Origin of the sequence: Proteiniphilum sp. X52 (assembly GCF_003712195.1) — a bacterium.
In the GTDB taxonomy this organism is placed as follows: Bacteria; Bacteroidota; Bacteroidia; order Bacteroidales; family Dysgonomonadaceae; genus Proteiniphilum.
Map to the genome: position 1 here is coordinate 115,343 of NZ_RDSD01000006.1, position 57,671 is coordinate 173,013.

The window sequence follows — 57,671 nt, forward strand, 5'->3', positions numbered from 1 at the left end:
AATGTTTCCGGATAACCCGATCCTAAGGCGGAGAGGGAGAAGAGTAGCGATGCAAATAATAATGTCCTCTTACGTCCAAGGCGATTCGAAAAGAATCCCGACAAAACTCCCCCGATGATGCAACCGATCAATGCACTCGACACTGTGGCTCCATGTATCAGGGAATTCAGGCCCAGCGGTCTGATAAGAAAGGTTTCGATAGATTTCTCCGCTCCCGAAATAACCGCCGTGTCATACCCGAAAAGCAATCCCCCCAAGGTGGCCACCATTGTGATACCAAACAAATAAGGTTTATTATACTGTTTTATCATGTTTCAGAAAATAAAACAATGAAAGCGGGTGCCCGACAAAGTCTTCATGGGTTCAGCCTCCTGACGGATGGGGAGGAAGACCAGGACACACTACTCTTTCATTGTAGGTTTTGTTTTAGATATACATATTCACAATTGCCTCATACAACTCCTGCTTGCCGCTGATCTGTTCCGGTTCACGTCCTGATGCCAACGCATATGCACGCATCTCTTCCAGTGAGAGCTTCCCTTCCTCGAACTCTTTGCCTTTGCCGCTGTCGAAAGAGGCGTATCTCTCTTTCCGCATCCGGGTGTAGGGCGACTCCTCAAGGATGGCCGCGGCCGCCTCCAAAGCACGCGCAAAGGCATCCATACCGGCAATATGCGCGATGAAAATATCTTCCAGATCAGTAGAATCACGACGGGTCTTGGCATCGAAATTTGTCCCGCCTCCCTGCAATCCTCCGTTTTGCAGGATGACAAGCATGGCTTGTGTCAGCTCGTACACATCCACAGGAAATTGATCGGTATCCCATCCATTCTGATAATCACCTCTGTTGGCATCAATAGATCCAAGCATACCGGCATCCGCGGCGCATTGCAGATCATGTTCAAACGTATGGCCGGCAAGGGTGGCATGGTTCACTTCAATATTCAGTTTGAAATCCTTATCGAGGTTATGGGCGCGAAGAAATCCTATCACGGTTTCCGCATCATAGTCATATTGGTGTTTAGTGGGTTCCATCGGCTTGGGTTCGATAAAGAAAGTTCCTTTAAAACCCTTTGCTCTGGCGTAATCGCGTGCTTTGGCAAGCATCATGGCCAGATGCTCTTTTTCACGTTTCATATCGGTATTCAGCAGACTCATATAACCTTCGCGTCCTCCCCAGAATACGTAATTCTCACCTCCCAGCTCGATGGTGGCGTCCAGGGCATTCTTGATCTGGGTGGCGGCATAAGCCACACTGTGGAAGTTAGGGTTGGTAGCCGCACCGTTCATATAGCGCTTGTGACCGAAGACATTGGCCGTGCCCCAAAGCAGCCTGATACCGGTCTCGCTCATTTTCCGCTTGATATAAGCCACAATGGTCTTGAGATTGGCTTCATACTCCTCCAGAGTATCGGCTTCATCTACCAGATCCACATCATGGAAACAGAAATATTCGATACCTACTTTCCGCATGAACTCGAAACCGGCATCAACTTTCTTTTTAGCTCTTTCCATCGCATCACGACCGTTGTTCCATTCAAAATCTTTGGTCTCCACTCCAAACGGATCTCTCGCTTCGGCGCAAAGCGTATGCCAATAAGCCATTGAAAATTTGAACCAATCCTTCATCTTGCGTCCGTAAACCACTTTTTCGGCATCGTAATAGCGGAACGCCAACGGATTTTTGCTCTCCTTACCTTCAAATTCTATCTTTCCAATTCCGGGAAAAAATTCCTCTATTTTCTTTTCTACGTCCATAATGTAAATTTATTAAAAGATTATTATACTGATTATTTTATGAAATCAGGGATTTCCAGCGTTGGTATGCATTCATATATTGACCTTTATTCTTATTATCGGGCTCCACGGTCATGATTTTCTTCAATGAGGAGAATGCTTCTGTAGGCGACGCATATATTCCCGCACCGATACCGGCAGCTTTTGCCGCACCTGCCGCTCCGTCGGTATCGAACAGTTCGATGACCGCGCCGCTTACTGAGGCAAGCGTTTCCCTGAAGAGCGGACTGAGGAACATATTGGCATTTCCCGCACGAATGACCCGGATATCCATCCCGATCTCCCGCATGATCTCCATTCCATACTGGAAGGCAAAAACGATTCCTTCCTGGGCCGCCCGCAACACATCGGAGCGGGAATGAATATTGAAATTAACACCATGGAATGAGCAGTCCACATTCCGGTTTTCCAGTACGCGCTCCGCACCGTTCCCGAAAGGGATTACCGAGAGGCCTCTTGCGCCGATGGGCGATCGCGCGGCAAGTGCATTCATCTCATTGTAATCTACCTGTCCCGGCATGATGTTTTTCTTTATCCATGAATTCAGAATACCCGTCCCGTTGATACAAAGCAAAACTCCTAATCTTGTCAAATCGGGTTTGTGATTGACATGCGCAAATATATTCACCCTCGAAAAGGGATCATATCTTACCTCATCCAGTACTCCGTAAACCACACCCGATGTACCGGCGGTAGAAGCGATCTCTCCGGGATCAAAGACATTCAGGGAAGCAGCATTATTGGGTTGGTCTCCTGCCCGGTAGCTGACCGGCGTTCCGGGCGATAGACCAAGCTCTCTTGCCGCGGAGTCAGACACACGGCCTTGTATGCCGAATACCGGCGTTATATCGGGGATCAGCTCTTTCTCGAATCCGAAATGATCCAGTATCTCCCGCGACAGACGATTCTCTTTGAAATCCCAGAATATTCCTTCGGACAATCCCTCCACAGTAACCGATATCTCATCTGTCAACCTCATGGCAATGTAATCGCCCGGCAACATGATCTTGTAAATACGCTCATATATCTCCGGTTCATTCTCCTTTACCCATGCCAGTTTTGAGGCCGTAAAGTTACCGGGAGAGTTCAATAGATGGGATAAAACCTTCTCTTGCCCGATTGAATGAAAAGCCTTCTCTCCAAAAGGTACTGCCCGGCTGTCACACCAGATAATAGATGGACGTAGCACCTCCCTGTTTTTGTCTACCATCACCAATCCGTGCATCTGCCATGAAATACCGATGGCCTTAATATCCTGAGGGTCTGCTTTCGATTGTTTGAGTAACGAAGCGGTAGACAACCTCAGGTTAGTCCACCACATCTCCGGATCTTGCTCGGCCCATCCGGGCTGTTCAGCATACATCGGCATCTCTGCCTTGGGATAAAAATCGGATGTCACGGTTTTTCCGGTTTCAATATCCACCAGCGCGGCTTTCACGGATGAGCTGCCTATATCATATCCTAATAGATACATCATTCATTGATTTACAAATTATTTATATTTCACATGCTCATTTCTTTGATCATTTCTCATCGCTCCAGGCGATCACGGAACAAAGCCCAGCAGATTCAGTGCAATTTCCACTTGTAGAGGAAGCAAAAATATCATCACATGACAAATCCGTTGAATCCTCCGTCTATGGTGATGGTTGCCTGTACCTCCTGTGATAACGACCACTCTTCCGTTTATGCTGAATAAATTTTCCATATTTTGTTTTTTTGATCTTCAAGTGTGATTTCGGCGCATCTATGTTTTGTCAGGTCTCAGTGATGATGTTTCAAATCCAGTTTTACCTTTTTCAGGTCATCCAATTCATGCACGGGTCGTTCGATATCATAAGGAATCGGCTTTCCGGAATAGGTCTGGAAATACAGAAGGCAAGCATCTTTCCACCAGACAGCATCACGCGACTGTATTTTCAACCGCGACTGCACATGACGGAAACGTTCTCCGTCGATGTACCTCTCCATCCTGTCCCATATTTTCTGGAATTCGCGCACCTGTCGCACACCGGTATCGTATCGATAACAAAGCTCGTCCCATAGAGTACGGCCGTTCTTCATCGGATGGTCCCAGGGCAGATGATGGAACCAAAGGAGAAGATCTTCGGGGCAGGTTGCGATATCGTTAAAATATTCCTTTAACGGAGCATGATACTGCGAAACGGCATCGCTGCCCCCGGTCGTGCGGTCGAATCCGATCCCCTTTTCACCGGCGTTATGGTAATACCGGGGCAACCAGTCCGGACGCGCGCCGGGAATATCGCACCACGGTTCGGGTCCATAGTGGTGATCCCATGCAAAGATATGGTGCAATCCCAACGGCATCATATAATTGACGGCGGCGTCCCATGAGTGGAGCATCATCTCTTTCACGGGAGTGACGAAGGCCTGGTCGCGGGTAAACGCCATGCGCAGCCACTCTTCGGCGATCTCGTCTGCCGTTAACTCGCAATTCCATGCCAGCCGGCCGAAGGCATACCAGTTTGCCTGCGCAAAATGGTGCCCACACCAGTTAATATCCTCTCCGATATTTGCCACGCCCGCAATGGCACTTACGGGATGGGGGAAAATAGTGCCGTCGGTTGTCTTGGCAACAGTCGCGCCTTTCCCATTGCAATAGGTATCACTTTCAAAGAACTCTTTCCACTGGGGCGCCAAAAATACCAGATGGTTGGAGAAGCCGAGATATTCCTGGGTAATCTGCAATTCAGGCATCAGGGCTGTATTCTTCATTCCGCCGAATAGCGGACTGAACGGTTCCCGCGGCTGAAAATCTATCGGCCCGTTCTTTACTTGCAGGATCACATTGTCTCGAAATTTCCCATCCAAGGGTATAAATTCCTGATACGCCTGTTTAGCGCGATCCTCGTCGCCAGGATGATAAACGAATGCGCGCCACATCACAATACCCCCATAGGGTTTCAGCGCATCCGCCAGCATATTGGCTCCATCGGCATGTGTACGGTCGTAATCCTGGGGACCGGGTTGCCCTTCGGAATTGGCTTTCACCAGAACCCCCCCGAAATCGGGGATCAAACGGTATATCTCCCCGATCTTATCTCGCCACCATCGTCGCACCCCGGTATCCAGCGGATCAGACCCGGAAAGCCCGCCCAATATCTGCGGAGATGAAAAGTTGACCGATAAATAGACCTTTATACCGTAAGGACGCAGAATATCCGCTATTACTTTCACTTTGCGCAGGTAATTTCCTGTCAATATACCGGGAGAGGCATTCACGTTGTTCAGCACCGTTCCGTTGATGCCGATCGAAGCGTTGGCCCGCGCATATTCCTTGTATCGCGGAGATATTTTTTCGGGTAGTTCATCCCATTTCCAGATGGAATATCCGGCATACCCGCGTTCTACCGTGCCGTCGAGGTTATCCCAGTGGTTCAGCAGGCGCAAATCATATGCGGGGGATTCTTCCACCTGCAGCGCGCCGTTGTCGTTTTGCGTATCCTGTAAACGCAACAAATGGTAGGCTCCGTAGAGTAATCCCAGGTCGGAGGCCGATTGAATATGGATTCCCGTTTGCTTCTCGCCGGAAATGACATAGCCCTCCTTTCCCAGGTTTCGCAACTTTTTATTTTGGTGTAAGGAAAGGTGTACCGCTCCACCTTTCCATCGCTTTTCCAGTTCCTCAACCGCAACGCTTATGGCCGGACTTTCCCTGTTGGCTTTCACCTGGGCCTGGGCGGTCATTTCGGCACGAAACCATAAACGGCTTCCATCCTCCGCTTTCAGGCATCCCGCGGAAACACACCACCAGAATACTATATATAATACGGTTCTATTCATTATTCCACCTCAATAAATTCCGGATTTCAAGATTTCAGATTCAAAATTCAAGATGCTGAACTTCCCCACCTTTCCACTTTTCCACTTTAAGAAGCAGTTCCCTGAATCGTCCTGATCGTTCCATCCGGGTTGTATTCCAGTTCCACCACTTTCAGGCTCCGCAACCATGTTTTGCCGCCCGAAGGGACACAATCGTGATGGAACAGATACCATTTCCCTTTGAATTCAATAATAGAGTGATGGGTAGTCCAGCCCGCGACAGGCGTAAGGATCACCCCCTGGTAGGTGAACGGGCCGTAAGGGTTGTCGCCAAGGGCATAACAAATCAGATGCGTGTCGCCGGTCGAATAGGAAAAATAATATTTCCCGTTGTATTGATGCATCCACGATGCTTCGAAAAAACGGCGTTGGGTATCGCCGGCCGTGAGCGGTTTCCCCTTTTCATCGAGAATGAGCAGGTCACGCGGCTCTCCGGCAAATTCAAGCATATCTTCCGTCAGCCTTACCACTTTGGGACAAAGTGCCGGCGCATCCCCTTCGGGCAAATCCGCGCATTCCAACGCTTTGTTGTTGCGGTATCGTTGCAGTTGTCCTCCCCAGAGCCCGCCGAAATACATATAATACTCCCCATCTTCGTCGTGCCAGAGGCAGGGATCAATGCTGTAACTCCCTTTGATGGGATTTTCCCGCGGAATGAACGGCCCTTCGGGTTTATCACTGACGGCCACGCCGATACGGAAGATATCATTTTTATCCTTCAGAGGGAAATACATATAATACTTTCCGTTCCGAAAAGCTACGTCACAATCCCATAACTGCCGGCCAGCCCAGGGAATGTCTTCGGTACTGAGCACGACACCGTGATCGGTGACTTCTCCTTTTTCCACATCATCCAGAGAAAATACGCGGTAATCCCTCATATTGAAATGATCCCCGTTGTCGTTCTCAGGAATACCGCTTTCCCAATCATGGGAGGGATAGATATAAATCCGGCCGTTAAAGAGGTGAACCGACGGATCGGCCATATAATCATCCGGCACCAAATACCTTGCTTGTTTCATACTTTTTAATTTAGAATCAGGATTCAAGAACCAGGACACAGGACTGTTTCCAATTGATTGATTTGGCAATTTGTAGATGAAATGATCATATTATTCACAAAAAAATCTCCAAATCCCTAAATCATCCAATGATCCAATCAAATGTCATGACTGTTTATCATCCATAGCGAAATCTCAGATTATCGCTGTTGGTTTTCATTTACACATGAATAAATCAACACATTGGCACATCAACTCAACTGTCTCGCTTCGATCTCCCTATTGATCTTATCGATCACCTCATCCTCCAACTCATATTTCGAAATGATAAACATGGCCAGGATAAGCAACAGTGCCGGAATAACGGCGACAAGCCACAAAATACCCTGTTCCACGAAAGGGGTTTGTGAAAGGGGATTTTTCTCATCGAACCTTACAAAGGCCAGGACAAAGCCGGGCACCACTCCACCCAATGCCATGCCGGCCTTGAAAAAAATACCGGTAAGCGCGTTCACGATACCCGATATCCTCCTTCCGGAGACATGCTCGCCATAGGATATTACTTCGGGAACCAATGCCCACATATATCCGGTGGCGACTATCACACCCGTGGATTTCACGAACTGGGCGGTGAGCACTAACCAAACCTGGTTTTTCAGGGCGGGCACGACCGAAATAATATACAATAGCGCCATTCCCATAATAGCCACTGAAAGAAACACATAAAACATCTGTTTTTTACCAATAGCCCGTTTGATGGCGGGAACCATAGGCAAGAAAATAAAAGCGGGAATAGATCCCAATGCCGCAAAATAGGGCAACATGTCCGGAGCATGCACGTTGTAAATCATATAATACGATCCGGCAGAATTACCGATAGCCATCATGGCAAAAGCGGTAATAAAGAAAAAAGCCAGTATCCGGAGGGGACGGTTACGCACAAATTCCCGCCAGAGGTCGGACACTTTCACCTGCGCCGTATCCTTCTGATCCATGACGACCCGCTCTTCGGTCTGGGTATAGCAAAAAATCAACAGCGCCAGTCCGACAAGGGCATAAATAGCCATGGTGATAAACCAGGCATTTCCCGACTCCGTTGAATTGATCTTTCCATCAGGCGAAAGAGTTTTCACAATCACGGGAATACCATAGGCCACGGCCAAACCTCCGAGATTTGCTAAAAACATACGTACTGAGGTCAGTTTGGTTATCTCATCGGTATCACGGGTAAGGGATGCATTCAACGCTCCATAGGGAACATTGACCAGGGTGTAGCACATCGACAAGCCTATGTAAGTAATATAAGCATATGGCAGCGAACCGGAAAAGCCGTTCCAGAAACAAAGAATGGCAAATCCGGTAAGAGGAATTCCTCCCAATATGAGATAAGAACGATATTTTCCCATTGTAGGGTTTCGTTTATCCACAAAAGCACCTACCATTGGATCCCAAACGACGTCAATCAGGCGTACGATGAGGAACATCACAGCAGCAGTGGCCGCCGGTAGTGCGAAGACGTTGGTATAAAAAATCAGGAGGTACATCGATACCGTCTGATAAATAAGATTCTGTGCCAGATCTCCTGATCCGAAGCCTACCCGTTGCACCCATGATAGTTTATAAAATCCTTTCAAGTCGCCCTGTTCAAGTATTCCTGGTTCCATGCTGGTATATTGTTTTTTTCAGTCTTCTTCGTCAGTGCTCCATTAGATTATCAAGCAAAATTCCGCAAACAGAATTTCAATACTGCAAAAATAGATTATTTTTGATAAAATAAAAAATGAAACACATATTATAATACATATATTATCAAATAAATAAATATTGTATTTTATACTATTATGCCGATATGAGTCACAACAGCATGCTTGGCTTACATTGACTGCCCTTATTCAACGGTTGTCACCTTCTCATCGCGCCGGGGGAGTATACCGTCATTGCACCTTCACTTCTATCTGTTTTTGATTGATTTCATCGGATGTGCCTCCATACAAAATAGTATAATGTCCTGGTTTTGTGATTAATCCATCCACATCGGCATCATAGAATGTAAAAGCTCCGGGAGTAATTTTTAATTCCACCATTCGGGTTTCACCCGCTTTGAGATGTATCCTCCGGAATGCCCTCAACGACTTGTTGGGAGCCTCGGGATCGTTATTCCGCCTGACATAGACCTGCACCACTTCGTCTCCGTCGCGGGCAGAGGTATTTGTTACGGGGATAGTTACAGTGATATCTTCGTTTTTCTTGATTTCTTTCGAGTTTATCGCGGCTTCTCCGTAAGTAAATGTGGAGTAACTCAGTCCGTGCCCAAACGCATATAACGGCGCCTCCTTCATATAGCGGTAGGTTCTTCCTTCCATGTCATAATTCTCAAAGCCCTGGCGTTGCGGATCATTATGCCTGGAGAGGGCATTGTCCAACTGTTCCAGGGTCTTGTAGAAGGTGACCGGCAGCCGTCCCGCGGGATTATAGTCGCCAAACAGCACATCGGCAACGGCAGTGCCGGCTGCCTGCCCGCCATACCAGGCGCAAAGCAAGGCGTCGTAATTATGCTCGTCCTGTTCCAGCGCGAGGGCGCTACCGGTGCACAGCACAAAGACGACAGGTTTACCCGTCTTCCTTAATTCAGCAAGAAACTCCCGTTGGATCCGGGGCAGGTCGATCGACACTTTGTCCCCGCCTTTAAAGCCTTCGGCATTGACCGGCATCTCTTCCCCTTCGAGACTCGGCGATAGTCCTCCGACGTAAATGATGGCATCCACATCATTTAATTTCCCCATCAGGTTGGAGAAATCCGCTTTTTCTTTTCGGAACAGATCAAAACCGATAGTTACATTCCCTCCCTCCTGGATATGACTGAGAGTAATCGGGTAGTCCTTATCCTTTTCAAAATATGCCACATACTCGGCCGGGACGGTTGCTTCCCGTCCCTGGCGCGACAGCACCTCTTTTCCGTCGACAAACAAGCTGTAACCATCCGAGGCATGGGCCGAAAATACCACCTCTCCGGTATAGGGTGCGGTAAACAGGCCGGAAATACAAGTCGACGTATTTTCCCTCCCCACCCCCGGCGCCAAAGCAATACCGCCGTGAGTGCTGTAATGGATGCCTGTGGCATTGATTAGGGTGGCCGCAGCTTCCCCACTGAAAGTGGGGTTGTTGTAAAAGCTGACTTTCAATCCTTTTTCCCCCTGAGGGGCGCTCTTTAAGTTGTCATAGAGGGATGTCCTGGTCCATGGATCCACCCAGTCACAACCTTTGTCATAAATGATCTCTGCATCAGGAAGTTTCCTGCGGATTCCCTCAACAATAGTAACCGTACTGGAAGGCACTCCGTTGTAATTGCCCCACAGCATCACACTATCGGCGGCATTGGGACCGAGAACGGCTATCTTTTTTATCTTTTTGCTTAAGGGTAATATCTCATTGTTATTTTTGAGCAACGCCATCGATTCGCGAGCTACCTTCACCGCCTGTTCGCGGTGGCTGGGGGAGTCCACGACTGAATAGGGCAGATCGCTCCACGGCACCCTGTCGGCCGGGTCGAGCATACCGAGTTCAAACCATCCGCGCAACACGCGGCGCAGGGAGGCATCAATCTGTGCTTGGGTAATCAGCCCTTGCTGTAAGGCAGTGGATAGATGCTCATATACCGGACCGCATTCCAGGTCGGTGGAATGGATCACCGCGTCGGCGGCGGCGGCCTCGGGCGTCGGGTGGGTCTGATGATGATTTTCCATGTAGAAATCGTTGATGGCCCAGCAGTCGGATACTACCATACCCTCGTATCCCCACCTGTTTCGCAGGATATCCAGCATCAGCAGATCACTGCCGCAGCAGGGTTGATCGTCATAGGCATTATAAGCACACATCACTTCACGGACATTGGCTTCACGGATAAGGGCTTCAAATGCGGGAAGATAAGTCTCCCATAAATCGCGTCGGGAAACCAGCGCATTGTATGAATGCCTGTTCCATTCGGGGCCGCTATGCACCGCAAAATGCTTGGCGCAGGCATGGGTCTTGCGATATACCGGATGATCTCCCTGTAATCCTTTCACAGCAGCTATTCCCAGCCGGCCTGTCAGGTATGGGTCTTCACCATAGGTCTCCTGTCCCCGTCCCCACCGCGGGTCACGGAAGATATTGATATTAGGGGTCCAGAAGGAAAGTCCCTGATAACGCCCGCGTTTTCCTTCACCAACAAACCGGTTGTATTTGGCACGGGCTTCATCGGATATCATCGCGAAAGTTTTCCGGTGTTCGGGCTCGTTCCATGTCGCAGCCAAACCGATAGCCTGGGGGAATACAGTGGCCAGTCCGGCTCGCGCCACGCCGTGCAACGCCTCGCCCCACCAGTCGTACTCAGGTATTCCAAGCCGGGGCACGGCTTTGGAATTCATCATCATCAGCCCGATTTTTTCTTCGGGTTCAAGCAAGGAGAGGAGGTTCTCTATCCGCTCTTCAATGGGGAGGTCGGGATCCTGGAACAGGTGCTGGTAACGCACCTGACCGAATAAGGCAGGAAGGGAAAATCCGGCCAAGAGACTGAAAAGCAATATTTTCTTCATAGGCTATCTCTTTTGATATATAAATCCACAATCAATATCCGGGATTTTGGTAAGCCTTCTTTTCCTCCTGGCTCATTGTCATACCATCTATTTGTCCTTGAGGTATCGGGCGCAAATAGTGAAAAGGCTCAATCTTACGGGTAAAAGTTTCGGGGGTATGATCTCCTTTCGAAGAACCACAAATGGTGTAGGTGGCCGCCACTTCCGCCCATTTCTGCGTACGAACCAAATCGTGCCAGCGATACCCTTCTCCAAAATATTCCCGGCTACGTTCTTCCAGAATATAGTCCACATCAATCACATCGGGAGTTGCCGCAACCATTTGGAGACTCTTATCTTCAATTTTTTGGTAATTGCCATTATTCTTCCAGCGCCATTTTCCGGCACGTTCACGAAGCACATTCACCAAATCCCGGGCACTGACAGAACCGGTCGCTCCTTTAACAGATGCTTCAGCAGCAATCAGGTAAAACTCGGAGAATTTCGCAATATTCCATGGACGGGTAATAGCCCCGTTGGGCTGTCCAAGTCCCTCCCCGTTATCAGTCCGATAAGTTCCCAGTTTCCATAGACCGGGATAAACAATACGGCTTATCCCGCTCGGGGCAATCACCCAGTCGGCTCTGCCAGGCAAAGTTCCGGCGCCTATGTTACTTGCTCCGGCACCTGTAGGATAGCTTACAGGATTTTCAGGTTCTTCATCCAGAAACGTGAGTAAAGGGTCTCCATTGTTTACGGGAAGACCGTTTGCATTGTATAGGGTTTCATCAGCGACTCCACCTTTTTTCCAGTTTCCATAATACACTGTGGCAAAGGTGCCATCGAAGCGGCTGTCATTCTCCTTATCGCTAAAAGTATGGGTATAGGCTTCAATGGTTGGCGCCATACGGGTCCAAGGTCGGCCTCCCCACTGCACAGCTTCGCGTTGGACAGAAGAAATATTATAATCGGTGCCGTTTGCCGAACTTTTAATATCTGTATAGTTACAGGTAACAAACCAAACCGCGAAGTTTTCCGGTGCTCCACCTCCGGAATAAGAGAGACTGGCCTGATTATAATACTCGTCTTGAATGTGATCGGAATAAAGAACGATTTCCTTGTTTCGATCGTTGCTACCCAGATTGACATCATAATAATAGTCCAATAACCCAAATGGCCCGGGGTTTTCAATGCCCTGCAAGGCTACGTCATACGCCTCTTGGAAATACCATGCCGCATCATGTCCATCGGGATCAGTTCTGGGTGTTTCAGGATAAGTGGGAATATTATTGGGATTTTCGAGCCACCATGCATAGGTAAGGTATGCTTTCGAAAGAAACAAGCGGGCCGCTGTTTTTGTCACTGTACCAGTCAGTCGTCCTGTTTCGGGAAGATGTTCAACCGCTGCCTTCAAATCGGGGAAAATAGCCTTTGTATATACCTCGGGAACGGTATTCCTGACGGAAACACGCGTAGGCGTTATATTATATTTTAGCTCACCGCTTCCTAAGTCAAGAGGAACACCACCAAAGGTCTGTACAAGCAAAAAATAGTCATATGCCCGCCAAAAGCGCGCCTCGGAGATCATCGCTTCCGAAAACCCCACCAGACTTGCCTCTTCGATGATACCACTGGCAGTATTGATATTTGAATAAACCGCCCCCCAAAGGGCATCAGACCGGCTGGTTTGGGGAGTTAACGAACCCACTCCCGACATATCGGCATCCTTGAAATTTCCGTCCGCGCTTTGGGCCCAGGTATATTCATCGGTGCCGCTTTGCGTGGCAGCATAATAATACTGCCCCAGAAAATAACGTGTATGTGCGTACAATGACGTTAGCCCCATCCGCAAACCTTGTTCGGTTTTGAAGAATCCCGGCTCATAGATGGAACGGGGATTTTCATCCAGAATATCGTTGGAACAACCCCCAGACAATAATACCGCTGTGATTATTCCTACTATTGCATAAATTATTTTTTTCATATGATCATTTTATTGTTTTATTTCGGTATATGGAACCTTCGATGTGCAAAATAATCATTTCCCTGGGGGTGTTTGATGATTATTGTAAACAGGTCGGTTTCATATCAATATTTTGTCAATGTTGGATAAAGTTTTAAAATACTCAGAAGGTTAAATTTATACCTATCAAAAAGTTACGGGTCTGTGGTGTGTTGGTACCCACTGTGAGCATGGTACTTTCATTGTATGGGAGGTCACCGGTCACAGCCGCGTTCTCATCGCCATATGAATTGGTTACAGGATCCAATCCCGTCTCAATATTGAAAGGAGAAAAGAGAACAAAAAGGTTTTGCACCGCGCAATAGATCCGTGCGCTCTCAATCCCCGTTCTTTTCATCCAGGATTGATCCGGTTGAAAGTTATAACCCATTGTAATTTGCCCCACTTTAAAATAAGATCCGTCAAAATATCCCAACGTAGATCCATATTTCGGGTTATCACCGCTGGTAGCTCCTCCCGGTTTAGGATACTTGGCACCCCTATTTTCCGGAGTCCAGTAGTCGACTTTCACATTTCCCCGTCGTCCGGAAAGCATATTCAAATAACCATTTGCGGCATGAAGCGAACTTACAAGGACGCCTCCATGCTGATAGGTCCCGATCAGACTCAAGTCTAAGTTTTTATAAGCCATCCGTGTATTGAATCCCCCCAACCAGTCGGGATCGGCACTGATGACCTGGCGGTCTTCTGCTCCTATCTGTCTCAGCGGGGCTCCGTTGGTATCATAACCTCCCGTATATTTGACTTTGATCATACCCGCGTTTCCACCGGGTTCCAGCAAGCTTAGATGGGGCTCTCCCTCCTGCCAGAGTCCGACACGTTCATAGTCATAGATGGAATTGATGGGGTAACCCACAAACCAGGCGTTTCCTTCGTCCCTGTCCTGGCCTGATGCCAGTTCCACGATTTTATTCTTGTTTAAGTAAAAGTTCAGGCCTGCCTCCCACGACCAACCGTTGTTATTTTCGATGATGTTCCCGCTTAATGCAAGTTCAAATCCCTTATTCCGCGACTTACCCACATTGGCCCAGTAACTTGGCACACCGGTTGTGGAAGGAAGGTTCACCTTCATCAGCAGATCGTTGGTATTGACGATATAATAATCAGCAGAGCCTTGTAGCCGGTTATTCAGCAATGAAAACTCCAATCCGATATTATAGGTGCTTGAAAACTCCCAACCCAACGAAGAATTCTGGACTTCCGACACGTAAGCCCCAATGGTTGTGGTGGTTCCGAAATTGTAGGGACGGACGGTGAGGCGTCCCAAGGTAGCATAAGGGGATACTGCCTGATTGGATGTTTGCCCCCAACCAAGACGGAGTTTCAGGTTGTCTATCCAGCCTATATTTCCAATAAATTCTTCTTTACCGAGGTTCCAACCTGCGGAAATGGCCGGATAAGTATGCCATTTGTAGCCGGGAGAAAGACGTGAAGAGCCGTCGGAACGTATTGCCAGGGAGAGCATGTACCGACTGTCATAATCATACATAACGCGTCCCATCCACGATTTCAGCCCCCATTCCTCATATGACTGGTCCGCGGGATCGACCGTGACATCATCTTTGGCGGCCTGCCCCAGATTCCAGTATTGGAAATGATCCGACGGGATATTCTGCGCTCTTACCAGTGAGCGATCATAATGGGTTGCCTCTTCCGAATACAAGCCGGTAAAATTCAAATGATGCTTATCAAAGTATTTATCATAAGTTACCACATTCTCCGCCACCCACTGATAGGTGAGCGACTTCTCCAATGAGCCCGTAGACGCCGCGGTAGTAGTGGAGCTGAAAATCCCTTCTCCCTGATATTGCCCCCTGTTGACCCCCCTCAGGTTCAATCCCAGGTTGATGCGGTAACTCAATCCCTCCACACCGGGTATTTTCACCTCTCCATATAGTGAGTTATAGGATCCGTATCCTTTTTTATTATCGGCATATTTATCTCCAAGGGCAAGCACCCTCTCGCGGGTATAAGTCCATGTGTCATCTGCCACAGAATGGATTATCGGTTTCAATGTGCCGTCAGAGTTCAGCGGATCGATAAGAGGAGAGGTGGATAAGGTGCTGTACATCCCGAGGTTCTGACCGTTTGTCACATTATAGTTATTATTCGTTGTCAATCCGAAACGAAAATACCGACCTACGCTTTGGTCTATGTTTGCACGAAGGTTGACACGATTATAATCCTGCCCGGGCAAAAGCGATTTATCTTCATAGTATCCTGCTCCAAAACTATAACTACTCTTGTCTGTTCCACCCGAGATAGTCACATCATGACTCATCACCATCCCCGGCTCGAACATCAATTCCTGCCAATCGGTATTCGTCCCTTCTGTCTCATCACTTCCCAAAGAGGGTCTGGATCCTCCGCCCTCCACATTTTCCCGGTAGACACCGGCATCATGCCGTAGTTGATAAAGCTCGTCACCCGTCATCATCGGATAGCGGTTATAGAGTGATTTCACACCATAATAAGCATTATAGCTTACCCTTGCCTTTTGTCCGGACACACCTTTAAATGTGGTGATCATTATCACGCCGTTAGCCCCCCTTGATCCATAGATTGCCGTGGAAGAGGCATCTTTGAGGATATCGATACTCTTAATGTCATTTGGATTAATATCCGAAAGGGTCCCGGCAAAAGGTATTCCATCAAGCACGATAAGCGGGTCATTGTCGGCATTCAGGGAACGGGTGCCCCGTATACGGATTTGCATATCAGCCCCGGGCTTGGAACTGCTTTGTTGCATTTGTACCCCGGGAAGGCGCCCCTGTAAGGCAGTCGTCAAATTCCCTGTGGGTATGTTCCTTAGCACATCACCCTGCATTGAAGAAACCGATCCCGTAACCGCTTCTCTTCTCATCGTTCCGTAACCGACCACCACCACTTCTTCCAACAATGCCATATCCTCTTCCATGATAATACGCAGGGAGGTCCTTCCGTCCAACGCTATGGTTTGGGGGGCCATCCCGACGTAAGACACCTCCAAAGTGGCATTGGAGGGCACATTAGTCAACATGAAACTGCCATCGGCATCAGTAACCGTGCCAATAGAGGTGCCGTGTACCTGCACAGTCACGCCGATAAGCAATTCTCCTTTCACATCAGTAACCGTTCCCCTCACGGTAATGTTCTGGGCAAACGCGTGTTGGGAAAATGCCCATACCCATAGCAGCAAAATCCCTCTAGATAGATTTAAAATTTGCTTTTTCATCTCATTTTTCATTTGTTTAAATTAATCATTTCAAACAGGATAACTCTCGATCGGTACAGATTAATCCCCCTTTTTAGCCTATCACCGCTCCCTTCTTCCCTACTCCCCTATCATCGCAAAACGTGCAAGAATATGCCGGATCAATTCTTTTACATTTACCATTAACTTGTCAATACAACGTATTTACTTCATGTATTTATCACAATAACATCTTGTAGTATCGATTAATTATGAGCCTATTAAATTCAATAATAGAATAAAAAAAATCAAAACTTATTGTACTTTATACATATATACAAGATATTATATTTTGCAAATATATGAATATATTTCTATTTCAAAAGAATAAAATAACAAAAAAAACATAAATAATAAAATAAGAGGATTCTTCTTTATATTTCTTGTACAAGTAAAATTAATAGAATAATTTTGTACTGAAAAAGAGAATCTTATGACAAACATTCATATGTCCCCTCCCCCATCGGCGCCGCTCCCTTATAATCCTCATGTCTCTGTCGACTGTGTTGTTTTCGGTTTTGACGGGGAGAGGCTGAAAATCCTTTTGATCGAACGCACAATCAGTGAGGTAAATGGTAATTACAGCGATAAGAAACTGCCCGGCAGCATTATTTATCAGGATGAAGATCTTGACACGGCCGCGACACGGGTCCTCAATGAACTTACCGGACTGAAAAACATTTTCCTGCATCAGTTCCATAGTTTTGGTGATCCCCAGAGGACTGGCAACCCCAGAGACAGGAACTGGCTTGAGAAAACAACTAAAATGAAAATTGGACGTATTGTGACCGTAGGGTATCTGGCCTTGATCAAGATAAGCCGGAAAATCATCTTTGAATCGGAGAATACCACGGCCAGATGGTATGACATCGAATCGCTGGGCACCATGAAACTGGCCTTCGACCACAATTCGATCGCGGAAGAAGCCCTAAGGTACATACGCCATCAGGTAATGCTCCAGCCTTACATGTTATTCGAACTATTACCCCGCAAATTCACTATGACACAGCTTCGTAATTTATACGACCTGATACTCGAGACAAAGTCGGATGTACGCAATTTTCAGAAAAAGGTACTGCTTATCGAGGGACTGGAACAACTCGATGAGGTACAGAAAAATGTCCCTTACCGGGCTCCCAGGCTGTACCGGTTTAACAAGAAAAAAGCAACAAAAGAAAGAAACAAGCACGGGTTCTGAGAGAATCAGGCTTTTCGGCTCGCGCGCGGGGAAACGATTACCGTGTAAAAAGAACGCCGGCAGGTAAGCCACCCGTGTGAAGTGTCATCTGCCGGGGATATTGCTATAACGCTCTATCAGTTCCTCGGTAACCGGTTTGAAGATCCTGCGCCATGACATTCCCCGACGCCCTGTCGTCTTTCATTGCCCGTCCGTTGGGCAGCACCACAATCATCGGAGCAATTTTCCCGTCGGCATACAGATTGTCAAGGATTATCTGCGGCTTTCCGTGGGTGAACCACTCTTTTTCGTCACCGCCAATGCCGTGCAACAAATACAACACCGGATATTTTTCGCTTTTCGAATACCCGGGAGGAGTATAGACCAATGCCCGGCGCGTTGTTCCCACCGTTGCAGAAGGATAAGAGATGGTGTCTATTTTTCCGGTCCGTATCCCTTCGCGAACCATATCGTATCCTCCAGGCGCACTTCTGAAATTCTGGCCCGTCGCCACGTAGCAGAAAAGCAGAAAACTGAAAACAGTCAATTGTTTCATATCTCTAAAATTATTTATTATCATGCTCGTCTCATATGAGTATTGTATTGTATTGTATTGTATTGTCTTATTTCGGTATATGGAACCTTTGATGTGCAAAACAACCATTCCCCCGGAATAAAAGCCATCTTCTTCACACTCTCATCCTCGGACATTTATCATTCAAAGGCTATATGGTAAGTTTTCACCAATCCCTTATAATCGAAATTCACCATGGCTTTCCCGTTTCTTGAGGAAGCCTGGGTGACATCCACTTTTACGGCAGGATTATCGGACGAGGCCGTCACCACCGGGATTGCGTCGGATCCCGAAGGGCGCGGGCAGGAGACCTCATAAAGGTCATAGCCGACGATTCCGTTGGTTTCGGTAGATCTCACCGGCATTTCCGGCAGCGGCACCCCTTCTCCGTTCACCTGTATCCGCACAGAGGGAGGTACGGGACGAGTGATTTCTTTTTCCCCGGCACTGAATCCAAGCCCGATCAAATCGAAAAGCGGTTCCTCGGGTTTACCCTCTGCCACCAGATAGATAGCATGTTTACCCTCCAGGTGATCGACGAATGTAGACACGTCGACCTTCCATTTCGCAACCTCTTGTGTCATATTGGCCGGCACATTGATTTCCCCTATTTTTGTCCCTTTCCAAATGGCATTATCCCAAGGTCCATCCAGCCATATATGTACCTTAAATGCGTCAGGGGTTTTCGCGGTAAGGAAAAGGTTAAATGCCGTTTTATTCCCTTTTTTCGTACCCTCGAAAGCTTTCAACCCGCTTTTATCTTCTTGAAGGCCTCCGAACCCAAAATACTTATACCCGACAATGTGCCCGTTTCCCACATCACTGACAGGCATATGGTTATCCCATATATCCCATGAATCCTGTTGGAGATTGATATCGGACAAATAACAGGCATAGCCCGCTGAATAATATTGGTAGGGATCGAGCCCGTAGATGTGAAACCCTTCCGAAGTGACTTCGGCTCCGGTATATTCGTTCCCTTTGCCGTCCCTGACTGTGCGTATATGATCTTTGGCATACGGATCGTACGCCCTGATGGTGACCGTTCCGCCTTCCGACACCAGTTTCTCGTCCCAGGTAACCGAGATGGGGGCGACCATTGCCTGTCGGGCAAATCCAAATCCTCTCGGTGGCCTGTGATAGAACACATACCATTGACCGTTTATCTCCTCTATGCTGCCGTGGGTATTGTGTCCCGCGTTGGATGTCACGATGGCGGTACCATCCCGGTTGAGAACCGGGGCACGGGAGTCTACCAACACGCCGCCAATCCTCCATGGGCCCAAAGGTGAATCCCCGACGGCGTAGCGCAAGGTGGAATTTGAACTGGCAATACCATAATCCGGACCTGAATATCCGCTGTAAATAGTAACATACTTATTTCCCACCTTGCGGATGGAGGATGCTTCAAAAAAATTGAACTTACCCATGTCCTCACCCGGATAAACCCGCGGGAAATCAGTCCCTTCCGGATCCCGTATTTCCCCGTATTTTTTACCCGCAGGCAAAAAACGTTCAATGATTTGGGTTCCCGGCCTCACCGAATACATGGTATTTTGGTCCAGTTCAGTCGCGGAAGATTTTTGGAATCCCCAGTATCCGTAGGCCCTGAAACCAACCTCATAATCGGGATCATTGGGGTCGGTAACATATTCGACATGGACGGCAGGGTCGAAACCGAGGACGCTTCCCGGGACGGTACGCTGACCGTCGGCTGTCAGGTTGACGGGCGTGAACGGTCCATCCGGCCGGCTACCCTTAGCCACCATGGCCTCCCTATGCGGCCCCCTGCTGTGAGGGTAAAGATAATATTCCTTGGTCCCGTCTTTGCGTTTCACCTCCACAAGGTCCGGGGCGTACATCACATCCCATCTTCCATCCACCTCATAGGTAAACACCGGACCTTCATCCCTCCAACTGGCAAGGTCTTCCACGGGTGCCGACCATATCCGGATATCGGGTCCGCAATAGCTTGAATAACGCACATCGTGAGAACCGATGATATAAGCCCGGTATTTACCTGGCGTATCGGGATCTTCAAAGACCCGCGGTTCGCCGTCCGGCAAATGCTCCCAGAGGGGAAGGTACGGATTTCCCAGGGAGCGGTGGACAAACTTCTCACTTATCTTCTTATCGGGCGCCGGACTATCTTCCCCTCCGGCCACGGTGGAAACACATGGTAAGGCCATTAAACCCAATAATACCAGGATCTTTTTTGTCATGTTACATTGAATCATCTTTATCGTATTTGAAATGAAATATCTACCAGTTTAATTTTTAGAGAATGGAGGGATACTCATGTATTGGCACAAACATCCTATGATCATGCGCATTCTCAAAATTATTTTCTCCACATTATAATACTTCCGCATGGGGATCTATTTGAACAAATTCAGGTCAATATATTCACCCATTTTACGATACCCCGCTTCGTTAGGATGAAGAAAATCATTGTCATGCATATCGGGCAGGATGGCGGCCGGGTCAGTCGGGTTGCGCATGATTTCGTCAAAATCGATCACAGCATCGAACCGTCCGCTTCGTCGTATCCACTCATTTACCGTATCCCTCGCCTGCCTGCGAAAGTCAGTATCATAAAACGATCCTCCAAAAGGGAGAATGGTTGCGCCGTATACTTTCATACCTTTCGCTTTCGCCTTGTCGATCATCAATGAATAAGCTTCGATAAGTGTTTGCGCCATCTTCGGTGCTTCTTCAGCAGAAGAAATGCCTCCAATGTCATTGATCCCCTCGAGGATGATCAGCCAGCGCACGTTGCTTTGCGAGAGGATATCCCGGTCAAACCGATCCAGGGCAGTGGGGCCCAATCCTCCTCGCACCACACAATTACCGCCTATTCCCTGGTTGAGTACGCCGATACGGCTTGTTTGGGGATCTTTCAACAACCTTTCCGAAAGGATGTCAGTCCACCTATTCTGTTTATTTGTTCCGGATCCGCGCCCGTCGGTGATGGAATTGCCCAACACAGCAACGGCACCAGCCGCGGGTGAGGCAAGCACCTCTAAACCACTGATAACATACCAATGGTCTGTAAGTACGGCTCCCGTGAGCTCATCTGACGCGCACTGATTTCCCTCGACCAGAAAAGAGGTAGTTCGTGATCCGGGATGACCGGTTATCTCCTCCGGTGTTTCGCCAAAGGCGATAGTGATGGCAAGCCTTGATCCCGGCGCCAAATGAAAAGCCAGCGGGTCTGAAACAACAACCGATTCCGGCATAATGACCACCTGTCCATTCCCTTCAAAGCGTAATGCCTTCTGCGTGGCCGCGTCAACGGAACCGTCTTCCCTTGCAGGGGCAATTACGACGGATTGTATTGTGACAGGCGCATTGCCGAATGCATTGGAAAATTGTAACCGGACCCTATCACCGCCGAGGGAAACCCTTATAACCTGGCGCAAAGTATTATTTGCCAACCCCGGGAAAGGAGGCATATTCCCCGGTTCCACCAACTGAGGGGCGGCAGTCCAGCTTCCCGTCCAGAGGTGCGGGTTCCCGTCCTTTGGCATTTCCGTCCTGAGTATTGCACAGGCGGATAAAACGAACAGCAAGAAAAAGCTGCCTACTATGATGGGAATGGGGTTTTCATTTTTGAATATGTCCATAACCGTAAGAAATGCATGTTATAATCTATTTTCCGGGAGTACTTTCTCTTGTGGCTGCCGCGTCCATGATGTCGCGGACAATCGGTTTGGGTTGGTATTTCCGGTCAAAAAGCAATGGATAATCGGTGCGTCCTCTCATGGGGAAGTCGTTTTTCCACGAATCCCTGTCTGTTACCCCCCACATCGTTACCCGTGAAATTTTATCGCTCTGATCCAAAAATAAGGTAAAATAGGCAACCATCTTTTCATGCCATCGCATAGCCACGGAGTCAGGCAAAACATCCGGATAGGGATTCATTTCGGCCCTGAATTGCTCGGTATCAGCAATATTGGCCCCAAAGTCGCGACGCGGGGAAGGCAATACGCTCATATCGAATTCCGTGATCATCACTTTTACTCCGGCCGCGGCATAAGCATCTATTGCCGACCTGTATTCATCGGTGGAGGGGTTGTTCACTCCGATATGCCCCTGCATTCCGACACCATCGACACGGAGGCCTTTTTCCTTTAACGTTTTTACCAAATCCACGATAGCATCCCTCTTTTCCCCTATCCATTCGTTGTAATCGTTGTAATATAACTCGGCATCGGGATCTGCCTCATGCGCATATTGAAATGCCAACGGAATGAATTCTTCACCCAATATTTCATAGAACTTGCTTTTCCTCCACTCACCATTGTCCAGGATCGCTTCATTCACCACATCCCAGCCGTGTATTCTTCCCTTGTAACGTCCGACCACCGTATAAATATGATTTTTCATACGCTCTTTCAGAATTTCGGGAGATATATCATTTCCCCGGTCGTCCGTGAAAAACCATGACGGTGCCTGGGAATGCCAGATTAAGGTATGTCCTATTATAAGCATGTCATTTTGCTCCCCGAAGGCAACGAACTTATCCGCATCGTCAAAGAAAAACCGGCCTTCCTCCGGCTGCAGATACATGCTCTTCATACAATTTTCCGCCACGATGGAAGAGAATTGGTCTTGTACTATTTTCAGGGAGGCTGTATCATAGCCTCGTATCTGATTTATATTCAGAGCGGCTCCAATATGGAACCTGTCGCCTAACGCCTCCTTGAGCGAACAAGAGGCTTCTTTATCACTTGCTTTCGGGTTGCCACAGCAAGCCAATGACAATATCAGATGGAAACAAAAAATGGTTGTTAAAATTTTCATGATCGTATCTGTCTTTTAGAATCTAATAGATGTATTGTTCGATTTGACAAAACATGTTATCAAGAGGAAAAGCTATTTTCCGCTTAAACCGTCGGCATATCCGGCATAGGTGTGTTTACGGCTGTATTTCTCCGTCCACAATCCTACAGGTTGTCCCGCTCTCCATGCGGAGTCTTTAGGACTGTCCGTGGGACACCAGTGTGTGATGCCAAACTGTTGGGCAGCGGGAATGATCTCAAAGTACTTCTGAATGATGAATTTGTAATACGAGGACATTGCCTTGTGCTGTTCCTCGGTCACCATCTCGGTTGGTATCGAGTGACCCTCTTCGTTGACAAGCCCCATGTCCAGTTCCGTGATTTTGATCAATTTTCCGGTTTCGGCCAATAACTGAAACATTTTCACTATATGCTCTTCCTTGCTGGCTTGCATCGCGGGATTCTCGTAATAGGAGATATGCATTTGCGTTCCGATACCGTCGATGACGGTAGTAGCGTCCGACTCCCACTTTTCAATCCATTTGATCAGGCTTTTCAATTTCTGGTTATCATCCCAGTCAGACTCCAAATTATAGTCATTCACGAAAAGTTTCATCTCCGGGGGGCCATGTCTACGTGCCAGCTCCACGGCGACGCGCACGTAGTTGTCGCCCAGGTAGTCCTGCCAGTAGAAATTATTCTGAGCGTCAGACTCCGAAACATTTTTCACCGATTGAAGATCGTAGAGGCCATCACCGTCCAAATCACTACCTGAGAGAGGTTCATTTACCACATCCCATGCTGTGACATAACCGTCGCATGCTTCCATCATACCGGCAATCCAGTTTTCCATCGCCCGGGTGAGCGTATCTGCCTTTTCCTCCGGGGTAAGGGGTATCTTGTTTCCTGACTCTTCAATTTCAAAACATATGTCATCAAAATAGTAAGTATTGGCCTCTTTAAATACGGCAAGGTTGAAAGCGATCGTGCTCATTCCGTTTTGATCAGCCGATATAACGCCGGAGTTGGAGTATTCCTGCCATTGGGTAGTGAAATTGGGGCTTCCCACCATCGACCAGTGCAGGTATTCACCCGGATTTTTATGCGCCTGAGACTCAGATGGAGCCGGTTTATCAGCCTTGATCTTCATACTGAAGCGGTAACTATCGCCGGTCTCGAATACATGGGGCACTTTGACGAAAAACTGGGTATCCCAATTGTTGACAGGATTGTCTCCAGCCTGGACAACAATCGACCGGCCGATACCACCGGCACCGGTCCCTGTGGCTCCAAAAGTGGCGGCTTTTGGTCCATCTCTACTCTCCGTAGCGAAAAAACTGGAGAGATCATTATCTTCACAATCGCTGTTGCTCACCAGATTGGTCCACCATGTTGTCGGAGCAGCCGCCAAGGGTACTATCGAATATGAATAACCATGCCATCCCGGTTTTCCCCAACCCGTCAGGTCATCTTCATCGAAAGAGCCGTTGGGGATAAGGTTTTCTTCCGAGCCGGATGCAGTGAAAGAGATATCATCGAAATAGAGATCGCCGCCAAACTTACCAAAACAGAACTGCAACCGGTTGGCGGCGAACTCCGCGGTCCAGTTGATGATGACTTCGGCCCATTTGTCGCTTACCGGGATGGCCAACCCGTACTTCACATTTGATCCGTCGGTAGGCCAGAAGTCCATGGTAAAGGCTTCCGAGGCAAACACCCGCATTTTGAGGGTGTATGCCACCCCCGTCGTCAACGGTTCCGCCAAGTCATAATAAATCTGCCAGTCCCATGTATTTGCCTTTGGCTCCGGTGTTTTCATGTGAAGAGCGTTGTTCGCGTCACTCGGATCGATTTCAATCTCCCTGTCGGCAAGAATGCTGTTCAGGTATTTGTTATTCTGCTGGGCATGCCAGAGCAACGTATGTCCGTAAATGGAGATGCCGGCGGCTTTCGCAGCTTCGACAAATTGCACTACCTGTGAAAAGTTCATAGAACCGTCGTCACTTACCGACGAACTGTACTTCATGAGATTTCCCGCCGTCACATCATCAAAATTGGCATTGATGAAACGGTACACTAAACCCTGCTTGATATAATCTGTAGCGACTACGCCGGCACCCAGCTTGAAGCCGGGATGGGCACTTCTGTCGACATGGCTTTTCAGCGCGCCGTAACCATTGAGGTATTCCATCGCTTCAATAGAAGCCGGTTTATCTACCTGAAACAATAGTTCCGCATCATCCACACAGGAAATGAACAAAACCAATAGCAAGATAAAAGCTCCTTGAAAAATATTCTTATGTTTCATACGATTAGTTTATTTTTTTATTTCGGCACATGGAACCTTTGATGTGCAAAATAATCATTCCCTTGGGGTGTGTAATGATTATTGCAAACATGTCGGTTTCATATTCATCCGATTTTACTTGGAAAACTGCTTATTCTTTCAACCCTGAGGTAAACCACTCGGCTCTCATCCCTCTGTCGCGGACTACAAGTGTATCTGTGGTGGCACACTGAATATCACCGTAATCAATCGAATACTCAAGGTAGAGCACATCACGATCCGTATTACCCCAACTGTTTTTGTCACCTTTGGGCACGAACTTTCCGGTTCCGTTTGCCAAGATCCCTTCTGTGCTGGATGTGACAGTGCAATTGCCACTGTCATCGAAGGTGAGCAGCAGCGTACTGTTCAACGCCAAATCGTTCAAGTCTCTTGTCCGGTGCTGCCAGGCAACGCTGTTGAGCGAACGGGTAGAAATATCTGTGACAACCTCATCCTTTTCTACGAATTCCGCATGACGGATTTTTGTACCAGCCTGGCTTCCCAAAAAGGTGTCCTTGCCACGGCGTAAATAGTTTGCATCATATTGATTAATGTATTTCACTGCATAGAGCACGTAATCCTTGGGTTGTACGTCCCAGTGGGAGGATACTCCCCGCCTGGGATGATCAATCAACGGAATCCCTGAGAGAATGCTGTCAGCATTGTTTACACCGGTCATTACCACGGGGATCACGTATGTGGTGACGAGTGATTTCGGATCATTGAAAAACGCATCGGTCAGTTGTACGGTCACCCCTCCCAATATGCTTCCTTTCTCGATCGTTATCTTATCAGACGAAAGAGTGTAATAGGAGGAAGGCATCGGAAGAATATCTTCGCCAGTGTCATCGAAAACCAATCCGTCACACAATGCGTTATCCACCTTGATCGATATGTCAATATTTTCGTTGTTTTTATAAACCCCGCCCATTGTAGCCATGATCTGGCACTTATACTCATTATCCAAACGGGTATCAAACACATCTTCACCCAAACAGATAGTACGGATAGGGCTCTGATAAGCGAAATATACGGCCGAAAATTCATAATCGGGAAATTCCCATTCACCATTCTGGCATCCAATGAAAATTCCGGATGTAATTACTGCCGATAGTACTAAAAATATTATCTTTTTCATTTTCTTCATTTTATTAATATTCTGGATCGTTTCACCATCCTTCATTTTGGAGCAGATTGCTGAACTTAATTATTTCCCCGTAAGGAATGGGGCCGTAATACATATGATGCTGATAGACGCGTCTTTCTACCTGCGGTAAAACGGTATAGTTTCCCCCACTTATACTCACCCCTTTGGCTGGTTCAGTAATATCCTTTTTCCAGCGGCGGAGATCCCAGAAACGGAATCCTTCAAAGCAGAGTTCCAGACGCCGTTCGTTGTGTATCAGTTCCCTCATCTTATCCTTATCGTTTCTCGCGGATTCCAGATAAGGGTCGTTGTTATCGATACCTATCCCGGCTCGTTGACGGATTGCTTTGATCACATCGTACGCCGAGTAGCTGTTCGTTCCGGTACCACCAGGCCCCCATGCTTCATTGGCTGCCTCTGCATACCCGAGAAAAATTTCAGTATAGCGGATGAATGGTTTGTAATGGTAAGCGGGGGTTTCGGAACTGGGATTCGCGTTGACGGATTGACTCAACAGTTTTTTCATATAATAACCGGTTCTTGTTGAGGTTTCTGTCCTGTTCAGCGCGTTATTGTCGCCCCCGTCCGCAGCGGTCGTAATGACCGTATTCTGAGGACCAGCGGTACTTCCGTTTCGAATAATGTACAATGCCAGGCGTGGATCCCTGTTGGTATAGGGATTCGAGGGGTCATATCCGCTGTCGGGGTCAGTAATGGGATAACCGTTTGCCATGGGAAATGCATCCACCAGATTCTGAGTTGGGTTCACCCGGCCGCTTCCAAACAAAGTGGGGGGATAATTATCCCGTTCAAGGGTAAGGTTGTTTTCTTTGTTTCCGCGCCATAATATTTCTTTTGGATTCACACCTGCAAGCAGGTTTTCAATCGTACTACTATTGCTGTACCATTTATTCCCGTCCGGGTCGATCTCGGCGATGGGGTTGCCTCCAAGCCCGTTGAGTACGATTGCCATGTTGTTGGCCGCCTCTTCCCACGTCACGTTCGAACCCTCGCTGTAGGCCGGACTGGCAGCAAGCAATGCCATCTGCGCACGTACCGCCCTGGCTATACGGGCGCTCATCCTGTTTTTCGCATTGTCCCCGAAAACACGGGTATATTGTCCTGCGGTCACGCCTTTTGCCCGGTATTTTACCGGCACCAGGTTATCATCATCGATGGCTCCGTAATTGTCGGGGAGCAGCATGATGGCGGAGTCGACATCGGCGTTAAGCCGGTCGACACACTCCCGGAATGTATTGCGGGGCAGGTTAAATTCCGAGTAGAGGTCTTCCGGTTCGGTAAGGATCGGGATTCCCAATAACTGTCCGTCGGTTGCCCATCCCGCATGATTCATTAGGAGATGGTACATGTAAAGCGCCCGCATTCCAAAAGCATCTCCTTTCATACGGTCTTTAAACATGTCGGCCACCAGTGGGTCTTCAGCCCAGTTCACCTCATCGGCAATATGGAGGAATAGATTCAGGTATTGCCATGACGCGCGTAGATACTGCCATCTGTCCATGGGGTTGTTGTTCGATCTCCAAGAACCGGTGGCCATTAAACGGTATCCGTTGTTGGGGTTGTTGGAAACTGCATCGTCAGTTGCCACGTCGTTAAAGGACCAGGATCCCAACGGATTACTGATATATGCATGACCCAGCAGACCGGTGGCCCATGCCGGCATATTATACAGGTCGTCGTCGTTTTTATGATTTTCAATAGCCGGTTCGAACATGTCCTGACAAGCTGTCTGCATAAATACGAACAAAACAAATAGGGCGACTATTGATATTCTATTTCTATTCTTCATGTTAGTATGCATTTTTCTGATTACATCATTAAAAAGTACCTATTACTCCGATATTGTAGAACCGTGTCTGTGGCGCACTTCCTATATTCATTTCAAAGTGTTTGCGTTCTTTTGAGATGGTCAGTAAATTGTAACCGCTCATGTAAACCCTGACACCTTTGATAAACGATCCCTGTAAAGAGGCTTCCGGAATATCGTACGTTAACTGTACTTGTGACAAATTCAAGCGGTCTGTTTTGTATAACCAAAAATCGGAATTGCGGAAATTGTTGTCACCATTTGTGGTAGTGAGCCGGGGATAGGTTGCCGTATCTTTGGTTTCTTCCGTCCAGCGGTTCCGTACAATCTCCGAATATTTGTTGTCACTACGTACCCAATAGTAGGAGCTGTTCTTTAAGCCATACCCGCCAAAGAATCCATCAGCCATGGCGAAGAAGGTGAAGTTGTGCCACTTGGCTGTAAAGTTGAGGCCTAAACGGAAGGGTGTGTCCCAACGGCCCAAAAACACTTCATCATTGGAGTCGATGATATTATCTCCATTCTGATCCTTGTATTTGATATCGCCCGGCTTTGGCTCCCCGAATTTTTGTTCTGGCGAGTTGTCGATATCGGCCTGATCATTGAAGAAACCAAGGTTCTGCAAGCCCCACAATCCATTCACCGGATGACCGACCCTACTCAAATGGTCGAATTCAAAACTTTCGTCGCGTCTAGCGGCCTTGCTCGTGAAATACATGCCATTCACACCCAATGTCAAATCCACCTCGCTGACCTTCCTGTTCAGATACATACTGAAATCAAAACCGGAACGATCGTCGATATTATAATTGATATAGGGCATGATTGAGGAGGTAGGATAGCCCACTTGTGTGAAATAGATGGGATAGATGGAATGCGGCTGCGTAATGTCTCCATCCATTTTGCCTGTGAAATAATTGAAGTCAAATGTCAGCAATTGGTTCCAAAGTGAACCGCGAAGCCCCAGGTTGAACTCTTTTCTCTTCACAAACGTCATGTCGGGACTTTCACCCCGATTGAATGACGTAGCCGCTTCGCCTCCCAAATCGGCCCAGGAGTACCACCCACTCCGTTCCAAAACGGTTTTGTAGAGATAGTAGCCCATCGGGTTGTCGTCGGTAGCAATATCCATGTCCTGGCTTATAATACCACCCGAAACGGTCAGCACCAGATCGTCGAACATGGACTCACCAAAGAAGTCCTCCTTCACCGGACGCCAACCGAGTGTGACTGTCGGTGAAAAACCAAGTCGATTCCCTTCCGGGAGTTTGGCGGAGTAAGGGAATGCCGAACTGAAATCCAGGTAGTATTTTTGTTGAAAATTATAAGAAGCCTGTAAACCTAGATTCACGTTTGTCAACCGATGATACTGGCCGCTTTCTTGTCTCTGCCATGTATTTGCCACAATCATACCGAACACGTTGTGGTCACTGTTAAAGGTATGGGTGTAATCAAACTGCCCGGAAAAATTGTAGGTATAGCGGTAAGCCGAATTACTGATGATCTCGTCCCCGGTCTTTCTGTCGGTGCCGTATTGGGTAACGCTGCCAATCATGTCGGTGCCCGCGTAATCGACCCACAGCGGTTCAAAGGTGGCGTACTCGTTGGAATATCCCTGATTATAGGTCGACGCATAGTCAATACCGTATTTGGCACGAAAATGCAACCCCTCGAGCAACGATTTGAGGTTGAGGTCGAACCGGGTGTTGAACTGAAACTGGCGGCTTACGAACTTGTTGTCTCCGGCGGCATACGCATCCGCAATCGGGTTGGTGGGGTGTAATTGTGTTCCCCCAAGGAAGTATTTCCCGTCGATGATATAATTACTCGCATGAATGGTAGGCCATGAGAATATGTCGTTTTCTTCCAGATAACTCAGCGGGATAAGCGGTGAAACGCGGTGCGGGCGCAGGGTGGCGGCATTTGCCCACCAATCGCCCCGGGCACTATAAGAATCATAAAATGTTACGTTGGCATCTGCTTGTATTGTAAGGAAGTCCCGTATATTTATGTCCAAATTTCCACGAACAAACAGGCGACTGACGTAATTATCGGCATTGTTGGCCACTTTCAACAATGAGTTTTCGCGGGAATACCCGGTAGTAGTGTAATATTTCACGCGTTGGTTGCCTCCTGTGATCTCCGCGATCGCTTCCGAGCGGTTGTACATCTTACGGAGGTATTCCGATGCGTACATGTTGAGATCCGGATAGCGGTAGGGGTTTTCACCGGAAGCATGCCGGTAGATCTCTTCAATAGAAAAACTGGGATCCAACCCGTCATTGACACGCGCTTCATTGTAGAGGGTCATGTACTCGGCCGAACCCAGGTATTTGGGATAGGATTTTGGTGTATGGATCCCCGTATTGGCACGAATGCGGATAGTAGGATCTCCTTCTTTTCCACGTTTGGTTGTAATTTGGATCACACCCTTTGCGGCGCGGCTGCCGTAGAGGACTACCGCGGCCGCCCCCTTCAGGACAGTAATCTGCTGAATCTCGGTGGGTAACACATTGTTGGCATCGCGGATCATCCCGTCGATAACGACCAGATACTCGTCCATACCCCAAATATTTCCGCTTACGCCGCCTATCAGATTCTCCACAAAACTCAAGCTATAGGTGGTATATGCTTTATTCGTCATCTTTTCCACATCAATGACAGATATTCCCCCCATCAGGTCTTGTTCGTCTATAGCGCGGAACGCAACCTCCACTTTTTTGCGTACAGTATCGTTTTCCCATGTCATGGCATCTGCGGAATCCGGCTTGGCGGCAGTCCGCGGGACATGGAAAACAAAAACAATACAAATTGCGAGACCAATATATTTATGTTTCATCGTAGACTTTTTTTAGTTATCAATTTATTACCATCCCGGATTTTGGTAAAACTCCGGATACAAGCTGACATCAGCTGTTTTGAACGGGAGCCAGTAATGCTTATTCGTGAGATTACGTGTCGTAATGACCTCTTCTCTCCAGTTCAGGACGGCATTTTCTTTCGGATCGGCTTTCGTGTCAAGTGGAGTAGCACGGTTAAACTCCTGCTTGGTCTTGATGTTAAAAGGATACTCCGTGAGTAAAAGCCATCGGCGGAGATCGGTGAATCGATGGCCTTCAAACGCCAGTTCCACGGCACGTTCCCTGCGTAGTTCACTCATAAATCCTTCCAGAGACGAGGTATATTTGTCGGCAAGATCTCCCACGCCCGCCCGAGTACGGATTGCATTGAGCGCTTCAACGGCATTTTTGGAAAAATTGGTCGCTTTTCCCCTCGGCGACCCATACCCTTGGGCAACTGCTTCAGCGTACATTAAATACACATCAGCCAAACGCACCCACGTCAAATGGAGATGTGTCGCGTAACTATATCCGTAGGTGTTATCCCATATATTCGCTCCAATGGGGATAAACTTATAGTTAAGATACCCCGTACGGCTAACGTTACGAGGATCATTTGCATAATTCCCCCCGGTGTAGAGATTAGCATATCGCCACACTTCGTCGCTCGGATTGGTGATAGTTCCTGAAACCACCTTGACACCGTCATAGACGATATCATGATAAAACCGGGGATCTCTGCCTTTCCATGGATGATTCTTGTCAAATCCCGATTCCGGATCGTTGAGTGGCATACCATTCGCCATACCGTAATAATTGACATAATTGGCTGCAGGAGCCAATACGATACCATCACCCTGTGCAATGGGCGAAGGTTGGTAGGAATTCATCTGGCGCCAAAATGAGTCGGGGCCATAGGTGGGGCTGCGTATGATCGCTTCGGTGCCTCCGGGCATCAGCCAGTTCTGCTGTATGGTATAGAAGAGTGAAGTGTAATTCTCAAAATTCACCAGGGCATATTGAGTTTCTCCGTTTTCGACCATGCTTAGTAATTTACCGAAGGTGTCAGCCGCCTTTTTACACATTTCCGCATCATAGGTGCGGGGACCGTTGATGCCGTTGGCCATTAGCGGACTCCCGGCATACAGGTAAGTTTTCCCCAACATGGCAAGGGCCCATATTTTATTGGCTCTCAGCGAATTATTTCCGGACGTGCGGCGACCGATCTCGGTATCGTCCCAGTTGACGGGCAGTAGGTCAGCGGCTTTCTGGAAATCAGCCGCCATCTTTTCCGCGTTTTCCCGGTATGTTTCCCTCGGGAGTGTCAAGGGCTCATCGCTGGGGAGCACGCTCTCCAGATATGGAAGACCGCCCCAATACTGGGTGAGTTGGAAATAAAACCAAGCCCGCATGAAATATAATTGTCCGGCAATCATATCCCGTTCATCCTGGTTGGCGTCAGTCATTTTCCCTTCAGCGATCGCTTCCAACCCCATGTTGGCCACGCGTATGCCGTACCACGAACCGCCCCAGATAGACTTATTGAACCGATCGCCTTCCGGACTCCAGCTCCTGTCGAGAAAACTGGTGCGATTGTTAAAATAATCCCGGTAGTTTCCCCTGTCAATACTGAATCCCATCAGGTATTCACCGTTTCCTATGGTGACCACTTCGTCTTCTCCCCAATTGAATGAGCTCACCCAGTAATGTTTTGCGAGGTCGGGCGTCAAATGATACATTCTCTCAACAAATCCCTGAAAATTGGTGAAATTTTTGTAGGCGTCGTCTGGAGAGATTACGGAGCCGGGCTCCTTGTCCAGATAGTCCGTGCATGACGCAACACTGAATAACAGTGACACCGCTGTAATGTATAGATAAAAGATAGATTTTGTTTTCATCATGTGTTGGGTTATAAAGAGATTCTTAATCCCAGATTAAAACGTCTCTGGGTCGGATAGGAGGTGTTTCCTCCTGTATTTGACTCACGGTCATCCGGCATTTTGGTCCATAAGAACAGGTTGTTCCCGTTGATGAACAGTTTCAGGCTGTTCAATCCCATTTTCTTCAGCCATTGTTCCTGGCTGAAGGTATACGATAGTTCCGCATACTTTAAACGGACATAGGAACCGTCAAACAAAAAACGGGTGCCGTTGGAATAACCGCTTGCAATGGTACCCCATCTGGGAAGCGGGACATCGGCGTTTGTATGGTCTTTCGACCAGTAGGTTCCTTCCCTGAAGGCGGTATTCCTAACCCCTCCCAAGCTGGAGAGATTTACATAGCGGGTCACATTGTTGACCCCGTAGAACTGGACGAAAAAGCTCCATCCCTTGTAATCCACGCCGAATTGGCTATTCACGGTGTTCTGTGGAACATTGGTAAACCCGTAGGGAATGTTGTCGAACGTGGAAATAATACCGTCTGCGTCATAATCGAGAATAATGTAGTTGCCGGGTATGCGCGCATCGTCCGATTCATCATGGCCGGTACTGCCATAGAGCTCATCCCAAGTATTATAGTAACCGTAATCCACATGAGCATATACCTGTCCGATTGCTTTATTGGCCGCTTTCTGGTATTCGGGCGACAGTTGGGGATCATCGGCCTCGATCACCTTGTTTCTAGCGTGGGTGTAGAAAATATTTCCCCACAGGCGCCAATCAGGGTTGACGGGTTTATTCCATCGGAGTTCAAGTTCATATCCCTTGGTTTCCACCTCTCCTAAATTCGCGATAGGGGCCGTGGCTCCGTAATAGGAGGGAACAGAACGCCGATTACCTTCCAGCAGGATATTTGATCTGTTCTCACTAAAATAATCCAGTGATCCGGAGATCACACCACCAAAGAGGGCGTAATCGAGGGCAACATCCAGCTTGGTGGAGACTTCCCATTGCACGTTAGGGTTTCCTACCTGCGATTCATAGTACCATTGATAAGGGCTCTGAGTTGGATTAATTCCCGTCAACGCCTGGTTGAAAGCACCGCCATAACTCCATGTATCCATATAGAGCCAGCGATTCGCAAACTCGTTCCATCCTATCTTGTCATCACCAATTTGACCGTAAGAGGTCCTAAATTTCAACATATCCACCCATTTCAGGTTGAGATTCTTGAAGAAAGGCTCCTCGGTGAGCATCCATCCGGCTGCACCCGACTGAAAAAAGGCAAACCTGTATCTTGGGGAGAATTTCTCTGATCCGTTGTAAGCACCATTATATTCCAGCATATATCTCCTGGCAAAATCGTAGGTTGTGCGAAATACCCAGTTTTCACGGAAAATCGGAAGATTACTTCCTCTGGAATACTCTTCACGGCTAAAATTGCCCATGGCACCGACGGAGTGTTCCCCAAATATATTATTATAATTGATCTGTGCGGAGTAGTTCAGCCTGCGGTAAGTCTGATCGTTATTTACAGAACCCGCATCAGTCATCCATGCGATGTTGTTCTGGTAATCAAATTTATTGTTCCCGTCAACCGTCACGTCGGTATATACTTGTCCCGTTTCCGGGTCAATCCATTTATGTGGATTGTCTTCCCAGTCATTGGTATCGTCAATGCCACGATTCACTTCCCGAAAACTGTTGTCAAACGCCAGTTTTCCCTGTAACGAAAGTCCCTTGAGAAGGAATCCGAGATCCTGTTCCAAGGTGAAGTCGGTATTGAGCCGGTCGTTGGTGGTATACCCTACCCCGTTTACGCTCAAGTTCTCCATAGAATTAGTGGCCGCCTGCGTGGGATTGGGATGGTAATAACCGAAAGAACCGTCGCTATATTTCGGTCTGAAGGAATCGGGAGAGATGCCGTAAAACGCCGCCCAAACAAGATTCTCATAATCATTGTAGTTCGTCCCCTGGGTGACAGCGTGTGAACCCGATAGATTAACCCTCAACTGGGTTGTCTTGGTCAGGGAAAAATCAAGGTTGCTACGCACGTTGATACGGTGGTAGCCAAAACCGGTCTTGTATCCGCGGTTGTTCTCGAAGGTCTTGTATATATCTCCTTCATGCGCATAATCCAAACTGGTAAAGTATTTTACAAAGCGGGTTCCACCCGAGACATTGACATTGGCATTATAGGAGAAGGCCACATTCCTCAGCAACTCGTCAACCCAGTCCACATTAGGATAGCGTTCAAACTCTTCCAGATTCGCGGGCCAACGGTATTTATCAATAATTAACTGCGGTTTGTAATTGGCCCATTGCTCTGGAGCATAACCGAGTTCATTTTCGATGACTCTGTTTCGCAGCATTAACGCATCAAAAGAATCCATCAACTCCGGCAATTTTGAATAGGTCTTCATCGTAGTGCTGACATTGATGTCTATATTCGCTTTGCCTTCTTCTCCCCGTTTGGTGGTGACAAGGATAACCCCGTTCGCGCCACGAACGCCGAATACAGCTGTGGCAGAAGCGTCTTTCAATACAGAAATGGTAGCGACGGAGTTGATGTCTATGCCACTCATCGGTCGCTCAATGCCGTCAACCAATATCAACGGTTCACTGCTGTTCCAAGAACTCACCCCACGAATGGTAATCTCCGGATCTTCCTCTCCCGGTTTTCCGGTAGTAGTCATGGTGACTACTCCCGGAAGATTACCTGTCAACGCCTGTCCGAGACTCGTTACTCCTCCCGTCCTCTCAAGAACTTTACTGGAAGTCTGAGAGATTGCCCCTACAACACTCTCCTTTTTCTGCTGTCCGAAACCGACCACCACAACCTCTTCAAGCATCGTGGTGTCTTCTTCCAACCGAACGGTTAAAATTTGTCTTCCTTGTAATGGGATCTCTTGTCTTACCATCCCGATGAAAGAGAAAACCAACGTTTGATCTCCTGATGGGATCTGTAACGAAAACTTTCCATCGATGTCAGTTACCGTACCAATAGAAGGGTTTGACTGTAGGGTGACTGTGGCACCGACGATCGGTTCGCCAGATTGATCCGTCACCAGCCCTGTCACGTTGATACTGCTTTGCGCGAAGGCGGTCATACCACAAACAATGAGCATTAAAGACAAGATCAGCAACCATTTCCCCCTATATTTCACCGAGGAATAAATCTGATTAATTGTACGAAATGTTTTTTTCATCATTCATAGACATTTAAGTTTTTTCACTGGAATAATTTAATGACTTGTTTTCAATCATGGGTTCATGGATTATATCTTTTCACGATCAATTTTGATATTTAGCCTCTATTGAACCTTAATTTAACACAATAAAATACTGGTATTTAAATGATTAATAATATTGTAAAAGATACAAACTATGAGTATAAACCACACCTATCATATATGATTTTCTAATCAAATTCAGAGACTATCAAATCAAATATCAGACTCTACTCAACCAGTGAATGGCATCCACCTCTCAAATCATCAACGGAGGGGCTATCCACAATTCTCATTGATTCAAATAATTAGGTTGGCACTATATACCTTTTTGTAAAATAATTCACTGCATAAAGTACATCTATTGCACAAAAAGGGGACCTCATTTTTATCGAATCTCTCTAACATCGGTGACACAAAATTACGCAAACAGAGTTATAATTTCCTAACATTCATTTCATTCATATTTCAAATTGCATCACACATATCTCTTTTCGTTTCTTTTATATTTCTTTTTGTTACATCCCGCCGAGTGGTTCCATTTTCTTTAATGATATATTATTATTTTTGTATCATAAGAGGGATTTATTCTGTAATTTAAACATAATGTATAAAATTCTTTTAACTTTAATTCTCCTGGTTTCCGGGGTTCATTGTTTCTTTGCCAAAAACATCACCATGTACGGAGGAAAAGAGCAAGGCATCAATGAGCTCTCGTCATATCTGGTCAATAAATTTGAACAGGACTCCTATGGGTTTATTTGGATTGCCACCGACTACGGGCTAAACCGGTATGATGGAATAAGCTTCACCCATTACCTCCATAATGAAAAAGACAGCTTTTCCCTTCTGAGCAATAATGTGAGGACACTTATGCTGGACAAAGACAGCACGCTTTGGATAGGTTGTAATAAGGGACTTCAATATTACGACCCGGAAACAAATCACTTCCAGACAATTCAATTTCCTTTCGGTATTTCTCCCCACATCGGAAAAATTCTGCAACTTCAGAACGGTGAAATCTGGGTTGCAACCGGAGGATGGGGGCTCTTCTCTGTGGACAAGAAAAAGAAACAGGCAACGCAACTCCAACAGATCACGGCATTGACCGATAATTTCATTGATTATTTTTATGAAGACCGGTCGGGAATGTTGTGGTTTGCCATCGAAAGTAAAGGGTTAATACAAATAGAACCCCAATCGTTCAGCACAAAAATTTTCAAATACCCTGAAATACCCTATAACGCCATTACAAGCATGATTGAAGACGAAAATGGACAATTGTATATCAGCGCTTCCACATCCGTTTGCGCTTATGACAAGAAAAACGATTCATTCCGGATCCTAAAACAATCGAACAATGAAAATTTGAATGTGATAGATATGGTTTTAACCCAAAAGGGGGCTGTTTTTGTCAGCACCAACGGAAAAGGACTCTATCAGATAGATAACCATTCAGAATGTTTAAGACCGGTCACCTATGCCGACCCTTCAAGATATTATTACTACTATTCCAAAATTCCGGCTTTAATGGAAGACCGTGACCAGAACCTTTGGATGGGATGCCATCAAAAAGGGTTACTCATGGTTCCCAATGAACAAACCCAGTTCAACGCGCTGAAAATTGCCGAGAAGAATAGTTCCCATGAAACGATCATCAACTCACTAATAAAAGATTCCGAAGGTTACATATATTGTTCCACCGATGGGAACGGCGTCTATAAGATAGACAGTCAGCATAATATTGTCAAGCATTTCAACGAGGTAAAAGACATTATAAAGATCTACGAAGACTTCCATCATACACTATGGGTAAGTTCTTACTCAAGGGGATTGGGTAAGATGGATAAAAACTCGGGGAAAGTAAGTTTTGTGGATATTGCCTGGAAGAGTTTCGTAAAAACAATGGAAGAGGGAAAAGACAGTTGTTTGTACATATCCACTTTCGGAACGGGATTCACCAAATATAACTTAAAAGACGGAAGTTGGGAGAGATATGGGATGAAATCCGGATCCGGCTCTTCACGGACATTGGACAACGACTGGATAAACAATATCTTGTGTGATTCGCAGGGTTTGATCTGGTTGGGACACTACAAAGGGATTAGCTGTTTTGACCCGGAAGATGATGAATTCCTGGAGATCAAACATAACGAGGTGTTATCAAAAGAAATCTGTCTTTCGCTTATGGAAGACGCGGAAGGGAGAATATGGATAGGAACCTATAGCGGGCTTTTTTGTTTGGATAAAACTACGGGGAACATCCAACAGTTTACCGTGGAAGAAGGTTTGTCAAGCGATGTGATTTGTGGGCTGGGGCTCGATAAAAACGGCGATGTCTGGTGTAGCACGTTTATGGGACTGAATAAGTTGATGCTAAAAGAGAATAAAATAATAAACTATTATATAGGAAACGGTCTGCTGAATAAAATATACAACAGATGGGTATATTTTCAAGACAATGAGGGTATTATATATTTTGGAGGAAATAACGGCATCACCTATTTCCAACCGGAAAGAATTTCCGCATTGACAGAATACAACTACGAAATCCTCACCACGAACCTTTACGTGAACAGCAATATACCGGTGAATGTCAACTCCATGTCAGGAAAAAAAAAGATTACCCAAAAGGGTGTTCAGGATGCGGAGCGGTTCCATTTCTCTTATGAAGACAACACTTTCACTTTCGAATTCTCTACCATGGATTACCGAGACTCGGAAAACATCAGTTTCGAATACCGTATCAACGGTATAAACCGAGAATGGTTTTCCACAATCCCCGGTATGAATCAGATAACATATCATAATCTTGACCCGGGGAAATATACACTCGAAATCAGGGCTTCAAAATATGGAGTCTATTCTAAAATAAAACAATTGCAAGTGGTTATATCACCACCATGGTATAAAACTGTTTGGGCTTTCCTCTTGTATGGATTTATTATCACATCTATCGGCATACTGATCTTTAACCTTATAAAAAAAAAGAGGAAAGAAATGATCAACGAATCAAAACTCCAGTTTTTCACCAATCTTTCCCATGAAATGAGAACTCCCCTTACGCTGCTGATAAGCCCGCTGGAAAAACTCCTGCAGGGAGATTATGACTGTGCGACCAAAAAAACCCTTCAGGGAATGTATAGGAATACTAACCGGCTGCTGGCGTTAGTTAATCAAATCCTAGACATTAGAAGAATCGATAAAGGACAGATGAAACTGAAATTCAGTGAAACCGAAATGGTTGGCTTCATAAAGGAGGTATACAATATCTTTGAATACCAATCGATCAAAAGAAATATCAGATTTGAATTCAAGCACGATATGGAATCACTGAATGCATGGATAGATAGAAATAACTTCGATAAAATATTGGTCAACCTGCTGTCAAACGCTTTCAAATTCACTCCCGACAATGGAGAAATCACGATTCATCTTGGTAGCGGAGATAATCCTGAATACAGGAGTCCCCTCAATCACTTCTTTGAAATCAACATTATCGATTCCGGGAACGGCATTGATGAGAGTAAACTGGATAAAATTTTTGAACGGTTCTATCAGGGAGACAACCCCCAGACATTCACTACCGTGGGTTGGGGTATAGGACTTAATTTAACCAGATTCCTGGTAGAGTCGCACCACGGCTCAATTACCGCAAGCAATCGAAAAGGAACCAAAGGCAGTCAATTTACTGTACGCATCCCGTTAGGGAAAGAGCATCTGAAAAAAGAAGATATTGCCCATAGCCCAATGCCTGCTCAACCGGTTCTGGAAGAAATTAAATTCACTGAAATCCCCCAGGAAGGAAAGATCACAAGAAGAAAAACCGACCAGAAATTACTCGTTGTGGACGATGATGAAGATATCCGTGATTATCTGTCCCACGAATTGGGAAGCGTTTACAGGATAATTACTGCCACTGATGGATTCGAAGCGCTACAACTGGCACAGGATGAGCATCCCGACCTGATCATCTCAGACGTAATGATGCCCAAGATGGACGGTATTACCTTGTTGAAAAAGATAAAAAGCAATAACAATATATCTCATACACCTATTATCTTATTGACTTCAAAAACTGATTTTCAGGATAGGATCAAAGGGCTGGACAAGGGCGCCGACGCTTATATCACCAAACCTTTTAACCTTGAAGAGCTGAGAGTTATCATCAGCAACCTGATTGAAAACAGAAAAATACTCAAAGGAAAATTTTCGGGAGAGCAGGATCAAAAAGACAAAATAGAATCGATAGAGATAAAATCCGGAGACGAATTACTGATGGAACGGGTAATGAGTATTATCAATGAAAACATAGGTAATCCGGAACTAAACGTTGAATTATTAGCCTCCAAAGCCGGCATCAGTAGGGTTCAACTCCACCGTAAAATGAAATTAATCACCGGACTGGCCACTTCCGACTTTGTCAGAAACATAAGAATGAAACATGCCGCTCAGTTACTCCGGGAGAAAAAGGTTGACGTGGCATCGGTGGCATATGCCGTAGGATTCATCAACCAATCACATTTCTCCACGGTCTTCAGGAAATTTTATGGGGTAGCCCCGAGCGAATATGCCTCACACGGCAAAGCAAACAAGGAAAATTAACATGCCCGGGATTAAGGACCATAGCAATACTAACTTTGTTGAAAATAAACATTTTAGTCATATGAAAAATTCAAGCTCCTTGTCAGTAATTATATCCTTAAGCCTGATAGTTGTCGCTCTCGGATGCGAACCCCAAAAGTCAGCACCTTATACCCATTATACAAATCCCGTGGTGTGGGCTGACATGCCGGACCTGTCCGTGACCCGCTGCGGTGATGATTTTTATCTTATCAGCACGACCATGCACATGATGCCTGGAGCGCCGGTCATGAGATCCAAGGATCTTGTGCACTGGAATACAGTGAGTTATGTATTCGACACCCTGAATGACCACCCGGGATATGATCTGATGGACAGGACAGCCTACGGACGGGGACAGTGGGCCTCATCCATACGTTACCACCGAGGTAAATATTACGTGTTGTTTTCACCTAATGACCAACCTTACAGCGCCTATATTTATTCAACGGACGATCCTACTGACAAGTGGGAACTCGTTTCCCGCACACAACATTTTCACGATCCATCCCTGTTCTTCGATGATGACGGCAGAGTGTTTGTCTTCTATGATACCGGAAAACTTGCCGAATTGAAAAGTGACCTCTCCGGCGTGAAAGAAGATGGGGTGAACATGAAAATCTTTGAAAGGGACGAAACGGAAACCGGCCTTCTTGAAGGGAGCCAGGTTATTAAACATAACGGAAAATATTATCTGTTGATGATTTCGTGGCCTCAAAACCAACCCAGAAGGCAGGTATGTTACCGCGCCGACAACATTACCGGCCCCTATGAAAAAAAAGTAATATTGGAAGATAATTTTGCGGGATTCCCCTATTGCGGACAAGGCTGTATGATCGATGACAAAAACGGTAACTGGTACGGACTCATCTTCCAGGACAGAGGAGGTGTGGGACGTGTCCCTCTTCTGATGCCGGTAAGATGGGAAGAGGAATGGCCGATACTTGGCAACCAAGAGGGCAAAGTGCCCCTCACCGGAGAAATCCCCCTGAAGAAGCACGACACGGGATGGAGAATTACCGAGAGCGACGACTTCGATCGTGCGGAGCTCAAAAACAATTGGCAGTGGAATCATAACCCCATGAACGAGTATTGGTCGCTGAGCGAACGACCCGGATACCTGCGACTGAAAACAAACCGGGTGGTACCCAATTTATATGCCGCCCCCAACACCATCACGCAACGGATGGAAGGACCACGCTGCAGCGGTGTGGTCTGCCTTGACATGAACGCCATGAAAGAGGGTGATGTGGCCGGACTTGCCGCCTTTAACGGTCATTCGGGAATCCTGGCGGTTGTTAAAGAGAATGGGAAAAAAATATTGAAAATGACCTCAAACATAGTCCATTTGAGTGATGAAGACAAAGCGATAGTAGGGGTAGATGAGGAAGAATTGCAACGTATCGAACTATCGCAAGAGAGGATTTACCTGAGAATTGATGCTGACTTCAATCTGAATAAAGACATGGCCACCTTCTACTATAGTATCGACAATGAGAACTGGATCAAAATGGGCCAACCCTATAAGATGCGGTTTGATTACAGAAAACTGTTTATGGGAACAAGGTTTGCCATCTTTAATTACGCAACAAGAGAGACGGGAGGATTGGTGGACTTCGACTTTTTCGAATATGAAAGATTCAATGAAGAGACCCGATAAAGTTTATACCGCACAATATTTCAGCTAACACTCAGCGCTCTCCATATCCTATTTTTAATCATTTCCCATCCACCCTCTTCGCATCTTCTTTTTTTATGCTTGCAAAGATTTATTCAGGCGAAAATTTGTTTTCTGTTTTTTTATTTTATATTTTTGCTAACGATATCGTTAAACAATAACGTTAATGGATTTATCATTATGACCAAAGAAGAAGAGATACTGATTGCCGCAGAAGACGAGTTCTTCAGAAACGGCTATGATGCGACATCCACGGCTACCATCGCAAAGCGAGCGGGAGTTACCCATGCGATGGTTAATTATTACTATAGGACAAAAGAACAACTCTTCATCAAATTCGTGGATACGCATGTGACCTGTTTTTTAGAAAGCATCAAGAAGGTGATGCATGCCGATGGAGATTTCATCCGCATCATGGAAGAGGCGGTAACCGCGTTATTTGACCAGATTAACCTGGACAGGAAATTCCCATTCATTGTGCTGGACATCACAAGAACCCATCCTGAATTATTGGAGCGTTACCGGGAAACAATGTCGACGATTTGTCAGGGAAGCATCGAGCGGCATTCCCGGCGGCTTGCCGAACAAATCCGCGCGGGAAAGATTGTCGAGTGCAGCATGGAAGACATTTATCTCACCGTAATCCATCTGGCCGTGACCCCTTTCCTGGACATCCCTTTCCTTGAAAACATTGCCGGGTATGACAAGGACAGAATAGAACGCCACCTTCTATCGAGAAGGGAGGACATGGTAGAGACGATAAGGAGGAAATACCTAACTTAAAAAAAGCAACGCCATGAATACAAAAAAACACGTCTTGATACTGGCGATAGGCATGGCAGCCTCCCTACCTGTTTTGGGGCAGGCCTCCATGCCGCAGAGAGCCTATTCCTTGAAACAGTGTCTTGACTTTGCTTTAGAGAACAACAATACGTTGAAGAAAGATCGGTTAAAATTGATCTCCTCTGTCCAAGACAAACAGGAGGTGGTCGGTTCATTACTTCCACAGATCAACGCATCTGGGGGATTGACCCGCAACATTCAGAAAACAACGATCGCGATGCCTAATTTCGTCAATTCGATGATGCCGCCAGCAATGCAGGATCCAAACGCCCCAAAGTATATGACAGTCACTATGGGAATGGACTACGCTGCCAATTGGGGCGCGGGCCTGACCCAGCAGATTGTGAACCTCGCGCTTTTCAACGCTGTTTCCATCGCGAAGGTGGCAGGCGAAATGGCCGAACTGGGGGTGAAGATGACCGAGAACGACGTGATCGCACAGACCGCATCTTTGTACTACGGTATTCAGACATTGGCTTATGCTGTGGAGCAGTTTGAGGAGAGTGTCTCCCTCCTGGACAGAACGCTTTCAATTGTGGAGGCGAACAAGGCGATCGGGCTGACGCGGCAGGTCGACATAGACAGGATCAGGGTGTCTAAAGCGAACCTTGAGACGCAGAAAAATGGTATGGAGCAGGCACTCAACATCCAAAAGAACCTGCTGAAACTTCAGATGGGATTCCCGATGGCCGAGGAACTCCAGATCCGGAGAATAGACGTTGACCAGATGGAGAACCTGCTGCAATCGGTCACCCAGCCATCCTTAGACGTCACAGTCCTTCTTCCCTACAAGATGATGAAGGTACGGCAGACGATGCTGGACAAACAGCACAAGGCTGCGGTCTACGAGACGCTCCCGGTCATCACCTTGGGCGCAAACTACTCTATGAACTATATGGGAGACCGCTTCCACGGTGAAACATTTCACCATTTCCCGGTCTCATTGATCTCGCTCAACCTGAGGATACCCCTCTTTTCGGGCCTCTCCAGGTCTGCCAAAATAAAGAAGGCCAAAATCGAACTGCTCATGTCTGACGCGGACGAGCGTAATCTGGCACAGACCCTGGTGATGAGTCACGACAATGCTCTGCGGCAGTTGGAACAGCAACTCCGCACAATCGGCTCGCAAAAGAGCAACAAAGCCTTGGCGGAAGAAGTCTATCATCTGACGGAATCCAATTTCAATAACGGCCTGTCCTCCCTTTCTGATGTCCTGAACGCCTCTTCATCCCTCATCCAGGCGCGCATGAGTTATGTAAACGCATTGGGTGAAGGGATGAAAGCGTACATCGATCTCAAGAAGGCGGTCGGGACGATCAATGACTTGAACCAATAAATCATTCCCCATGAAAAAGAACAAAACCATCGGATTTTCAGTGGTCGCGCTCCTTGTCGCTGCCATCGTACTGCTCCTGGCCGGAAACAGAAAAAGAATGAAGGAGCAGGCATCGTCAATGATCGCGACTGAGGGAGCGGTCGCCGTCTCCATCTACAAGGTGGAGGAAGAATCTTACCGCCACGACTTCACCTCCAACGGTCTTTGCCAGGCCGTCAGCGAACTCAACTACGTTTCCAGCGTGTCTGGACGGGTGGTCGAAATATATGTGGACAAAGGAAAGGCAGTCCGCAAGGGAGATCCTCTCCTGAAGATTGAAACCGATTTGCTGGAATCAGACTATAAGGCGAGCTTGGCCACCTACGAAACGCTTCGGAACGATGTTCAGCGGTTCGAGAATTCATACCGCGCGGGAGGTGTCACGGACCAGCAGCTCGAGAATGTCAAAACCCAACTTGTCGCGGCGGAAAACCGGCTTGACAGAAGCCGGAAGATGCTTGACGACGCGGTCGTGAGGTCGCCGATGGCCGGCACCGTCAACTCCCGGTTCATCGAGATCGGCTCCCTGATAGGGCCAAACGTCCCGTTGTTCGACATCGTGGACGAACGGAACCTGAGGGTTGTCTGCAACATCCCCGAATCACGGGTAAAGACCCTTTCCAAGGGAATGCCTGTCTCCTTGACAAGCAGCTCCTTCCCGGGCAAAACGTTTTCGGGGCAGGTCGGCCATATTGGAATCAAGACAGACCGGGGACTGAACTACCCTGTGGAAGTGTTTCTTGACCAGGACGCCGACCTCCGGATAGGAATGTATCTGCAAGCCCGGTTCGGGGCCGGGATGATGCAAAGCGGAATCCTGATTCCACGCAAGGCCATTATCGGGAGCGCCAAAGCCGCGAACGTATATTTGGTAACGGAGGGTAAAGCCCTTCGCAGGGAAATCGCCCTCGGCGACATGATTGGGGATCGGGTGGAAGTGACCGAAGGGCTGTCCGCCGGAGACATAATCATCGTTTCGGGAATCATGAACGTAACGGACGGCACGGCCGTAAGACCCACCCAAACGCAAGAATTATGAACATTTCCGAGCTTTCCATCAAACGACCGAATTACGTAATCGTACTGTTCCTGGTCATCGCCGTCCTCGGCGCATTGGGATACGCCTTCCTGCAAGCCGAGTTGATGCCGAAATTCACCCCGCCTTCGATGAACGTGCAGGTCGTCTATCCGGGTGGTTCTCCCTCCGAGGTGGAAAGCTCACTGACACGCAAGCTGGAAGACGCGCTTTCATCGTTGCAGGGCATTGAATCAATGCGGTCCTATTCCTTTGAAGGGATGTCCATGGTCTTCGTCTCGTTCTTGTACGGCACGGATATCGACAAAGCCATGACGGACGCGCATAATAAGATCGGCGCCATAAAGGCCGAACTGCCGGCAGCCGCCCTCGCTCCGATGATCAACAAGATCACCGTGGACGAAAGGCCGGCAATGAGACTGGCGGTCACGTCGGATCTCGAGGCCATGGAATTCTCGGATCTGGTCGATCACCACATCATACCGGATCTTCTCAGGATTCCGGGGATGGCCAAAGTGGAAGCAATCGGGGGGCATCCGCGGGAAATCCAAGTCAATCTTGACATGGAGGCGCTGCGGGCGCTGGGAATCACGCCGCTCCAGGTATTGGGCTCGCTCCGCTCCGCGAACCTCGATTTCCCGACAGGGAGCCTCCGGAGCGAAAGAACGAACACCACCATCCGCCTCTCCGGGAGGCTGCAAGGAGTCGAAGAGATACGGAACATCGTGATAATGACGCTTCCTACCGGCACGCAGGTCCATCTCTCAGATATCGCCGAGATCATCGAGGCGGCCAAGGACAGGAACAGAATCGCACGCATAGACGGGCGGGACGCGGTCATATTGAACCTGTTCAAGCAAGGCGACGCCAATGCCATCGATTTGAGCAACCGGGTGGAGCGAGCCGGCAAAGTCCTCGAAAACAATAACGCCGGCCATCATCTGGCTTTCAGCACGATTTCGGATACGGCTTCTTTCACACGAGAGTCGATCAAGTCGGTGTTCACGGACCTGCTTCTCGCCATCCTGCTCGTAACCCTTGTCATCCTGATCTTCCTTCATAACTGGAGAGACGCCTTGATCGTGATGTTCGTCGTACCCTTGTCGATCATCGGCGCGTTCATCGGGATGAAGGTCTTCCGCTTTACGCTCAACATGATGTCCCTGCTGGGCCTGTCTGTGGTCATAGGCGTGCTCGTCGACGATGCCATTGTGGTGGTCGAGAATGTTTATCGTCACCTTGAGTCTGGCAAGAAGCCCCTACAAGCCACGCTGGACGCAATGCGCGAAATTGGCAACACCATCGTTACCATCACCCTGGTACTGGTGATCGTTTTCCTCCCGATCGCGCTGACAAATTCCCTTGTCTCAGACATCCTAAGACAATTCTGCGGCGTCATCATCTTCGCGATACTTTTCAGCCTCTTGAGCGCCCTCACCCTGGTACCCCTGCTGATGTCCCGCTTCGGGAGAGTGGAGAAGCCCGGTGAAGGAAGTCTCTGGCGCAGGTCGATGCTCTGGTTTGAGAACGCCGTCCGCGACTTCGGCGAACAGGTGGCCCGCGCGCTCAGATGGTCGCTGGGACACAAAAGATGGGTGGCGGTGGCAGTACTTGCCGGAACCGTCCTGGTTTGTTCCCTTTTCCCCACGGGCTTCATCGGCTTCGAATTCATGCCCGATGTCGATCAAAGCGAGTTCTCGGTAATACTGGAGATGCCGAAAGACATCTCGATGGACGAATCATCGAAAATGGTCGCACGGGCGGAGAGCTGGCTCCTCAGCCAGCCTGAAATCAAAGAAATCGCCACGATGATCGGATTGACCAGCAGCAGTGGCGAAAGCAGGACGGGATCTCCCTACCTTGCCGAAATCACGGTGAAGACAGTTCCGCCGTCTGAACGCGATCTCCGCATTAACCAATACATAGCGCGGCTGCGAGGCCAACTGTCAGATTACTTGGTGGATGCGAGGGTGAGGATGTTCGCTGCCGCCATACACGGGGCGGCGAACAGTGCGGACATCGAATACATCATTTCCGGGACCAGCGCCGATTCGGTGGCCTCATTCGGTGAATATGCCCTGGCCGTCCTCCGTGAAATCCCGGGGACACTCCAGCAGCAGTTGTCGGGGGGAACGGGTATGCCGGAGGTGCAGATAACAGTCGACCGCGATAAGATGTCGGCCCTGGGGCTAAGTCTCGACAATGTCGGGCTTACCCTTCAAATGGCCTTTCAGGGAAACACATCCATCAAGTATGTAGAAAACGACTATGAATACGATATCAATATCCGGGCGGACCAGTTCTACCGCGAGAGCGTCGATGACGTCTCGAACCTGACGTTCGTAAACACGCAAGGCAGCCAGATCACGCTCGACCAATTCGCAAATATTCGGCTGGGTACCGGTCCTAACCGCCTGGAGAGATACAACCGGAATCCCTCTCTGTCCATCAGCGCAAATGTGATCGGGATCTCGTCCGGAGCCGCCTCCAGCACTTTTCTCTCGCAAGTGGAGGAAGAAGCCCGCAAAGTGGACGTGACATTGGCCACTGTGGGCGAGATGAAGTCGATGTCCAATTCCATGAGCGTGATGGGGCTGGCACTAATCCTCTCACTGCTTTTGATATACCTTGCCATGGTCGTCCTATACAACAATTGGATTGATCCGCTTGTCGTGATGGTCTCCATTCCTTTCTCCATCTTAGGCGCGGTTCTTGCCCTGGCTCTTTCAGGAACATCGCTCAACATTTACGCGATGCTCGGCTTGGTGATGCTGGTCGGACTTGTGGCAAAGAACGCCATCCTGCTCGTCGACTTTGCGAATGTGCAGCTGCGTGCGGGACACGGAATGGATGAATCTTTAGAAGCTGCGGTACGATTACGTACGCGGCCGATATTGATGACCGCCCTGTCGACCATCATCGGCATGATTCCCGTCGCGCTGGCGACCGGATCAAGTTCAGAACTGAGAAACGGCATCGGCTGGGTCATTATTGGGGGAATGCTCCTGTCCACCTTGCTCACGCTTGTCATCATACCCGTCGTATTCAAAATCTTCCACGCAGACAAGAAGTCCACAGAAACAAATAAACATCAAGGATGATTTCAAGAAAGAGAACCCTTTTAATCATTCAGGAAAAAAGAGAGTATGGACTTCTCCAAGTTTTTACTTTTTCAGAAACCTTTTGTGCAAATAAAGACCTTGTTTGGTTTATATTTAATACCTTTACGCGATTATTTTATCCATTATGCGATATGAACAAACGGGAATTTATCAAATCGGCTGCCGTAATTGCGGGAGCCACGGCACTTCCCCCCCTCTCTCTTCGGCTGTTATCCTTTTTCGGCGTCAGCTTCTGTGACGCAAGACAAATCCGCGGAGAAAGTAAGGAATGGAGTTCACCGCTATCTGACGCCGACCCGGCAGTGAGAAAGAAGTGAATTCAGTCGGTAGCTGTTTCGCTCCGTCTGGTGAATGCGCGGGGTATCCGCATTCTCAGAATCTGTTTTGAATTTTTTCATCCATTGTTTTTTAGCCATTTTTTGATGGATTTGGATTTTCATTGATTGAAATGTGGCGGGTCACTTAAAAGAAATGAAAGTTCAAAGGCGCGAAAAAGGGCAAAAAACAATATGAAAGAGTGGAAAAACAAGCGTGAAAGAATTACTCGTAAAATTCAAAACAGTTTCTCAATAAACACATTAATCTAAAATACAATAAATTCAATGCAACTAAACGATCCGTTATTATCTCGAAGGAACTTTCTGAAAAGTTCGGTAGCAGCAGGCACAATAGGCGTAATCGGGGGAATCCCCATGGTAAGCTCTTGCACATCAAAACAAAAAGAAAGAGGAGAAGAATTACAACTTCCCCCGTTACTCGATCAGGCACCTGACGGAAAAGTGATCAAGGCAGGACTGATCGGATGCGGAGGCCGGGGCACCGGAGCCGCGGTCGATTTTTTAAACGCCGGCCCCAATTTGCAGATAGTGGCTCTGGGAGACGTCTTTCAGGATAAGATGGATGCCTGCCGGGAGATATTGAAAAATCAAAAGAAGGTGGAAGTACCCGACGAGAACTGCTTTATCGGATTCGACAGTTATGAAAAGGTAATTGATTCGGGAGTGGACGTCGTATTACTTTGCACTCCTCCCCATTTCAGGCCCACCCATGTAGAAGCCGCGGTGAATGCGAGAAAGCATATCTTCATGGAAAAACCGATTGCCGTGGATCCGGCAGGTGTACGTAAAGTGCTGGCTTCGATGAAAAGGGCGGAATCGATGAAGCTGAACGTGATCAGTGGAACCATCCGCCGCTCCCAGAAGGATTACATGGAAACAAGGCGCAGGGTATTGAATGGAGAAATAGGTGGAATTACAGGCGCGCATATTATCAGGAACGGCGGTGCATTATGGTTTCGCAGCAGAAGGCCGGAGTGGTCAGACATGGAATATATGCTGAGGAACTGGGTGAATTTCTGTTGGTTGTCGGGAGATCATATTGCGGAGCAATTTATCCACGAGATAGATGTGATGAACTGGTATCTGGGCGAATATCCCATAAAAGCTACCGGATGGGGTGGACGCCAGAGAAGAGTCACCGGTGACCAGTATGACTTTTTCAGTATCGAATACCTATATGAAAACGGCATGAGAACCCATTGTGCAGCCAGGCAGATTGACGGTTGTTCCAACGGAAAAGTGGAACAGATCAACTGCACACAGGGTTATGCCGACGCAGCAGGAAAATTATATGACCTGAAGGGAAATATAATCTGGGAATATCCCCACCCTGCCGAAAACGACACTCAATCGGAATGGCACGTAACCAACCCTTTCGTACAGGAACACATCAATTTAGTCACCGCCATAAGGACGGGAAACACCATCAACGACGGGGAAGATCAGGCCAACTCCACTCTCGTGGCCATTATGGGCAGAATAGCCGCTTATACGGGAAAAGATGTCACCAGGGAGGAGGTGATGAATTCCGATTTATACCTTGGACCTAAAACTTACAGCATGGGAAAAATAGAAGGTATTCCGGAAACCATTCCTTTGGCAGGTGTCCCCCACAAAGAATAAAAACAGATCGAAAGAGGCTTTATCCCCAAGGGCCTCTTTTATCATAATTATATTAAAAACTGTTTTCATTTTTTTCATCCATTGTTTTTTGGCCATTTTTCGATGGATTTGGATTTTCATTGATTGAAATGTGGCGGGCTACTGGAAACAAATGAAAATGGGAAAGGACGGAAAAGGGCAAAAAACAAGATGAAAGATTGCCCTTTCATCTCTTTTATTACGAAAAAAGACTAATTTTGTAGAAATTGAATTTACACATACCAAAAACAACTAAATTTCAAATTATCAATGACCTCAAGAAGACAATTTTTAAAAACAATGGGTGGGGTTACATTACTCACCATTGTCCCCAGAAGTGTGCTTGGAAAAGGCATGATCGCCCCGAGCGACCAACTTACCAAAGGGATTATTGGCGTGGGTGGAATGGGCCGGAGCCATATCCCTTACGACAACACGCGTGTGGTAGCCATGTGTGATGTGGACAAAACACACCTCTCCAAGGCATCCGCCCTGGTAAAAGAAAAGATCAATCTCTATCACGATTTTCGTGATCTTATCCTCGATAAAAATGTAGATATAGTGCATATTGCGACCCCGCCCCACTGGCACGGATTGATGTCGGTGGAAGCGGCAAAGGCAGGGAAAGACATCTTCTGCGAAAAACCGATGACACGCACCATCGGGGAAGGAAAGCGGGTAAGAGAAGCGATAGCGCAACACGGCAATATCTTCCGGCTTAACACATGGTTCCGTTTCAAAGATCAGTTCTACGGGCTGGGAACACCCATGAAACCCCTCAAAAAACTGGTCGACAGCGGCCTGCTGGGATGGCCATTGAAAGTGACCATCAGCAAACACACCGGATTCGACTGGAAATTCTATTGGGTGGGAAAAACACACCTGGAGCCCCAACCGATTCCCCAGGAACTTGATTACGACATGTGGTTAGGGCCGGCTCCCTATAAACCCTATAACGCACATCGCGTACACAGCACCTTCCGCGGATATTGGGACTATGACGGAGGGGGCCTCGGGGATATGGGACAACACTATATCGACCCCGTACAATATATGCTGGGCAAAGATAACACAAGCCCTGTCAAAGTGGAAGTAGATGCACCGCAACAGCATCCCGACGCGGTAGGGACATGGAGATCCATCTCTTATACCTACCAAGACGGTTGCCAGATCATTCTCTGGGGAGGCGACTACGGGCAGCCGGACACTCCTTATATTGCCGGGCCAAACGGCAATGTATATAAAAACTTTGTATGTGACATACCCGACTGGGAAAAGAAACTGGCCGAATTCCCCGAACCTCAGGCCCAACATACCGATTTCATTGAATGTATCCGCAACAGGCAGAAATTCGCGCTGAATGAGATCAATGGACATCGCTCCTGCACCATCGTGAATATGGGTACTGTGGCGCTTCAACTGAACAGAACGCTCGAGTTTGATCCGGTAAACGAGCGGTTCGTGGACGATGAGGAAGCCAATCGCCTGCTGGATCAACCCGTCCGGGCACCCTGGACTATTTAATGTGCCAATATGCCAATGTGCCAATGTGCCAATGTGAATAATGAATTATAATTTTTTACTTTTCACTATTAAGAAGCTGTTTTGAATTTTTTCATCCATTGTTTTTTAGCCATTTTTTGATGGATTTGGATTTTCATTGATTGAAATTGGCGGGCCACTTAAAAGAAATGAAAGTTCAAAGGCGCGAAAAAGGGCAAAAAACAATAGGAAAGAGTGGAAAAACAAGCGTGAAATAATTACTCGTAAAATTCAAAACAGTTTCTTAATTTTAATTCAAAAATAATGAAACATATCCAATTAATTATAATCTGCCTGAGCATGCTTATTACAAGCGGCATACAGGCACAACTGCCGGAAGGAAGAACGAAAGCCACTGTCATTGCCGACGCGCTGGCACAACTGCCGGCCGATACTCCTCACAAATACAATCAGGTAATAGCCGATCTGGTCTCTACCGGAGAAGAGGGATTACTCGATCTGATCGGAAGAATGAACCCTCCCGGAAGTCAAAGCAACGAAACCCTTGATTATGCTATCAGCGGATGGACTCATTTCGTGGCAAACGACAATGCTGCCCGCAGCGTTGCGGCCGGCACTTTTGAAAAGGCGCTCGCCCAAGGATTGGACAAGGAGGTAAAAGCTTTCCTGATCCGTCAACTCAGGACAATAGCCACAGACGACAATGTAGATGCGCTGTCTGCTTTCCTCACGGATGAATATCTATCCGATCCTGCGGCACAGGCATTGGCTTCCATCGGAACCCCGAAAGCCAATGATGCGTTGCTGACCGCTCTTAGGGCTTCAAGTGATGAGAAAGTCAGATTGAACCTGGCAAACGCCATCGGACAAACCGGTTATCAGCCAGCTGAACCAGCGCTGTTAGGTCTCCTGAACGGAAATCCATCCCAAGCAATGCAGAAAGTAATATTGAACGCACTGGGAAATGCGGGAACAAAAGAATCCCTCAAAGCACTACGCAGTGCGGCAGAAAATGCCGGTTACGCATACAGGAAAGATAACGCTACCGCTTCTTATATCTCCCTGCTTGGCAGATTGAATAATACCGAGCCCCAATTAATAAAAAAAGAAGCGGAAAAATTACTGGCTACCGGCAAAAAACTTGGCAAACAGGATATCAGAATTGCGGCCGCTAAACTACTGCTGGACCAACCGTCCGCCAAAAAAGAGGATATCCTGAAAAGCGCTATCAATGATGGCGACATCACCTACCTTTCCGGAGTACTCAACCTGTATCCGTTCCACGACGACAATAAATCAACCGGGTTGATACAAAAAGAACTGGCTGCCACAAAATCACCGGCAGTACAGACTGCACTTATCCACTGGTCAGGCAAACACAACAAGAAAACATCCCTACCGCAAATCGCACGACTGGCCCATTCATCGGACGGCATGGTGCGGAAGGCAGCCATCCTGTCATTGGCTAAACTTGGAGGGGAGGAGTCACTTATCGCACTGGCATCTCTCCTGAAAAGCGATAACGACGAGACTGTCACACTGGCAAAAAATGCCCTGTCAACCTATCACGGAGATATCTCCTATACCCTTGCTTCCGTTTTTGAGGACTGCGGTGATGCGGGGAAAACGGCCATACTGGAGCTTATCGCCAGCCGGAAGATGGAAAGCCAGTATAATTTGGTTTACAACCAGATGTTCAGTGACAACCGAACCGTAAAAGCTGCGGCGGCTCATTCGCTGAAAGATGTATCGACCGACAAGAACCTGCCGGATCTCTTCACCTTGCTTGAACGGGAGGATGCCGCGTATATTCCCGCCATACAGCAGGCAATCAACGCGGCATTGAGCTATCTGCCGGCGGAAGGACAACTCCCGCTGGTGTCGGAAAGGATGAAAAGCTCGCCCAAAAAGCATCTCTATTATACCGCGTTGGCAAACAGCGAATCACAAGAGGCCATGGATATAATTACCAACGCCTATGCCTCAGCCACAGGTGCGGAAAAAGAAGCTGCCTTTAATGCACTCACCCACTGGAAGTCTTTCCACGTGATCTATCCCATGCTGGATATTGCGCGCAACAGTAAAGACAAACGTGAACTGGAAAAGGTGACGGATGCCCTCCTTTCCGTCATCCGCAATTCCGGACAGAACGGGGCAATCAGATATCTCTACCTTCGTGAGACAATGCGGTTTGCCCAAACCGACAAACAAAAGAATGAGATACTGGGGTTGATTGGCAATACCGGGCAGTATCAGGCAATGCTTTTCGTGGCACCCTACATGGATGAACCAGCCCTGAAAGAGACGGCAGCACTCGCCGCAATGAATATCGCCATCAATGAACCTTCATTCGCCGGTACGGAAACGACACGAATCCTCAATAAGGTCAGCAAGACGCTCTCCAACCCCGACGCCGATTACCAGCGGCAATCCATTGCCAAATATCTGGCGGAAAATCCAACCGAAGGAGGATTTGTTTCTCTCTTCAACGGAAAAAACCTGGACGGATGGAAAGGTTTGGTGGAAAATCCCATCAAACGGGCAAAGATGAGCCAGAGGGAGTTAGCCGCCGCGCAGGCGAAAGCGGACAAGGAAGCGGCGAATGACTGGAAGGTTGAGAACGGCAATATCATTTTCGACGGGACAGGTTATAATAACCTCTGCACTGAAAAACAGTATGGTGATTTTGAAATGCTGATAGACTGGAAACTCTACCCCGGACCGGAACCCGATGCGGGGATCTACTTACGCGGAACACCGCAGGTGCAGATATGGGATACAGCCCGCACGAACGTGGGGGCGGAAGTAGGATCAGGAGGGTTATACAATAACCAGCAAAATCCGAGTAAACCGTTGAAAGTAGCCGACCAGAAAGTGGGGGAATGGAATACTTTCCTTATCCGGATGATAGGAGAACGTGTGTCGGTCTGGTTGAACGGGGAACTGGTGACCGACAACGTGATCCTGGAGAACTTCTGGGACAGAAGCCAGCCCATTTTCCCGGTGGAACAGATCGAGTTGCAGGCGCACGGCAGCAAGGTGGCGTACCGCGATATCTTCATCAAGGAAATCCCCCGTCCTGAACCTTTCAAATTATCCTCTGAAGAGGAGAAAGAGGGTTTCCGCATTCTCTTCGACGGGACGAACCTTGACCAGTGGACAGGAAACAAGAGGGATTACGCGGTGGAAAGCGGCAATATCGTTTTACATCCCAGCAAAGGTTCCGGAGGCAATCTCTATACCCAAGACCAGTTCGACAACTTTGTCTTCCGCTTCGAATTCATGCTCACGCCCGGAGCCAACAACGGGTTAGGCATCCGCACACCCCTGGAAGGGGATGCCGCCTACGTGGGGATGGAATTACAGATACTGGATAATGACGCGCCGGTGTACGAGAAACTGGCCCCATACCAGTACCACGGATCGGTCTATGGCGTGATTCCTGCCAAGAGAGGCTTTCTCAAACCGGTCGGCGAATGGAACTACCAGGAAGTGATTGCCGATGGCGATCACATCAAAGTGATCCTTAACGGCACAACCATTCTCGACGGCAATATCCGTGAAGCTTCCAAAAACGGGACGATGGATAAGCGCGAACATCCGGGATTACTCAACAAAACCGGTCATATCGGCTTCCTGGGACATGGCTCAAAAGTGAAGTTCAGGAATATCCGTATCAAGGAGCTGAAATAAGATACAGATAATGCCGATATATTGAATGCGCCATGCGGGGAAAAATCGCATGGCGCATTTTTATAATCAACTTACCAGCTTCATTCCTCCCCCAGGTGATTGATCAATGCAACAATTGAAGGATATATCCTAAATTTTCTGTGGGTGACTCATACAAAGAATATGGGCACCGGATCAACAATAGTATTTTTTAATAAAAAATAACCACTCCGTTTTTTCTATTCAATGATTTAATTCATAGCTTTGTACCAATTCCGCGTTTATTCATAAAACAACACATTATGTCAACAACAGTCAAATTGTACTCTTTCAACCTCAGCAACACGAAGACTTATCTCTTCGCCGCCATATTCATTGTCGGCAACTTGCTTTTACCGCAATTGGCACATCTTGTGCCGCAGGGCGGATTGATCTTCCTTCCTATTTATTTCTTCACGCTGATCGCCGCTTATAAATACGGCATACACGTGGGATTACTGACCGCAGTCTTATCACCACTGGCCAACCACCTGCTGTTCGGCATGCCCCCCGCAGCCGTACTGCCGGCCATCATGATCAAATCGGTCATTCTGGCGATCGCGGCTGCTCTGGCGTCCAAATATGCCGGAAAAGTGTCCCTTCCTGCCATCCTGCTGGCCATCCTTGCTTATCAGTTAGTCGGAACCGGTATAGAATGGGCCATGGCACAAAACTTTGCCATTGCCGTGCAGGACTTCCGCCTCGGTGTTCCCGGCATGCTCATCCAACTCTTTGGCGGTTACTTCCTATTGAGAGCAATAGCCAAAATATAAGATGATTGCAGGAAAATCATTTGAGGAAGTCATGCAAAGGTTTCGTGAGATCACCTTTCACGAAACCTTTGATATGATCGTCGCCATAGCCAACGGAGGTATTATTCCGGCAGCGATCATCAACCAGCGACTGAATATCGAATTACAGCTTTTAAAGATCAATCTGCGTGATCCTGATCAGCAGCCGAGATACGATAGCCCAAAACTGATCTCACCTATAGACTTCGATTACAAAGGCAAATCGATCCTCTTAGTGGAAGATCGAATAAAAACAGGAGCTACGGTACAATACGCCATCGATCTTTTACATGGTGCCCGGCAAATAAAAACATTCGCCGTGAACGGGAGGGCCGATTATTCGCTCTACGATGAATCCTGCTTCAGATTTCCCTGGATAATGGAAACAGGATCTTTCCGTTAAATAGGCCGCACTCTCCATAGAGGCAGAGCCCCCTACACCCAAACCTTTTTAAAACAACCCGTTAAAAGGCTGAATATGTGCAAAATCGCCCTCTTATTATGTTACCTGTTGCTGTCGGCATCACCGCTTACAGCCGGAAAGATTCACTCCGGAAACGAACCGGATGAAGAACTGAACGACACCGTCCGCCTGGATGAAGTGATTGTCACCGGCACCATGCCGAAAGTCAACCTGCGCAACCTGCCCATGAGCATATCAGTCATTTCCGGAAGGCAGATTGATGAGAGGATCCAACCCTCTCTCCTCCCCCTGCTGACTGAAGAGGTACCGGGTTTGTTCATCACCCAGAGAGGCGTGATGGGTTACGGC

General features: G+C 47.6%; 33 protein-coding genes (2 of these 33 running past the window's edge). 14 read left to right on the forward strand and 19 right to left on the reverse strand.

The window, feature by feature from the left end; translation table 11 throughout:
• From xylE to D7D25_RS06980, 9 genes are all read right to left on the reverse strand, one after another.
• Positions 1–311: the 5' end (the start) of a D-xylose transporter XylE gene (gene xylE / locus D7D25_RS06940; protein ID WP_122968253.1), read on the reverse strand. Its footprint begins 1,081 nt before the window's first position; the window shows 311 of its 1,392 coding nt (coding positions 1–311); its start codon is at positions 309–311; its stop codon lies off the left edge, out of view.
• 115 nt (positions 312–426) lie between these two features.
• Positions 427–1,758 carry a xylose isomerase gene (gene xylA, locus D7D25_RS06945; protein ID WP_122968254.1) on the reverse strand — a complete coding sequence of 444 codons (1,332 nt, stop codon included), beginning with the start codon at positions 1,756–1,758 and terminating at the stop codon, positions 427–429.
• 37 nt (positions 1,759–1,795) lie between these two features.
• On the reverse strand, positions 1,796–3,271 hold the full coding sequence (locus tag D7D25_RS06950) for a xylulokinase (RefSeq protein ID WP_122968255.1): 1,476 nt from the start codon (positions 3,269–3,271) through the stop codon (positions 1,796–1,798).
• A gap of 290 nt (positions 3,272–3,561) precedes the next feature.
• Entirely contained in the window at positions 3,562–5,601 is a 2,040-nt protein-coding gene (locus tag D7D25_RS06955; protein ID WP_122968256.1) for an alpha-glucuronidase, read from the reverse strand.
• An 86-nt stretch (positions 5,602–5,687) separates the two neighbouring features.
• On the reverse strand, positions 5,688–6,662 hold the full coding sequence (locus D7D25_RS06960) for a glycoside hydrolase family 43 protein (protein ID WP_122968257.1): 975 nt from the start codon (positions 6,660–6,662) through the stop codon (positions 5,688–5,690).
• A 230-nt stretch (positions 6,663–6,892) separates the two neighbouring features.
• Positions 6,893–8,305: an MFS transporter gene (locus D7D25_RS06965; RefSeq protein WP_122968258.1), complete on the reverse strand. Its 1,413-nt coding sequence runs from the start codon at positions 8,303–8,305 to the stop codon at positions 6,893–6,895.
• Between the two features lie 270 nt (positions 8,306–8,575).
• Positions 8,576–11,215, reverse strand: a complete 2,640-nt coding sequence (locus D7D25_RS06970) for a glycoside hydrolase family 3 C-terminal domain-containing protein (protein ID WP_122968259.1) — start codon at positions 11,213–11,215, stop codon at positions 8,576–8,578.
• Positions 11,216–11,246: 31 nt separating this feature from the next.
• Positions 11,247–13,178: a RagB/SusD family nutrient uptake outer membrane protein gene (locus D7D25_RS06975; RefSeq protein ID WP_122968260.1), complete on the reverse strand. Its 1,932-nt coding sequence runs from the start codon at positions 13,176–13,178 to the stop codon at positions 11,247–11,249.
• 142 nt (positions 13,179–13,320) lie between these two features.
• Positions 13,321–16,443, reverse strand: coding sequence for a SusC/RagA family TonB-linked outer membrane protein (locus tag D7D25_RS06980; RefSeq protein WP_370453841.1), 3,123 nt, complete (start codon positions 16,441–16,443; stop codon positions 13,321–13,323).
• Between the two features lie 439 nt (positions 16,444–16,882).
• Between D7D25_RS06980 and D7D25_RS06985 the strand changes: the two genes are divergently transcribed.
• Positions 16,883–17,647, forward strand: coding sequence for an NUDIX domain-containing protein (locus D7D25_RS06985; protein ID WP_255417223.1), 765 nt, complete (start codon positions 16,883–16,885; stop codon positions 17,645–17,647).
• Positions 17,648–17,750: 103 nt separating this feature from the next.
• On the opposite strand, the gene D7D25_RS18790 is transcribed toward D7D25_RS06985, so the two are convergent.
• The 10 genes from D7D25_RS18790 to D7D25_RS07035 all read right to left on the reverse strand — a co-directional run bounded on the left by D7D25_RS18790 (position 17,751) and on the right by D7D25_RS07035 (position 36,220).
• Positions 17,751–18,182 carry an esterase family protein gene (locus tag D7D25_RS18790; protein WP_122968261.1) on the reverse strand — a complete coding sequence of 144 codons (432 nt, stop codon included), beginning with the start codon at positions 18,180–18,182 and terminating at the stop codon, positions 17,751–17,753.
• A gap of 158 nt (positions 18,183–18,340) precedes the next feature.
• Entirely contained in the window at positions 18,341–20,422 is a 2,082-nt protein-coding gene (locus D7D25_RS06995) for a carbohydrate-binding protein (protein ID WP_122968262.1), read from the reverse strand.
• Positions 20,423–20,578: 156 nt separating this feature from the next.
• Positions 20,579–21,826: an SGNH/GDSL hydrolase family protein gene (locus tag D7D25_RS07000; RefSeq protein WP_122968263.1), complete on the reverse strand. Its 1,248-nt coding sequence runs from the start codon at positions 21,824–21,826 to the stop codon at positions 20,579–20,581.
• A 25-nt stretch (positions 21,827–21,851) separates the two neighbouring features.
• Complete coding sequence (locus D7D25_RS07005) at positions 21,852–23,006, reverse strand: endo-1,4-beta-xylanase (RefSeq protein WP_122968264.1); 1,155 nt, start codon at positions 23,004–23,006, stop codon at positions 21,852–21,854.
• Between the two features lie 72 nt (positions 23,007–23,078).
• Positions 23,079–25,292 carry an endo-1,4-beta-xylanase gene (locus tag D7D25_RS07010; protein WP_122968265.1) on the reverse strand — a complete coding sequence of 738 codons (2,214 nt, stop codon included), beginning with the start codon at positions 25,290–25,292 and terminating at the stop codon, positions 23,079–23,081.
• A gap of 130 nt (positions 25,293–25,422) precedes the next feature.
• Positions 25,423–26,451, reverse strand: coding sequence for a DUF5627 domain-containing protein (locus tag D7D25_RS07015; protein ID WP_122968308.1), 1,029 nt, complete (start codon positions 26,449–26,451; stop codon positions 25,423–25,425).
• 31 nt (positions 26,452–26,482) lie between these two features.
• The gene (locus tag D7D25_RS07020) at positions 26,483–28,270 is read right to left on the reverse strand and encodes a RagB/SusD family nutrient uptake outer membrane protein (protein ID WP_122968266.1); all 1,788 of its coding nucleotides are present in this window, start codon (positions 28,268–28,270) and stop codon (positions 26,483–26,485) included.
• Positions 28,271–28,298: 28 nt separating this feature from the next.
• Complete coding sequence (locus D7D25_RS07025; RefSeq protein WP_122968267.1) at positions 28,299–31,127, reverse strand: SusC/RagA family TonB-linked outer membrane protein; 2,829 nt, start codon at positions 31,125–31,127, stop codon at positions 28,299–28,301.
• A gap of 27 nt (positions 31,128–31,154) precedes the next feature.
• Positions 31,155–33,026: a RagB/SusD family nutrient uptake outer membrane protein gene (locus D7D25_RS07030; RefSeq protein WP_122968309.1), complete on the reverse strand. Its 1,872-nt coding sequence runs from the start codon at positions 33,024–33,026 to the stop codon at positions 31,155–31,157.
• 11 nt (positions 33,027–33,037) lie between these two features.
• Entirely contained in the window at positions 33,038–36,220 is a 3,183-nt protein-coding gene (locus D7D25_RS07035) for a SusC/RagA family TonB-linked outer membrane protein (protein ID WP_370453842.1), read from the reverse strand.
• Positions 36,221–36,844: 624 nt separating this feature from the next.
• On the opposite strand from D7D25_RS07035, the gene D7D25_RS07040 reads away from it, so the two are divergent.
• The 13 genes from D7D25_RS07040 to D7D25_RS07100 form a co-directional block, all read left to right on the forward strand.
• The gene (locus D7D25_RS07040) at positions 36,845–40,843 is read left to right on the forward strand and encodes a two-component regulator propeller domain-containing protein (RefSeq protein ID WP_122968268.1); all 3,999 of its coding nucleotides are present in this window, start codon (positions 36,845–36,847) and stop codon (positions 40,841–40,843) included.
• Positions 40,844–40,904: 61 nt separating this feature from the next.
• A complete protein-coding gene (locus D7D25_RS07045) occupies positions 40,905–42,521 on the forward strand; it encodes a glycoside hydrolase 43 family protein (RefSeq protein WP_122968269.1) in 1,617 nt (538 codons plus the stop codon).
• A gap of 198 nt (positions 42,522–42,719) precedes the next feature.
• The gene (locus tag D7D25_RS07050; protein WP_122968270.1) at positions 42,720–43,322 is read left to right on the forward strand and encodes a TetR/AcrR family transcriptional regulator; all 603 of its coding nucleotides are present in this window, start codon (positions 42,720–42,722) and stop codon (positions 43,320–43,322) included.
• Positions 43,323–43,335: 13 nt separating this feature from the next.
• Positions 43,336–44,718, forward strand: coding sequence for a TolC family protein (locus D7D25_RS07055; RefSeq protein WP_122968271.1), 1,383 nt, complete (start codon positions 43,336–43,338; stop codon positions 44,716–44,718).
• 10 nt (positions 44,719–44,728) lie between these two features.
• Positions 44,729–45,796, forward strand: coding sequence for an efflux RND transporter periplasmic adaptor subunit (locus D7D25_RS07060; RefSeq protein WP_122968272.1), 1,068 nt, complete (start codon positions 44,729–44,731; stop codon positions 45,794–45,796).
• On the forward strand, positions 45,793–48,894 hold the full coding sequence (locus D7D25_RS07065; protein WP_122968273.1) for an efflux RND transporter permease subunit: 3,102 nt from the start codon (positions 45,793–45,795) through the stop codon (positions 48,892–48,894). The genes D7D25_RS07060 and D7D25_RS07065 overlap by 4 nt, the downstream gene beginning before the upstream one ends.
• Positions 48,895–49,046: 152 nt before the next feature.
• Positions 49,047–49,232 carry a hypothetical protein gene (locus D7D25_RS17865; RefSeq protein WP_148038877.1) on the forward strand — a complete coding sequence of 62 codons (186 nt, stop codon included), beginning with the start codon at positions 49,047–49,049 and terminating at the stop codon, positions 49,230–49,232.
• 285 nt (positions 49,233–49,517) lie between these two features.
• Entirely contained in the window at positions 49,518–50,876 is a 1,359-nt protein-coding gene (locus D7D25_RS07075; RefSeq protein ID WP_255417224.1) for a Gfo/Idh/MocA family protein, read from the forward strand.
• Positions 50,877–51,164: 288 nt separating this feature from the next.
• A complete protein-coding gene (locus tag D7D25_RS07080; protein ID WP_122968275.1) occupies positions 51,165–52,418 on the forward strand; it encodes a Gfo/Idh/MocA family oxidoreductase in 1,254 nt (417 codons plus the stop codon).
• Between the two features lie 282 nt (positions 52,419–52,700).
• Complete coding sequence (locus D7D25_RS07085; protein WP_122968276.1) at positions 52,701–56,090, forward strand: DUF1080 domain-containing protein; 3,390 nt, start codon at positions 52,701–52,703, stop codon at positions 56,088–56,090.
• 281 nt (positions 56,091–56,371) lie between these two features.
• Positions 56,372–56,881 (forward strand): ECF transporter S component, encoded by a 510-nt coding sequence (locus tag D7D25_RS07090; protein WP_122968277.1) that lies wholly within the window; start codon positions 56,372–56,374, stop codon positions 56,879–56,881.
• Between the two features lies 1 nt (position 56,882).
• Complete coding sequence (locus D7D25_RS07095; protein ID WP_122968278.1) at positions 56,883–57,302, forward strand: phosphoribosyltransferase; 420 nt, start codon at positions 56,883–56,885, stop codon at positions 57,300–57,302.
• A gap of 75 nt (positions 57,303–57,377) precedes the next feature.
• Positions 57,378–57,671, forward strand: the 5' end (the start) of a protein-coding gene (locus D7D25_RS07100; RefSeq protein WP_122968279.1) for a TonB-dependent siderophore receptor. Its footprint extends 1,608 nt past the window's final position; the window shows 294 of its 1,902 coding nt (coding positions 1–294); its start codon is at positions 57,378–57,380; its stop codon lies off the right edge, out of view.

What these genes read in the sequence shown, in the direction of transcription:
- xylA (WP_122968254.1), bottom strand. Translation starts at nt 1,758, where the DNA reads ATGGACGTAGAAAAGAAAATAGAGGAATTTTTTCCCGGAATTGGAAAG.
- D7D25_RS06950 (WP_122968255.1), bottom strand. Translation starts at nt 3,271, where the DNA reads ATGTATCTATTAGGATATGATATAGGCAGCTCATCCGTGAAAGCCGCG.
- D7D25_RS06955 (WP_122968256.1), bottom strand. Translation starts at nt 5,601, where the DNA reads ATGAATAGAACCGTATTATATATAGTATTCTGGTGGTGTGTTTCCGCG.
- D7D25_RS06960 (WP_122968257.1), bottom strand. Translation starts at nt 6,662, where the DNA reads ATGAAACAAGCAAGGTATTTGGTGCCGGATGATTATATGGCCGATCCG.
- D7D25_RS06965 (WP_122968258.1), bottom strand. Translation starts at nt 8,305, where the DNA reads ATGGAACCAGGAATACTTGAACAGGGCGACTTGAAAGGATTTTATAAA.
- D7D25_RS06970 (WP_122968259.1), bottom strand. Translation starts at nt 11,215, where the DNA reads ATGAAGAAAATATTGCTTTTCAGTCTCTTGGCCGGATTTTCCCTTCCT.
- D7D25_RS06975 (WP_122968260.1), bottom strand. Translation starts at nt 13,178, where the DNA reads ATGAAAAAAATAATTTATGCAATAGTAGGAATAATCACAGCGGTATTA.
- D7D25_RS06980 (WP_370453841.1), bottom strand. Translation starts at nt 16,443, where the DNA reads ATGAAAAATGAGATGAAAAAGCAAATTTTAAATCTATCTAGAGGGATT.
- D7D25_RS06985 (WP_255417223.1), top strand. Translation starts at nt 16,883, where the DNA reads ATGACAAACATTCATATGTCCCCTCCCCCATCGGCGCCGCTCCCTTAT.
- D7D25_RS18790 (WP_122968261.1), bottom strand. Translation starts at nt 18,182, where the DNA reads ATGAAACAATTGACTGTTTTCAGTTTTCTGCTTTTCTGCTACGTGGCG.
- D7D25_RS06995 (WP_122968262.1), bottom strand. Translation starts at nt 20,422, where the DNA reads ATGACAAAAAAGATCCTGGTATTATTGGGTTTAATGGCCTTACCATGT.
- D7D25_RS07000 (WP_122968263.1), bottom strand. Translation starts at nt 21,826, where the DNA reads ATGGACATATTCAAAAATGAAAACCCCATTCCCATCATAGTAGGCAGC.
- D7D25_RS07005 (WP_122968264.1), bottom strand. Translation starts at nt 23,006, where the DNA reads ATGAAAATTTTAACAACCATTTTTTGTTTCCATCTGATATTGTCATTG.
- D7D25_RS07010 (WP_122968265.1), bottom strand. Translation starts at nt 25,292, where the DNA reads ATGAAACATAAGAATATTTTTCAAGGAGCTTTTATCTTGCTATTGGTT.
- D7D25_RS07015 (WP_122968308.1), bottom strand. Translation starts at nt 26,451, where the DNA reads ATGAAAAAGATAATATTTTTAGTACTATCGGCAGTAATTACATCCGGA.
- D7D25_RS07020 (WP_122968266.1), bottom strand. Translation starts at nt 28,270, where the DNA reads ATGAAGAATAGAAATAGAATATCAATAGTCGCCCTATTTGTTTTGTTC.
- D7D25_RS07025 (WP_122968267.1), bottom strand. Translation starts at nt 31,127, where the DNA reads ATGAAACATAAATATATTGGTCTCGCAATTTGTATTGTTTTTGTTTTC.
- D7D25_RS07030 (WP_122968309.1), bottom strand. Translation starts at nt 33,026, where the DNA reads ATGAAAACAAAATCTATCTTTTATCTATACATTACAGCGGTGTCACTG.
- D7D25_RS07035 (WP_370453842.1), bottom strand. Translation starts at nt 36,220, where the DNA reads ATGATGAAAAAAACATTTCGTACAATTAATCAGATTTATTCCTCGGTG.
- D7D25_RS07040 (WP_122968268.1), top strand. Translation starts at nt 36,845, where the DNA reads ATGTATAAAATTCTTTTAACTTTAATTCTCCTGGTTTCCGGGGTTCAT.
- D7D25_RS07045 (WP_122968269.1), top strand. Translation starts at nt 40,905, where the DNA reads ATGAAAAATTCAAGCTCCTTGTCAGTAATTATATCCTTAAGCCTGATA.
- D7D25_RS07050 (WP_122968270.1), top strand. Translation starts at nt 42,720, where the DNA reads ATGACCAAAGAAGAAGAGATACTGATTGCCGCAGAAGACGAGTTCTTC.
- D7D25_RS07055 (WP_122968271.1), top strand. Translation starts at nt 43,336, where the DNA reads ATGAATACAAAAAAACACGTCTTGATACTGGCGATAGGCATGGCAGCC.
- D7D25_RS07060 (WP_122968272.1), top strand. Translation starts at nt 44,729, where the DNA reads ATGAAAAAGAACAAAACCATCGGATTTTCAGTGGTCGCGCTCCTTGTC.
- D7D25_RS07065 (WP_122968273.1), top strand. Translation starts at nt 45,793, where the DNA reads ATGAACATTTCCGAGCTTTCCATCAAACGACCGAATTACGTAATCGTA.
- D7D25_RS17865 (WP_148038877.1), top strand. Translation starts at nt 49,047, where the DNA reads ATGAACAAACGGGAATTTATCAAATCGGCTGCCGTAATTGCGGGAGCC.
- D7D25_RS07075 (WP_255417224.1), top strand. Translation starts at nt 49,518, where the DNA reads ATGCAACTAAACGATCCGTTATTATCTCGAAGGAACTTTCTGAAAAGT.
- D7D25_RS07080 (WP_122968275.1), top strand. Translation starts at nt 51,165, where the DNA reads ATGACCTCAAGAAGACAATTTTTAAAAACAATGGGTGGGGTTACATTA.
- D7D25_RS07085 (WP_122968276.1), top strand. Translation starts at nt 52,701, where the DNA reads ATGAAACATATCCAATTAATTATAATCTGCCTGAGCATGCTTATTACA.
- D7D25_RS07090 (WP_122968277.1), top strand. Translation starts at nt 56,372, where the DNA reads ATGTCAACAACAGTCAAATTGTACTCTTTCAACCTCAGCAACACGAAG.
- D7D25_RS07095 (WP_122968278.1), top strand. Translation starts at nt 56,883, where the DNA reads ATGATTGCAGGAAAATCATTTGAGGAAGTCATGCAAAGGTTTCGTGAG.